Origin of the sequence: Clostridium algifaecis (genome assembly GCF_017874415.1) — a bacterium.
GTDB lineage: Bacteria > Bacillota > Clostridia > Clostridiales > Clostridiaceae > Clostridium_B > Clostridium_B algifaecis.
Map to the genome: position 1 here is coordinate 1 of NZ_JAGGLM010000017.1, position 57,671 is coordinate 57,671.

A 57,671-nucleotide genomic window follows, 5' to 3' on the forward strand; every position below is an offset into this window, starting at 1 on the left:
CGGTCTTCGGGCTTACCAGCCCTTTAAATAAGTGTAATTGGATACAATTCCAGTAAAAATACAATTTTTACTGGAATTTAGATGCGAAATCTCTGAAAAAATACAATTAAATTTGAAGTAGCTCGCAAGTATAGTTATAATAGTTATATAAAAGTCATTATTTTTTAATTTTAACTTTTTATAAGGGGTGTATATTTTGACTAACAATCTGTTAAAAGGATCTAAAATCACACTTACTTCTTTTAAAGAAGAGTACATGAATAAATTTGAGAACTGGTATAATGATGTATCTTTTTTGAGAAATTATGATATGATTTCAGCTTTTCCAAGAGCTATAGATGAATTAAAACCTATGATAGATGATGTAAAAAAGTCACCTGATAAATTTATATTTGCAATTATAAATTCAGATGACAATAAATTTATAGGAGTTACAGGATTTGAAGATATATTATGGAATAACGGCGCAGCTACAATATATATAGGTATAGGAGATAGTTCAAATCGTGGAAATGGTATAGGAACTGAAGCACTAAACCTAACTATGGAGTTTGGCTTTGAAGAACTTAACCTTCACAGAATACAGCTTACAGTTTTATCCTATAATACTCCAGCTATAAAATTATATGAAAAATTAGGTTTCAAAAAAGAAGGTACTTATAGAGAATTTATACATAGGGATAACAGAAGATATGATATGTATTTATATGGAATATTAAGATCTGAGTGGGAACATATTAATAAATATTAAAAAACGAGGAGAATTTTTTATGCTTAAATTTAATCCCTTAACTATTGATAGCAAGGGTGTTTTCGATAAATACCTGGGAGGCTATAATTTTGCTACTTGTGAATATTCTTTTACTAGCCTTTTAATATGGAAAAATGGTTGTGATATTAGTTACACTAAACTGGATGATGCACTTATTGTAAAAAAAAGAGGATTTGATGGCAAATATTATTTTATGCAGCCTATAGGCTATACAAAAGAAAGCCTCTATGATATAGTTTCAAAGCTCAGAGAATACAAAAACGATCACGATATGTCCTATTTATTTGGTGATGTAGAGGATTCATTTTTAAATGATCTAAAAGAACTATATGGAGATGATATTTCATATAAAGAGGATATAGACAATTTTGACTATATATACGATACTAGTAAACTCATATCCCTATCCGGTAAAAAACTTCATTCAAAGAAGAATCATTACAATAAGTTTATAAAAACCTATGATTATGAAATCAGAGATTTTTCAGAACCTGGAGTTAAGGATGATTGCATTGAATCTGCTAAAATCTGGTATGATATTAAAAACAGTGACAACGAATATTTAAAGTATGAATTAGATGGTATAAATGAAATTGTCCATAATATAGAGAAATTAAATCTGCTTGCCATAGGTGTATATGTAAATGATAAACTTTCTGCATTTACCATAGGTGAAAAAATGAATGATGATACTGGAATTATCCATATAGAAAAAGGCTTTCCAGATATAAATGGAATATATACATTTATAAACAAAGCCTTTGTTGAAAACTATCTATCTGATGTAAAATATATAAACAGAGAACAGGATCTTGGTATCGAAGGACTTAGAAAAGCCAAAAAATCCTATCATCCTATTGTGATGGGCAAAAAATACATTGTTAATCTGTAAAATACGGGCAAACTTCAAATAAGTTTGCCCGTCAAATTTATTTTTTTATTTTAAAGGAACTCTTTAAGGATACAATTCTATTGAATACTAATTTGTCTTCCCCTGCAAGCTTAGGATCTACATTAAAATATCCATGTCTGAAAAATTGAAATTTTTCTCCAGGCTGTGCATTTTTCATTTCCGGTTCTAAAAATCCATTTAAAATTTCAAGTGAGTTAGGATTTACATTATCTAAAAATGAATCACTGCCCTGTTCTTCACTTTCATCAAGTATAAGCGGTTCATATAATCTCACTTCTGCTTTAATTGCAGTACTTGCATTTACCCAGTGAATAGTACCTCTAACCTTTCTTCCATCTGGGCTGTTTCCTCCCCTGGATGCTGGATCATAAGTACAGTGAAGTTCAACTACATTTCCGTTCGCATCTTTAATTACATCACTGCATTTTACAAAATATGCTCCCTTTAATCTAACTTCATTTCCAGGAAATAATCTATAATACTTCTTTGGAGGATTTTCCATAAAATCTTCCTGCTCAATATAGAGTTCTCTTGAAAAAGGAACCTCTCTAGTACCAGCCGATGGATCATCTGGATTATTTTCAACTTTAAATGTTTCAGTTTTTTCTTCCGGATAATTAGTTATAATAACCTTTAGAGGCCTTAAAACTGCCATAGTCCTTGGAGCTTTCTTCTCAAGATCATCTCTCAAAAAGTAATCAAGCATCTGTGAATCCACTATGCTGCTTGCTTTAGCCACGCCTATTGCTTTACAAAAATTTCTAATTGAAGCGGCTGTAAATCCTCTTCTTCTAAGGCCTGCAATTGTCGGCATACGTGGGTCATCCCAGCCATCTACAAATTTTTCATCTACTAGTTTTTTAAGTTTTCTCTTGCTCATAACTGTATTTGTTATATTAAGTCTCGCAAATTCTATCTGTTTTGGAACGTTTTCCATTTCGCACTCACGAACTACCCAGTCATAAAGTGGTCTGTGATCTTCAAACTCAAGAGTGCATATTGAATGAGTAACTCCTTCAATAGCATCTTCAATAGGATGTGCAAAATCATACATAGGATAAACGCACCATTTATTTCCAGTATTTTGATGTTCTGTATGTGCTATACGGTAAATAACAGGATCTCTCAAGTTTATATTAGGAGATGCCATGTCAATTTTTGCTCTAAGTACTTTTTCTCCATCCTTAAATTCACCATTTCTCATTTTTTGAAAAAGCTCCAGATTTTCATCTACAGTTCTATTTCTATCAGTACTTTCCTTACCTGGTTTTGTAAGAGTTCCCCTATATTCTCTTATTTCATCTGCATTCAAGTCGCAAACATATGCCTCACCCTTTTTTATAAGAATTAGAGCACGTTTATACATTTCATCAAAATAATTTGAAGCAAAATGAAGTTCATCCCAATCATATCCAAGCCATTTTACATCTTCTTTTATGGATTCTACATACTCTGTATCCTCTTTTATAGGATTTGTATCATCAAAACGCAAATTGGTTTTTCCATTAAATTCATCAGCTAATCCAAAATTAAGTACTATGGATTTAGCATGACCTATATGTAAATATCCATTTGGCTCTGGAGGAAAACGGGTTAATATCTCCTTATATTTTCCCGATTTTAGATCTTCTGCAACTATATTTTTTATAAAATTCGAAGCAACTTTAGTATCTGAATTATTGCTCATATAATCATTCCTTTTCTTTTAACTTATTTATTTTATGTATTTGAATTTAAAATAAAATTTTCCTATTATATAGTACAATATTTAAAGTTTTTGTGCAATATAAAACCTTATTATTACTCAACTACCATAATATCTTTGCCATATTTATTTAAAACTTCACAGCCATCTTCCGTAACAATTACCAAGTCCTCTATTCTAATTCCTATTTCACCTGGTATATAAATACCCGGCTCAATTGAAAATATCATTCCCGGTTGTATTCTATCACTATTTGCAGAAGAAACATCTCCTAAATCATGGCACTCAATTCCTATAGAATGCCCTGTTCTATGTGTGAAATATTTTCCATAACCTGCATCTTCTATGTAATCTCTTACTATTTTGTCTATGTCGCAAAATCTTATTCCATGTTTAACTGCTTCAATTCCCCTCTTATTGGCCTCTAAAACTGTATTGTATACCTTTTTACTATTTTCAGGAACATATTTGTAAAATACAGTTCTTGTCATATCAGAACAATAAGAATCTTTAATACATCCAATATCCATGGTTACAGCTTCTCCATCTTTTAAGATAGAATCATCTATTTCATGGTGTGGATCTACTCCATTTATTCCATAAGCTACAATAGGGTCGAAAGAAAAACCTTCTGCTCCTAAGTTTTCATATATATTTCCTAAAAGCTTCCCCATTTTCTTTTCAGTATAACCCTCAGGAATAAATTTTATTAGTTCATCCATAGCTTCGTCGTTTATTCTGGATGCTTCTATCATTAATTTTTTTTCACTATCGTCCTTACACATTCTTATTCTATCAATTATTTCGGAACCATTTACAAAACTGCTCCCTGCCTTTAATCCCATAAGTCTCAAAAGAAATCTAGCAGGCCAATCTTTATCTATCCCTATAGGCAAAGTTTTGTCTGTATATTTTGAAATTATTTTCACAGCATCATCTGTATCTTTAAACCAAATCTTTTCTACTCCTATATCTTCTGTTAAAGGAAATAATTCATTTATAAAAAGCTTCCTGTCTCCATTTATATTCAAGTAAAGTACAAGTAATCTTTCTCCTGGATGTATCCACCTTCCCGTCAAATAAAATATGGACGATGGATCTGATACAATAAGCTGGGGTATATTCTGGGATTTCATCTTCTCTAATACTTTATTGAGCCTATCTATTTTCATTTAACTTCATCCCCTATATCTTTTCGTTAAAATTACATATTCTAGTATAATTATAGATTTATTTTATTCTAAAAACAATTATTAATTTTAATCAGGCTGGAATTTGAATTTAGATAATATATACTTGGACAATTATCTTTAAATTAGATATACTATAAAAAGTAATTTGAGATAACTATAAAGGAGATTTAAAAATGTATGATTATTTAATTGTTGGGTCCGGTTTATTTGGATCGATATTCGCATATGAAGCTACTAAAAGAGGCAAAAAATGCATTGTAATAGACAAACGCTCACATGTTGGTGGAAACATATATACATCACAGATAGATGGAATTCAAGTACATAAATATGGTGCACATATTTTTCACACCAGCAGTAGAAAAGTGTGGGAATACATGAATCAGTTCGCTAAATTTAACAGATATACAAATTCACCTATTGCCAGATATAAATCTGAGCTTTATAATATGCCTTTCAACATGAACACCTTCAATAAAATGTGGGGAGTAATTACACCCTCAGAAGCAAAAGCTAAAATTGAGCAGCAGATTAAAGAAGCTGGCATTACCGAGCCGCAAAATCTTGAAGAACAGGCAATAAGCCTGGTTGGCAAGGATATCTACGAGAAATTAGTCAAAGGTTATACAGAAAAACAGTGGGGACGCAAAGCAACAGAACTTCCAAGTTTTATTATAAAAAGACTGCCGGTTCGTTTTACATATGACAACAACTATTTTAATGATAAATATCAGGGAATACCAATTGGAGGCTATACACAAATCATTGAAAAAATGCTTGATGGCATTGATGTTCGTCTTGAAACTGATTTTTTTAAGCACCGTGATAAACTTGCAGCGCTTGCAGATAAGATTGTTTTTACCGGTATGATTGATGAATACTACAAATATTGTTACGGGGAACTTGAATACCGTTCGCTCCGTTTTGAAACAGAATTTTTGGATTGTGAAAATTATCAAGGCAACGCAGTTGTCAATTTTACAGAATATGATGTTCCATATACTAGAATAATTGAACATAAGCATTTTGAATTTGGCTGTCAAAGTAAAAATGTTAATCCTAAGACAGTAATCACAAAAGAGTATCCAGTAATATGGCAGCATGGTGATGAACCTTACTATCCAATAAATGATGCTAAAAATAATGCACTATATGCAAAGTATAAAGCATTAGCCGATACAGAGAATAGAATTATATTTGGCGGCCGTCTCGGACTGTATAGATATTTTGATATGGATAATGTTGTGGAAGAAGCTTTGATGTGTGTGAAAGATGAATTGAGAGTTTAATTTATTAGACTTTCAATTCATCTTCAGATAATACTTATAAGTAATATAAATTATTACTAATTAAATCCAAATACTTTTCTCGATAATGAATAACCTAATAATATAATATCTCTTCCTAACAAGCCCTTAATTTGCATTAATAAGCCCAAAAAGGATTTATTTATTTCTTCATACAAACTTCTGTTTTTAGAATTTAAATAGCACCAAAGTTCTTCTTTTTTATTTAAGCTTTCTTGTGTATTATCCTTTAATAAAAGTACAGTACTAATTGTCATCATCATAACCAAATATTTAATCATATACTTACGCAACTTTTTACATTTTATAAGCATAGGATTATAACAGTCAATAATTATTTTTGTTACTTTAATCTGCTGATCTATGCGTTCAATCATTATTTTTTCATTAACTGATTGATCTTCTCTTCCAATAAAATATCTATAAAGATCCACATTTGTATAATACATCGTTTTTACATAAGGTAATGGTTTATATACAAAAATGTTGTCTACATAAAATGTGTGCTTGGGAAGCTCTAAATTACATTCTCTAAGAATTTCTGTACGATAAATAACTGAGTGCATTAATATATTTTGACTATTTTTAAAATGTCCCAAATCATCCCATGTAAATATTTTTTCTTCCGGCATTGCGCCTTTATAATTAATGCTTTTTGATTTATGTATATTTACATTTTCATATACATAATTTGCAATAAGCATGTCCACCTGTTCAAAATTATTAATCATGCTCTTTAATATATTAAGTATTTTTTTTAAGCTATTTTTATCAAACCAGTCATCACTATCTAAAACTTTGAAATATATCCCTTTTGAATATTTAAGTCCTGTATTCACAGCATCACCGTGACCACCATTTTCTTTATGTATTGCATGTATTATATTTGGATACTTCTTCTCGTACTCGTCAGCAATTGCTGAAGTATTATCACTAGAGCCATCATCTACAATTAAAATTTCTAAATCCTCGTCTCCAATCAGCAGTGATTCTATTGCTCTATCCATGTAGACTGCTGAGTTGTAACAAGGTACTACTACAGTAAGAACTTTCATTTATACCTCCTGATTAATAAGTTTAAATGTTTTATAAAGTTGTAAACGTGAAGATAGCTGCCATGTTAGTTCAGCTAGCATAACTCCTCCTAAAACATCAATTATAACATGTTGCTTTGTTACTAATGTTGAAATACATATCATTATTGCCATAAATAAAGAAAAATACCTATACCAGTAAGGAACAGTTTTACAATTTCTCAAACCAGCAAAACAATACCAACTAACCAAACAGTGAATTGACGGAAAAAGATTATCTGCCGCATCTATATTATATAGAAACCTAAGCATGTCCGAAAAAACATCTGGTGTAATTATATCTGGTCTTATATTAGTTGTAGGAAATGTAACATATACAATACCACATATTAATTTTCCGAGTAAATCTGCCATTAAAAAACGATAGCAATGATCTTTATTTATGTTACTAATTAATATGTAATTAACAATCCAAAAAATATAGCTTCCAAAATAAACTAGTACAAATATCGGAATCACTGGAATCCTGTTATCAAAGTACAATGTCAAATTATGAAAAACTCTATTTTTATAAAACAAGCGTACTCCTGAATATATAGTGAAATTAAAAATAACACATAAAATTAAAGGTTTAATAGAATACTCTGGTATATAGTTATATATTTTTTTTATTATCTTCATTTTTTACCTCTAAATTTCCTTAAAATTAAAATTATAAATATACTATTTTGAATCAGCCATTACTTTTTCACATATAATTAGGTCATTTTAAGTATAATGTTTTACGCCATATTAAGTCAATATGATGTTATTATAATGTTGGTGCAAACACATGAATAAGTAACCTGTGACAATGGCTAGAATCATTTGTAAACTTTTATACATATATGTAAATAAAAAAATAAAGTGTTGACACTGACGTTACGTAATGTGGTAATATATCTTTTGTAGGAAATTTATTAAATATGAGGCGTAAAAATGCATGATAAACAAACTTCTCTTTTTTCAATAGGAGAATTCGCTAAAAAATCAAGGGTAACCTTAAGAACCTTAAGATATTATGACAAAATAGGTTTATTGAAACCCTGCTGTTACAATAAAGTCGGCCACAGACTTTACAACAAATCGGATTTTGCTAAACTTCAAAAAATCTTGACATTAAAATTCATAGGTCTTTCATTAAATGATATATCAAAAATAATGAATTACGATATGGAAGATATGGATTTAAAAAACTCACTTGAAATACAGAGAGAGATCATAAAAGAGAAAGTTTATCACATGGAATCTGTAATAAAATCTATAAATGAAGCTATAAATATGCTTGACAGCACAAACGTACTTAACTGGAACAAGTTTATAAATATAATAAACATAATAAATATGGACCAGAAATGGATGGAACAATATGAAAATGCTTCTAATTTAAAGGCAAGAATAAAAATTCATGAGTTATTCAGTACAAATAAAAAAGGATGGATGTGCTGGTTTTTTGAAAATTTAAAACTGCCTAAGACTGCTAAAATACTGGAGCTTGGCTGCGGGAATGGAGAACTCTGGCAAAAAAATCTTAGTAAAATACCATCTGATTGGGATATAACCCTTACCGATTTCTCTAAAGGTATGTTAAAGGATGCTGAAGAAAATTTAAAACTAAACTCTAAAAGATTTAATTTTAAATTAGTTGATGCACAGAATATAACCTTTAAAGACAACAGCTTTGACACTGTAATTGCAAACAATATGCTATATCACCTTTCAAATATAGATAATTCTTTTTCTGAAATACATAGAGTTTTAAAACCAGGTGGAATATTATATGCATCTACAGTAGGCAAAAATCACATGAAGGAAATGAGAGAAATAATTAAAAGATTTAATTCCCCAAACTTAACTATAAAAAGCTGGGATCTTACAGAAAGTTTTCAACTTGAAAATGGCTTATCCAAAATGAAAAAGTGGTTTAAAAATGTAGAATTAAAAAGATATAATGATAGCTTGAAAATCACAAATGAAATGCCCTTAATAGATTATATATTTTCTATGCCTGGAAACAATAAAAATTATTTAAAGAAAAAAGAATTTAAAGAATTGACAGATTTTCTACACTCTGAAATAATAAAAAATGGTTACATTTATATAACTAAAGATACAGGCTTTTTCAGTGGTCAGTGCTAAAAATCACTTAATAGTCCACTGTAAATTGCTTTAATATATATTAAAAATTGCGTACTGTTAACTGTACGATTACTAAAAGGAAGGATTTGATAATATGACTAAAAAAATTCCATTTTCACCTCCAGATATAACACAAAAAGAAATAGATGCTGTAGTAGACGTTTTAAAATCAGGTTGGATAACTACAGGTCCAAAGACTGCCGAATTTGAAAAAGAACTGGCTAAATACTGTAATGCGAATCACGCTGTAGCAACAGCAAATGCCACCTCAGGTCTTGAGCTTATGCTTCAGGTATTTGATATAAAGCATGGAGATGATGTTATAACTACACCTTATACTTATACTGCCACTGCAAGCGTATCCGTACATAGAGGAATAAAACCTACTATGGTAGATGTAAAAAAAGATAGTTTTTTAATTGACATAGATAAATTATATGATGCCATAAAACCAAACACAAAAGCAATATATCCAGTAGATTTTGGCGGAGTTCCAGTAGACTATGATGCTATTCGTGACGTTCTCAAAGCTAAAGGACGTGAAGATATAATTATAGTTGCCGATTCATCTCACGCCATTGGTGCAAGCTACAAGGGTAAAAAAGTTGGTGCACAAGCTGACGCACATGTATTTTCCTTTCATGCAGTAAAAAATTTAATTACAGCAGAAGGTGGTGCTGTAACTTTCAATGACAATCATCTAAGAGGCAAAGAAGATTTAGTAAAAGAATTAAAACTTATGTCACTTCACGGTCAGTCAAAAGATGCCCTTTCAAAAATGAAAGCAGGTGCATGGAAATATGATATACTGTATACTGGTTATAAATGCAATATGACAGATATAAATGCAGCTATAGGTTTAGTACAGCTTTCAAGGTATGAAAATATGCGTAAAATACGTAAATCTATATTTGATTTGTATTCGGATGCACTTAAAGATAAAGATTGGGCTATAGTTCCTTTCGAAAAGGATGATGTAAAACAAAATTCATATCATTTATATAGTCTTCGATTAAATGGTTTTAAAGAGGAAGATAGAAATAATGTTATAAAAGCTTTGGCAGACAGAGATATTGCAACTAATGTTCATTTTACACCTCTTCCAATGTTCACAGCTTACAAAAATTTAGGTTATTCCATAAAAGACTATCCTAATGCTTATGCTCAATATGCAAATGAAATAACATTACCATCATATTCTATGATGTCACTTGACGATGCACAATATGTTATCGAGAATGTTATAGATGTTGTAGAAAAAATTAGAAAATAAATTACTGAAAGGTGGATTTATAATATGAAAGTAAATTTTTACACTCCACAAAGAGAATACCACGAAAAAAAGGCTGAATTTGATGCAGCTATATCCAATGTATTGGAAAGTGGAAATTTTATACTCGGGCAGCAAGTTTCAGACCTTGAAGAAGCTGTAAAAAAATATACTGGTGCAAAATACGCAGTAGGTGTAGCCTCAGGTACAGACGCTCTTGTTATAGCCTCAGACATACTTGGTTTTAAAGATGGCGGAGAGGTTATAACATCACCTTTTACCTTTCTTGCATCTGCATCCTGCCTTGCAAAACACAATGCAAAGCCTGTATTTGTGGATATAGACGAAAATAGCTTCAGTATAGATGCTGATAAAATAGAAGAAAAAATTACAGATAAAACAGTTGGAATACTTCCAATTCATCTATTCTGTCAAATGTCCAATATGGATAAAATAATGAGCATAGCTAAGAAACATGATTTAAAAGTACTTGAAGATGCTGCTGAAGCTTTCGGCATGCGATGGAAAGGAAATGGATCATCCTATAAACATTCCGGTACTGTTGGAGATATGGGAATATTCTCTTTCTTCCCAACTAAGACTTTAGGCAGCTATGGTGACGCAGGAATGATAGTTACAAATGATGATGAACTTGGAAAACTTGCTAAAATGTTCAGAGTTCATGGAGCATCCAAAAAATATCACTATGATTACATAGGCTATAATTCAAGACTTGACTCAATTCAAGCTGCTATACTTTTAGTTAAATTAAAGTATATAGATAATGCCATCCAAAAGAGAGCTCAAGTTGCAAAATGGTATGAAGAAAGACTTTCAGATTGTGAATATGTTAGATTTCCTAAAATAGAGGGCGACCAAAAAGGAGTCTATTATGTATTCAATATACTGGCAAAAAATCGTGATGAACTTGCAGCATATTTAAAGGAAAACGGAATTGGAAACAGTATTTACTATCCAATACCTCTCCATCTTCAAAAATGCTTTGATTATCTTGGATACAAAGAAGGAGATTTCCCTGTAGCTGAGAAACTTTCAAAAGAAGTTATAGCTCTTCCAATATATCCTGAAATAACTGAAGATGAAGTAGACTGCGTCGCAAATACTATAAAAGCTTTTTATAGAAAATAATTTATTTTAAAAATCAAAGGTGTACAGAGCTGATATTTAGTTCTGTACACCTTATTAAAACTTATCCAAAATAGGCCTGTCTACTTTCTAAAGTTCCATGTATATCCTATCTGCCAATGTCAGTTTTTGAGGACACCACTTTCTCTCAGGACAGTCAATAATCTTATATAAAATATTAAAGGAATTTATGAATTTATAGAATTTGTTGTCAAGCCATGGAGGAGTCCAGCTTCCAGATCTGCATACATGTATTGCATCAATTTTTATCTCAGGCAAGTAATCTATACCCGGATATTTTACATTGAATGTTTTATTTATCTCAGAAAATTCCTCTGATGTTTCGTGGGTATAAGGGCTGTACACTATATTGACATCTTGTACTATTTTATTTTTTAAAAGCTTTCCGAGCCAATTTGCACAGTTGAGTTCAAAGTCAAGCGACTTAAGACCACCATATCCTAAATCTGAATGTGCATCAAAATTTATAACCCTGCTGCACTTATTATCCTTTGTTATGTAATATGAAAATTTATGTGAATCAGAGACATACATTTTTACATTCTTACTAAAAATAAAGTACTTTTTTATGAGCTTTAGAAAAGTTTTTAATTCCTTTCCTTCTCTTATTGAATTTTCTATATCAATCCCATGTCTTTTGTTTTCAAAATATCTTTTATACCATATCATCATAATATTTCTTTTATTTTCAAGATAGGAACCACTCCATCTCTCATATACAGGAATAAAATAGTCCCAATCAATACTCAAAAGATTTTTTAACATAAAAACACCTCTATATATCTATGTTACAATGTTAATCTTAATTTTTCAACATATACTATCTTTATATTATTTGAAGTAAAGTTCTCTCTATCTTGACTTAATTATAATCCCGCGGTATCATTATACTATCTTTTAGTTAGTCAATAACTTTTAGGTAGGCAGGAGGAACTAGCATGACAAACAACTTACCAGAATGTCCAGTAGAAATTGCACTACTAATGATAGGAGAAAAATGGAAATTTCTCATTTTAAGAGAACTCATACGTTCTCATGGAAAAGCACTTAGATTTTCAGAATTGAAAAGTGGTATAAACAATATTAGCGACAAAATGCTGTCGAAAAATTTAAAGATTATGGAGAATGCTGGACTAATATCAAGAAGAGTTTTTGCACAAGTACCACCAAAGGTAGAATATTCATTAACAGAATTAGGAACAACGCTTACTCCTGTTTTACGCTCACTTTTTGAATGGGGAACAATGTATAAACAGTATGTTGAAAATAAGAATGAAAAGGAGAATGAAAATGAATAGAGTTGTGATTACAGGTATGGGAGTCGTATCACCTGTTGGAAATACTTTAAAAGAATTTTGGAAAAATATAAAACAGGGAAAGCATGGTATCGACTTTATTAATACTTTTGATACAAGTGATTTTCCCGTTAAAGTCGCTGCACAGGTTAAAAATTTTGATCCATTGTTATCTTTAGATAAAAAAGGAGTACGAAGAAATGATTTATATTGTCAATATGCCCTTGAAGCTTCACGCCAGGCAATTATAGATTGTGGTACTGACTTTAAAGAATATAATCCGTACCGTTTAGGAGTTATTGTTGGAAGTGGCATTGGTGGAATACATACATTTGAAAGTGAATACAAAAAATTTTTAACAAAAGGAAATCATCTTGTCTCCCCTTTTACTGTACCTATGATGATTTCAAATATGGCAGCAGGAACTATTGCAATAAAATACGGTTTTAAAGGAATTAATTACAGTATGGTATCTGCATGCAGCACTTCTGCTCATACAATAGGAGAAGCATTTACATCTATTAAATATGGAAAATTAGATGCTTGTCTTGCAGGTGGAGCAGAATCATGTATTACGCCATTTACTTTATCAGCATTTAGTAATATGAAGACTTTAACACACAGCGATAATCCAGATAGAGCTTCCATACCATTTGATAAAGATAGAAATGGGTTTGTAATGGGTGAAGGTTCAGGTGTTATCGTACTCGAAAGCTTAGATAGTGCATTAAAAAGAAATGCCAAAATATACGCCGAAGTAGTTGGATATGGTGCTACTGAAGATGCATATCACATTACAAGCCCGGACCCATCAGGTGAAGCCGCATGTGAAGCTATTTTATCCGCATGTAAAGAAGCAAATATAAAGCCTGAATACATTGATTATATAAATGCGCACGGAACAGCAACTCCAATCAATGATAAATATGAAACAAATGCCATTAAACTTGCTTTAAAAGACCATGCAAAAGATGTTTTTATAAGTTCAACTAAATCTATGACGGGTCATCTGCTAGGAGCAGCCGGAGCAATTGAGGCGATTATCTGTGCTCTAGCTCTACATGACAAATTTATTCCAATGACTGTTGGATATAAAAACTTCGATCCAGAGTGTGATTTGAATTATGTAACAAAATCAGGAATTGAAAAAGATATTAACTACACTGTCTCTAATTCCATGGGTTTTGGCGGACATAATGCAACTTTATGCTTTAAGAAATTTGAAAATTAATTTATAGAATTTAAAAAGTATGGGCATATTGTATTTCATAAATTGCCATCTACGAATCCCGCCCATACTATTCCTTTTGAAAGTAAATTAGATAAGTGGAAGATTATAAGAGACTGTTTTTAAATAATTTATTATTTTTAAGCTAAAATTAAAAAATAAAGATTAATTTTAAAAGGTAATCATGTCTTTTTACGTTGTAATAGTACCAAATACTTCCTATAGATACTAATTTACTTTAATATTAACAATTATGAAGTATTTGGTACATTGTATTTTTTGTAATTTTTTTATACAAATTTTTCTAAAAAATCTTCAAGATTTAAACTTCTTCTTAAAATCATTCAAATACGTGTATACTACTGGAACAAATAACAGCGTCAATAATGTGGATGTAACTAATCCTCCAATAATTGCAAAAGCCATAGGTGCACGAAGTTCCGAGCCTGAACCATTAGCAATTGCTACAGGAACCATACCAAAAATCATTGCTAAAGTTGTCATAATAATAGGTCTTAAACGTGTACGTCCTGCTTTAATTAAAGCTTCTTTTAGATTCATTCCTTTAGCATAATTTTGTTTTGCAAAATCAATAAGCAAAATTCCATTTTTAGTAACCAATCCCATTAGCATAATAACGCCTATAGCAGACATCATATCCAGCTCTTTATTACCAATAAGTAGTCCTAAAATTGCACCTATAATAGCTAGTGGTAAAGAAAGTAAGATAGCTAGCGGATCTATAAAACTTTCAAACTGAGCTGCAATTACAAGGAATATAAATAAAACTCCCATACCAAGTGCTATAGCTAAACCTACCATACTTTGTGCCATTTGGTCTTGACTTCCTCCAGCAGTTAACTCTATGCCATTTGGTGCTGGAGCTTCACTTTTTAGCTTGTTATTAAATGCACTAGTAAAATTGCTCTGTGATACTCCAACATAATTTGCTGTTAACTGAATTTCTCTTTCTTTATCATATCTATTAATAGTAGATGATGATGTAGTGAAAACTTTTTTAGTTACTTGATCAATAGGAACCATAGTATTACTTTTACCATCATTTTTACCAGGTACATAAATTCCGTCTAAACTATTAAGATTCTTATTATCAGAATCCTGAAGTTCAACACGAACATCATATCTATCCTTTTCTGTTTCATACTGGCTTACTACAGTTCCATTAAATAAGGTGCCTAATGTACTAACAATTGCAGTTGGAGTTACTCCTAAATCAGCTGCCTTATCACGATCCACATCAAACTCCACTTCTGGTTTTCCAGCCTTATAACTAAGATCTACATCTACAGCTCCAGGAGTGTTTTTCATTACTTTTTCAGCCTTTAAAGCATATTTTTGAAGTTTTGTAAAATCTGAACCCTTAATGTGATATTGAACTAATTTACCTGAACCCATAGCACCACCAGCTGAAGTAACTGATAAATCAATTCCCGGAATATTCTCTAAATCTTCACGCATTTTTGATTCAATTTGATCAATGCTTTCTTTCCTATCCTGTTTATCTGAAAGTTTTACGAGGAGATCAACTTTATCTGCTTTCACCGTAGAATATATGTACTTTACATTTTTATTCTTTTTAACAATGTTCTCCATATCCTTATCGATTTTTGAAGCACTATCTAAGGTAGAGCCTGCATCCAAATTAGCTTCTACTGATATCTCTCCAGTATCACTTGCCGCAACAAAGCCTGTATTTAATTTCGTAGCCAATAATAAACTTACTATTAATAATCCAATAGGTATTATTATAGTTATCCTTCTATGTTCTAATGCCCATTTTAGCAATTTAGAATAAGCCTTAGATAATTTATCAAAAGATTTATTAAACCATTCTAGAAAGCCTCCTATTATAGGTATTTCTTTTTCTTCACTTTTTAAGTACTTAGATGAAAGTAGTGGCACTAAAGTAAAAGCCACAAACAAAGACACCAAAACACTGGCAGCAACAGTCATTCCAAATTGTACAAGAAACTTTCCTACCAAGCCATTAATCATAGCAATAGGAAGGAATACTGCTACTATAGCAAAAGTAGTAGCCATAACTGCAAGTCCTATTTCATTAGTAGCTTCTTTTGCTGCTTGAATTGCAGTTTTTCCCATGTGCAAGTGACGTACAATATTTTCAATAACAACTATGGCATCATCGATAAGTAATCCAACAGCAATGGATAAACCCATTAATGAAACTGTATTAAGGGTAAATTTCATAATTTTCATTACTGCAAAAGTAGTAATTATTGATACAGGAATAGCAATTGCAGCAATTGCAGTACTAGCAATATTCTTAAGAAAGATAAAAACTACAATTACTGCAAGCAAACATCCTGCTATCATTGTTTTTTGAACATCCTTAACTGAATCAGTTATGGCTGTTGAATTATCAGTGACAAGTTGAATTTTAACTCCTGATGGCAAACTTTTATTAATATCTATAAGTTCTTTTTTAACAGCTTTAGCTACTTCTACAGTATTTGAATTGGATTGTTTAATAATATCAATACCAATTGCTTCTTTACCATTATAAAAAGATAAACTGTCTCTTTCCTTGCTGCCATCTTCAACTTCTGCAATATCCTTAAGTCTAACTTCACTGCCATTACGTGTTGCAGCTAAAATATTAAGGAAATCATCTACATTCTTTATAACCGCATTAGTTTTTAAAGCTATTTCTGTATCTCCATCAGAAATCTTGCCGCTCGACACATCAATATTATCACTACTTAAACTATTTGTAAGTTCTGAAACTGTAATATTAAAGGAATTCATTTTTTCTTTATCAAGCTTTATATGGATCTCTCGTTCTTGTTCTCCATAAGTATTAACAGCTCCAACACCATTTATAGTTTGCAGTTTTTTTACAATGTTATCATCTACTAACTGCGACATCTCGCTGCTAGACATTTTTCCAGTAACAGCAAGTGAAAAAATAGGTGATGCACTGGAATCATATTTTGAAACTGTAGGTTCATTAATATCTTTCGGCAAGTTGCCGCGAATATTAGATACCTTATCTTTTACATCCTGCAGTGCCTCAGCTGAAGACTTTTCTAGTTCAAATGAAATAGTAGTATTAGAAACTCCTTCTGTTATGGTTGAGCTAACATGCTGCACCCCAGATATTTGTCCAACTGCATCTTCTACTTTTTTTGTTATCTTTGATTCAATTTGATCTGGAGATGCTCCACTTTGAGTTATTGTAACATTTACAGTTGGCATATCAACATCTGGAAGCTGATCCACAGGTAACCCCACGTAACTAACTACACCTAAAGCTAGTAAAGCAATAATTATTACGGTGATAAATACAGGTCTTTTTAAGGTAATATTTGTTAAAAACATAATTAAATCTCATCTCCTATTCCGATACTACTTTTACAACATCACCGTCTTGCAAAGTACCTACATTAGTACAAATAACCTCGTCACCAGTTTGTACTCCAGATTTTATTTCTACATTATCTTTATCAAATTCTCCTATGGTTATATTTTGTTTTTTTGCTGCACCATTGTTGTCTATAAATACATAATAGTTTCCTTCAGTTCCCCCTATTGCTTTTAATGGCGCTGTAATTGCTTTTTTATTTTGATCCGTAGCAATTTCTACACTTCCAAAAACACCAGGCTTAAGTTTACCATCTTTGTTATCAATTTGGATTTTACATTTGAATACTCTAGAAGTAGGATCTGCTGCTGCATCAATACTTTTAACAACACCGTCATATTCCTTTAGACTATCATCACCAAGTTTAAATTTAGCTTTCACCCCTAATTTTACATAACTTAAATCACTTTCTCTTATATCTATAACAGCATATATTGGAGATATAGTTTCTACCTTTCCAAGGGCTGCTCCTGGACTTAGATATTGACCTACATTAATACTTTTTCCGGTCATAACTCCGCTAGTTGGAGCTGTAATAACTGCATTTTGGAGTGATTCATTTAAATTATCCAAATTTGTTTGAGCTGTTTGTATATTAGCAGCTTGTGCTTGAGTAGAAATGCTTGAAGCTTGTGCACTGGCTTTTGCTGATTGAAGTGCACTTTCTGCTGTTTTTAGCTGAGATTCTGCATTTTCAAGGTCAACCTTTGTAGCTGCTCCTTGATCATAAAGAGCTTTTGTCCTATTATAGTTATTCTGGGCAGTTTCCAAATCAATTTGTGGTTTATTAACCCCCAGTTGTGCGGAACTTGCTGAGCTCTGCGCTGACTTAAATTGAGCTTCTGCTGCTGTCAGCTGTGCTTCATCGGCTTTTATATTATTTCTAATATCAGTATCATCTAATTTTGCTAAAACTTGTCCAGCAGATACAGTTTGTCCATCTTCAAATAAAACTTGAGTTACCTTTCCAGCTATTTTATTACTTACAGCACCTTCCTGAGATGCCTCTAGTGAAGCTTTAAAGGATTCTTTTGAGGTTACCGTATCCATATTTGCTTCAATTACTTTTACAGAAACTTTATTCATATTACTCGAAATCTTTGGGATTTTTTTTCTACCTAAAAAAATGCTTCCTCCAACTGCTGCAACTACAAAAGCAGCTAATGCAATTATGCAAATTCGCTTCTTTTTCTTAATCGCTTCAATTATTGTACGGATTAACTTATTTACTTTAATCATTTTGAATCTCCCTTGCAATAAATAGTGCAGTAATTTACTTGTTAAATTAATTAATTGAACGTTCGTTGAATATATTTGTTTTAATAAAAACTAGATTAATTACTAATCTAGCCTTTTCCATGAATTTGTTGTAAATTGTATCAATCTTTCTATATAAGTATTATCATTATGCTGCTGAAGTTTATTGTCTCCCAAGTACTTCATAATAACTGTACTTGCAACTGTACACATTAACTGATGTGTTGCCATCCCAAAGTCTAATTGTCTAATTTCACCAAATTGGGCTCTTTTTTTAAGAAAAGCATTTACTGCATTCCAAATCTTAACAAATGTTTTTAAAAGTAATTCACTAGTTTCCCTTCCTAATAAATCTTTTTCACGAAACATAATAATAATCAACTCATTGTCAAGTTGAAAAGTGTTTCTTGCTTCTTTGCAAAAATATACTATAACTTCATCTAATGTCATTTTATCATCTATACCAGCTAAGATTTTATTTACATGCTCACTCAAAACTTCGCAGCCCTCTCTTATTATGGTATGTAAAATTTCTAATTTTCCATTTGGAAAGTAATGATAAATTAATCCATCTGCCATTCCTATGCTTTGGGTAATAGAACGAACAGAAGTGTTATAATATCCATTTTTTGCGAATAACTTTTTAGCTGAACCAAGTAATTGCTGCCTTCTTTCAATAGCTTGTAATTGTCTGCTAGTCATTCGTTTTTTACTATTCATATAATTTCCTCATCTCATTCATCAAACGTTCAACAAAATAATTTTAGTATTAAATTTTACTAAAGTCAACACATTTTTCACCCCATGATAATACCATTATAAAACTTTCATCATATTTAATAATACTTTTTTTCATTTATCTATGGTAATATTAAACACAAATAGATTTAAATTTTTGAACTCAAAATATATTTATGAAAGGATTATTAATTATTATGACTAATTTTTTCGATTTAATTAAACAGCGTGAAAGCTGTAGAAACTATTTAAGTAAACAAGTTGAAAAAGAAAAGTTAGTGGCCTGCATAGAAGCATGTAGAATTGCCCCTTCTGCCTGCAATGGTCAACCCTGGAAATTTATAGTTGTGAATAACAGGGAACTATCGTCTAAAGTTTCTGAATGCCTTCAAGATTTAGTTATGAATAAATTCACAGCTAAGTGTCCTGCATTCATTATTATACTTGAAGAAAAAGGAGATATTAAAGCACGAATTGGAGAAACAATTAAAAATCAAGATTATTCATCTATCGATATTGGTATTGCAACTGCTCATTTATGCCTTGCAGCTACAGAACAAGGACTATCAACCTGTATTATGGGCTGGTTCAATGAGAAAAAGCTAAAAAAATTACTTGATATACCAAATTCAAAAAGAATCAGGCTTGTAGTAAGCATTGGATATTCCGCAGATACAAAGCTTCGTACTAAAGTGCGTAAAAACATGGCTGAGATTTCTCAATTCATCGATTAAGCATGACTCCATATATAAAAGCAAAAACCCCATCTTAAATTGCAAGATAGGGTTTGTATCTTTGATACATAAAATTATTTACTCTATTGAAATTTAATTAATCTTATAAAATAGCTAAGTAAACTTTGCGGTTTTTCTTCATCATAAAAATAGTAAGATAATAAATCATCAAACCATATGACTACTACACTTAATAGATACCATAAAATACAATTCTGTAAACTTATCTGTCCCATAAAATTAAACTTATTTTCTGAATAATCCCATAAATTTAAATGTAAATACAGATTAAAAAATACTCCGGTTATCAATTCCACAGCAGAAATTAAAGAACCTCCAATTATGACTTGCTGCCACATTTTTAAATTATAATATCTAGGTCTGTCATTTAAGCTTCCAATCAATACCGCACATAGTCCTCCTATAGGGAACATCCATAAAGAAGTCCAACCGCATAAGCTCCATTTAGTTATATTATTAAAACCAACCAAACATTTGCAATAAGCCCTGGTTATTATTTCTACATTAAGATATATACTGCCAAAGACAAGAAAATTAATTACTTTATTTTTTAAGTATTTACTGCTTCTATTTGAATATTCCATGTTATTTAAAGACTCCTTTAGTCACTCGCCTCCTTATGCTCTATTACAATCTATATTTATATTGCCCTTTTTTGTAAAAGTAATCAATTAATTTTTCGAGCTTACATTAAATTAATAGACTTTTGTTTAATATAGTAGTATACTATTATCATTATATTGAACTAAAGGAGAAAAAATAGAGTTCATGGAAAATATAAATAAAATAGTTGCTTACAATTTAAAAAAGATCAGGGAAGATCAAGGATTGAGTTTTGACAAAATGTCACAAATAACAGGTGTAAGCAAAGGTATGCTCTGTCAAATTGAAAAAGCTGAAAGCAATCCATCTATAAATACTCTTTATAAAATATCAAATACACTGAAGATATCCCTATCTTCTCTCATATCTCAATCTAAAATGGACACAATTGTTGTAGATAAAAATAGCTTAATGCCTGTCAGCACTGCTGATAATAGTTTTAGAATTTACACCATGTTTCCATTTGCTGATAATCGTAATTTTGAAATATTTTACGGCGAATTGGAACCCGATGGATCTAGTAATTCAGAGCCCCACCAAATTGGCACCCAAGAATATTTAACTGTCTTTACAGGCGAACTTTTAGTCAAAGTAGAAAATAAAAAATATTTAATATCATCAGGACAATCTATTGGCTTTAAAGCTGATGTTCCTCATTCATATCAAAGCTATAACAATACAAAAGTAATATTCTGCAACACTATCTTTTATTCAAAGTAGAAATGAGAGTGATTTTATGGAAAATAGATTTAATAAAACACATATAATTGTACTAACATACGCTTTTATAACAGTTATCCTATGGGCATCTGCATTTGTATTTACAAAAGTGGCCTTTGTGAGTTTTACACCTGAAGCACTGGGTTCAGTTAGATATTTATTTGCAAGTATTTTCTTACTTGTTTTTGCAATTATAAAAAAGATATCTCTTCCAAAGCCAAAAGATATTCCAATGTTTTTTCTAACAGGCTTACTGGGTTTTGCTCTTTATGTATATGCATTTAATAAGGGTTCTGTTACCGTAACCGCATCTACAGCAAGTGTTTTAACAAGCACAGCACCAATCATAACAGCTATTCTAGCAGTAATATTTTACAAAGAAAGAATTAATAAGATATGCTGGATTGCAATAGCATTAGAATTTTTAGGTATAATCATTATCGCACTAAATGATGGTATATTTTCTATTAATAAAGGAGTTGAGTGGATACTCACTGCAGCATTTTGTATTTCACTATATAACATAATACAACGTAAACTTTTAAAAGAGTACACTCCACTTGAATCAACTACATATAGTATATTTGCAGGAACTATACTACTTACCGTTTTTTTGAAAGATGGCTTAGCACAGCTGTGGGCTGCACCTATGCTTCAAATTGTAAATGTCATTTGCTTAGGTTTTCTTCCAGGTGCAATTGCTTATCTATTCTGGGTAACAGCAATATCTAAAGCAAAAAAAGTCACCACTGTTACAAATTTTATGTTTATTACTCCACTGTTATCTACAATCATGGGATTAATAGTAATTAAAGAAGTGCCCTCACATGTAACTATAATTGGAGGATGTATTATCATAGGTGCTTCAATTTTATTTCAAAAACTTAACAAGTTATAAAGATGTTTACTCAAAAATTTTAGTATTGATGTCACAAATTTTTGAATAAACATCAGGTCTTCTCAAACTAATATATTGTTTATTATTTCTACTTTCTAATGCTTTCATTATATCAATATCCCCATAAAGTATTTGTTCTTTTCCATCAGCTTTTACTATTACATCACCATCCGGATCAACAACTATTGATTCTCCTGCGAAGTCCATTTCTCCCTCTTTTCCAACTCTATTACACATTGCTATAAAAAGATTATTTTGCATAGCAGAAATTCTAAGCTCCCATTCAAACTTCTCTAATGGCTCGCATTTAACATTGGCAGTAGGAATTATTATCAAATCTGCTCCCTGCAAAGCACATATTCTAAAACTTTCTGGCATATGTCTATCAAAACATACTATTATACCTATTTTCCCTAGAGGTGTATCATATACCCTAAATCCGGTATCGGAAGAGTAATAATAATCTTGTTCATAAAATTGAGGACATCTCATAATATGAACCATTTTAGACACTCCAATTATTTCGCCATCTGTATTAATACATAATGAAGCATCATAGTACTTTTTATTTTCTCTTAGATATATATTTGGAAATGCCATTATATTAAATTTCTTGCATTTTTCTTGCATTTTTTTTATTTTTTTATCTTCAATTGAAATTATATAATTTGATACATCTACACCTTCATATTGGTGGAAAAATGGACTTAGCTGTAATTCCGGGAAGCATATCAGTTCTGCACCATTCTTTGCACCCATTTCAATTAATTGTAAACACTTTTCAAAATTTTTCTCTGTACTTTCATTGATTTTCATTTGTGCTAAAGCAATTTTCACATTATTACCTCCTTTCCTTACCTTAGAAATAAATTAGAGCTTACTGGTATTTTTGTACAAAGTTAAGTATCCTTTTAATACCTTCTTTAATAGTTTCCATTGAGACGGCATAAGAAAGCCTTACATAGTTACTTACTCCAAAACCATCACCTGGAATAACGGCTACCTTTTCTTCATCAAGAAGCAAACTGCAAAAGTCTATAGAGTTATTAACCCTGTTTCCATTTATCACTTTACCAAGCATTTTAGATATATCAATCATGATATAAAAAGCACCTGATGGTTTCAAACATGAAAGTATATTATTTGAATTTATTTCTTCAACTATATAGTCTCTTCTGTCCTTAAACTGCTTTACCATTAAACCAACTGAACTCTGGTCACCATTTAAAGCCTCTAATACTGCATACTGTGCTATAGAATTTGGATTAGCTGTAGTGTGACTTTGTACGTTGTTCATAAAATTAATAATTTTTTCACTCCCTGCTGCATAACCAATTCTCCATCCAGTCATGGAATATGTTTTAGAAACACCATTGATTACAACAGTTCTGTTATATGCATCTTCACTAAGACTTGCTATACTTGTACACTTTGAATTACCATAATTAAAGTTTTCATATATTTCATCTGATATTATTATCAAATCATTTTCTTTTGCTATATTTGCTATAAAAGATAATTCTTCTTTACTATATATCGCACCAGTTGGATTATTAGGACTATTTAAGAGAATTGCTTTAGTTTCTGGAGTAATTGCCTTTCTTAATGTTCCTTCCTCATATTTAAAATCATTTTTTCTGCTGCCAGATACATATACTGGCACACCATCTGAAAGCTTAATTAGTTCTGGATAGCTAACCCAGTATGGTTTAGGAATAATTACTTCATCCCCTTGATTTAAAATTGCTTGAAATACATTTGATATACACTGCTTTGCTCCAGTTGAAATTATAATTTGAGAACTAGAGTAATTTAAATTATTGTCTCTTTTAAACTTATTACATATTGCAGTCTTTAATTCATCAATCCCTGATGCAGGAGTATATTTTGTATATCCGTTTTTAATTGCTTCTATAGCTGCATTTTGAATATTTAAAGGAGTATTAAAATCCGGTTCTCCTGCAGCTAATATTATTACATCAGTTCCTTCAGCCTTCATTTTTTTTGCCTTAGCAGTAATTTCTAATGTAATTGATGGTGCTATTTTACCTACTTTTTTTGATAAAATCATATTAATTCCTCCAATATAAATTAAATTATGACCATCACACTTCAAATTATAATAATATTTTACGTTATTTATTTTTTTTATACTTAATAAGCATATCATCTACCATTAATTTTTCATTACAATATATAGTAAAAATCATTTGTGCCGAAGGTGCACTGCTTATAAGTTCATCATTTTCATTTTTCATATCTTGAAGCTTTATAATCTTATTATCTCCTTTAGGAGTTAGTACTTCAACTATATCTCCATTGTAAACCTTGTTTCTTTGCTCTATGGTTGCAATATGAGATTCTTTATTATAATCCCTTACAATGCCTACTATGTCATAGTTTCGAATATAGGAAGAACTATCATAATGCTGCCTTATGTCATCATTAAAGAAAAATCCGGTAGTGTATGGTCTATGGCTGGGCCTTAAAAGATACTCTGTCCATTTAGAATCAAATACATAATTCTTTGGATCTTCTATGTATTTATCAATAGCTTCCCTATAAGTTTTCACTACAGATGTCACATAATATGAACTCTTCATTCTTCCTTCAATTTTAAGGGAATTTATTCCTGAATCTACAAGCTCAGGAATATGCTCTATCATACATAAGTCCTTGGAATTCAATATATAAGTTCCATCACTATCTTCAGTAATTTCATCATACTCTCCATGTACTTTTTCTTCAAACAAATGATACTTGTATCTGCATGGTTGGGCACAAGCTCCTCTATTAGAGTCTCTTCCTGTTAAATAATTTGAAAGCAAACACTTGCCTGAATATGCCATACACATTGAGCCATGAATAAAAGCTTCTATTTCACAAGATTGCGGAAGTTTTTTTCTTATATATCTAAAATCTTTAAGAGTTGTTTCTCTTGCCATAACAACTCTTTTAGCACCTAAATTATGCCAAAATAAAGCTGATTTATAATTTATACAGCTTGCTTGAGTACTTAAATGTATATTTAAATCCGGCACAACTTCTCTTGCCGTCATTATAATTCCAGGGTCTGCAACAAGTATTGCATCTGCACCCATGTTATATAATTGTTTAAGATACTCCTCAAGTCCTGGTAGATCCTCATTGTGAGGAAATACATTTACTGTAATATGTACCTTTTTTCCTCTTGAATGAGCAAATTCAATACCTTCATTCAATTCCTTATCAGTAAAGTTATCTGCAAATGCTCTTAGGTTAAGCTTGCTTCCTCCTAAGTACACAGCGTCAGCTCCAAAATTTATAGCTGCCTTAAGTTTTTCCAAATTGCCTGCTGGAGCCAAAAGTTCTGGCTTATTCATAATCAATCCATCCTTTAATTCTTACTGTCTCTTGCACTTTTGACCTCTTTAACAAATTTAGCAGCTGTTTCTTTTACCAATTCATAATCGCCATTTTCTGCTCCTTTTGTTAACTGTCCACCAGTACCTACTGCTACTGCTCCTGACTTTATCCAATCCTTAACATTACTTAAACTTACCCCACCGGTTGGCATAAATTTTCCTTGTGGAAGAGGACCATTAAATGCACTAATTATTGAAGGACCATAGGCACTTCCAGGGAATACCTTTATTATATCAACTCCATATTCCAGTGCCGTAATTGCTTCATTAACTGTCATTATTCCTGGAATAACAGGCATTGCATATCTATTACAAATTTTTAATGTTTCTATGTTTAAATTAGGACTTACAATAAATTTTGCTCCAGCTAACATACAAGCTCTTGCTGTTTCAGGATCAAGTACTGTACCTGCTCCTATAAGAGCTCTTTCATCTTTATAGACTTCAGATAATTTCTTAATAATATCAATAGCTCCTGGAACTGTCATAGTAATTTCAATTATTTTAATTCCTCCATTTATAACAGCATCAATAGCTTTAATTCCTTGTTCCTTTGATTCTGCTCTAATTACAGCAACAACGCCGTCCTCTAAAAATTTATTTATAACTTCCGATCTTTTCATTTTTCTAACTTCCTTTCTTTATTAAATAATTAAATAAACCAAAATTTATAATTGTGACTTCTTTTTCATAATATTACAGCAAAATTCACATATCAAGAAATAAAATTGCACTCTGTACTAGTACAAAATCGAAGTTATATTATAAATGATAAGTAAAATCGCATACTGTACTATTTGTTGTGAAAAAAAAGAATATATAATATAATTTAGACATAAAAAATCATAATCTACTTTAGTGCAAAAGGAGTTACTTGAATTGCTAAAATATGAAAAAATTATTAAGTATATTAAAAAGGAAATTTCAGAAGGCAGCCTTACTTATAAAAAAAGATTACCTTCTATAAGAACTGTATCTCAACAATTTAATTGTAGTATTGGTACAATTTTAAAAGCTTACGATAAACTTGAAAAAGATAATATCATCTATTCTTCACCAAAAAGCGGATATTATTTACTAGAAGATTTTCATAATATTAATTCTTCTAAAAATACTATTTTTGATTTTTCATCAGGGGTACCAGATATTGAAACATTTCCTTATAAAGATTTACAGCACTGTTTAAATAAATCTATTAAATTACACAAAGAAACATTATTTACTTATTCAGATCCACGTGGTTTAAATTCATTAAGGAATGTACTTAAAGACCACTTGCATCAATATCAAATTTTTACACATGAAGACAACATTGTAATAACTTCAAGTTCCCAACAAGCACTAAATATATTATCAATTATGCCTTTTCCAAATAGTAAATCTAATATTCTTATTGAACAACCTACTTATTATGGAATGATAAAATACCTTGAGTTAAACAAAACTCCAGCATTAGGAATAGAAAGAGGATTTAATGGAATAAATCTAAATGAACTAGAAAACATGTTTAAGTACGGAAATATTAAATTCTTTTATACAATTCCAAGATTTCACAATCCTACAGGATATTCCTATAATAAGCAGGAAAAAATGGCTATAATTAAACTAGCCAAGAAATATAATGTCTATATTATAGAAGATGATATTACTGCCGATTTGGATTTAGATAAAAAAAATGATCCTATGTTTACTTATGATACTTCTGGAAAGGTTATTTATTTAAAAAGTTACTCAAAAATTCTAATGCCTGGCTTAAGAGTTGCAGTACTTATACTGCCAGAAATATTAATGAAAACTTTTCTAGATTATAAAAAGTGGACAGATATGAATAGTCCAGTACTGTCCCAAGGCGCTCTGGAAATTTACTTAAAAAGCGGTATGTTTGACATACATAGAAGAAAAATTAGCAAATTGTATTCCAATAGAATGACCTGCTTAGAAAATACTCTTTCGTCACTTAAACAACCTAAAATAAAATGGAATGTCCCTAGATCAGGATATTTTGCTTGTATTTATGTAGATAATAAGTTAAGATATGACAAAATAATAAGCACATTATCCAATCAAAATATACAATTGTTAGATACAAGGACTTGTTTTTTAAAAGAATATAGAACTGATAATTATTTTAGAATTAGCATAAGTAAAACAAATGAAGAAAAGATTAAAAAAGGTATACCTATAGTACTAGACACTATACAAAAGTATTTAACTTACAATAAATTTTAGAGCATTATAAGGCTCTTGTAAATGGGGCCGTTGTATCAATCAATATATTTTTTTCAATGCTAATACAACAGCCCCATTTTGTTTTTACATTACTCCGCACCAGTTGCCATTTTTGTAAATCTCTTTTTGCCGGAATATCCCATAATAAAAATACTTACTATCAGCCCGGCAATACTGTATAACATAGGCATATGCACAATCTGTGGTGTAAGAATTGCACGTAATGCTTCATTTGCATACACAAGCGGATTCACAAGTACAATTTTCTGAATGATTGGCGCTGCGGAAAGGTCACCCCATGAAAAGAAGACTGCACCTAAAAACACCATTGGCATTAAAAATCCCGGAAACATCGCAGCAATCTGCATCGGTTTAATAATAGTACCCACCAGAAGACCCAGACATGCTGATGCAATTGAAATTAAAATCAGTACGGGGATAAGCATAAGAATCTGCTCCGATGTTACAGAAAAGTCGAGAGCATTTCCCATGAAAATAAGTGACACCGGCAAAACAATCAAACCACCGATAAAGGATTCAATAATACCGACAACCATTTTTTCTAAAGCAATTATATTAATGTGCACAGGAGCAAGCAATCGATCTTCAATCTCTCTTAGATTGTTAAAATCCATCGTGAATGGTATGGCTGTACCATGTATGCCGGTAACCAGCATGCTCATTCCAATCATTCCGGAAAACATCCTATTCGGAAAGTTTGTGGGAAGTAATCCGATTCTTGGCAGAATATATCCATAAGTTAATATCAAAATTAACGGTAGCATTACGACACGGAAAATAAATTCCCACTTATCTCTGAGCTGAATAACAAGGTCACGCTTAATCATAGCTTTAAAAGCTGTAAATGTCACACCTTTTTCTTTCTTATTTATTTTCATGATTAATAATCTCCTTTCCTGTCAGATGAATAAACACATCATCTAATGTGCTTGAACTCAAACTGATATTTTGTAAAGTTGTGTTTTGTTGTTTTGTCCAATTAATCAAGTAGTTGAAATCCGGCTGTGCATCCTTCATATAAAGCATAAGCATTCGATTTTGAATAACAGCTTTTTTTACACCGGGCAATGATTTTGCCGCTTCCACATAACTCTGATTCAAGTTAGACAGCTTCATGGATACAATGTTGTTGGAAGGAATCATAGCCTTAAGCTCAGCTGAAGTACCAATTGCTTTGAGTTCTCCCTGGTCGATAATTGCGATTCGCTCGCAAAACTGTTCTGGCTCCTCCATGTAGTGGGTAGTAAGAAAAATCGTTGTGCCAGCAGTTTTGTTAAGTTCAGTCATCTGCTCCCATAAAATAGCTCGATAGCTAGGATCAAGTCCCGTTGTTGGTTCATCTAAGAAAAGTATTTCTGGAGTATGTATCATTGCTCTAGCTATTTTCAGCCTTTGTGCCATACCACCTGAATAACTTCGCACATAATCATTCTGCCTGTCTGCAAGGCCGAACTTTTCCAGATATTCATCCGCTTTTTGGTTTGCAGTTTTTGTTTCCATTCCAAAGTATTTCGCATGGTAGATGAGATTTTCTCTTGCGGTTAATCCTCTGTCTAAATTATTGTGCTGTGCAACAACACCAATCTTTCTTCGTGCTTCGACCGGATTTTTAATCAAAGATTCCCCATCAAGTATTATCTCTCCAGCGGTGGCGGTTCTTTGTGTAGTTAGTATACTTATGGTTGTGCTTTTACCTGCACCATTTGGACCTAAAAAGCCAAACACTTCGCCGCGTTTTACATCAAAGCTTATATTTTTTACAGCTTCGATTTTACGTCCATTTTTCATATGAAAAGTTTTTTTCAAATCTCTAACTTCTAAAATATTGTTTTTCATATTAACACCTCGCTTACCTTTTATATAATATCATTTCCATAATTTTCAACTTTCATTTAAAAAAATTATTTTGCAAGTTTGTCCATTATTTCCATTATCTCACTAATTTTTTTGTGTTGATCACCTTTTTCAAAGGCTTCCTCCACACAACCGTTTAAATGTGCATGAAGCACCTCCTTGTTCACATTGCGTAAAATTGCCATTGTAGCCATAAGTTGATTGGATATATCGATACAATAACGATCATCATCAACCATCTTAAGTAAACCATCAAGTTGCCCTCTGGCAGTTTTTAAAAGACGCGTTACTTTCTTTTTGTCTGCTCTCATCTTTTTCACCTCCATTAAATAAACATCGATATCATATTACTAATTACTTTTGATAAAGATATATAACCTTATATCTTTTTTGATTTATCACCCACACCCCGGAGGGGGTATATTTTTATATTACTGCTACTTAATTAAACTGTCAATCCTTTCAAAAAAATATGTGGGAAGGTATTGCTACAATTCTTACTTTTTTGAAAGTATCTATCAAAAAAGTGCGTTCTATACAAATTGCCATTTTTGAGATATGCTAAAAAAGATTTATTGTTAACTATTTGACAATGATAAATATCTAAGGAAACTTTGGAAAGAACCATTGAAAGTTTACGAGGTTTTTTAGATTGTTTAAGAGGTTCTGTAGAAAAAGGAGTTCTTTATGGAGCAGGGGTAAGTGGAAAGGGAGAAATAAAATATACAGATGCTATGCAGAAGGCTTATGATATGGGTAAAAGTGTTATATAGTAGAGTCACTATCCATTTGCTGATATAATCGGTGATGCAATAAAAGGAAGAAAGATTTACAATTGTACTCATGAAGCATGGAATTCTATTCAAAAAATTATATGTGTGCAAAAATTAATAATATATTTGAGGAGGTAACACTTATGAAAGTAGTTGCATTTAATGGAAGTCCCAAAAAAGAAGGAAATACTTATCTTGCTATAAATATGGTTGCAGAAGAACTTGAAAATGAAGGCATAGAAGTTGAAATCGTTCATGTAGGAAATAAAACAATAAGAGGATGTCTTGGTTGTAACACTTGTTTGAAAACTGGAAAGTGTGTAATTAATGATGAAGTGAATGAATGGATACAAAAAATGAGAGAGGCAGATGGAATAATATTAGCGTCGCCAGTACATTATTCAGCTATAGGCGGAACTATGAAATCATTTTTGGATAGAGCATTTTATGTTCTCAATGGTGGAGATTTAAGGCATAAGGTAGGATCAGCTTTAGTTGCTGTTAGAAGATCAGGAGGAGTTCCAACTTTTAATCAATTAACTAATTATCTTAATTATTCTGAAATGCTTATTCCAGGTACAAACTACTGGAATGTAATACATGGAACAACACCTGGAGAAGTACAGAAAGATGAAGAAGGAAAACAAATAATGAGAGTGCTTGGGAAAAATATGGCATGGCTTATGAAGCTGGTTGAAAACGGAAAAGATACTGTTAAAGAACCAGAAATGGAAAGTAAAATACTTACAAACTTTATTCGTTAATTAAGGACTAGTTATTAATCAATTAACTTAATTGGGCAATATCCATTTCGTAAGGATGGGTATTGTTTTGTTTTTATACTTTAGTAAATTGAGTACATACACTAAATTTGTGTTAGTACAGATAGTAATTTTATTCGTAGATATATAGACTACATTATAATATCATAATTTTATATTAAGTCTTTGTTTTATAAGAAAAGCGTTAGTCCCTTAAAAATTACTAATAGAGTGCTATCATCAATTACGCAACTTACAAAAACGACTGTACTATGATGTTTTTTAAAAAATTGAAATATTATTATGTTTTAGGAGGATATCTATGAATATAAAGTTAATTGAAAAAGCTGAGAGAAGTCACAATTTAAATAAAAAAGAACTTGTATCTATATTTAAAGACAGTAGTATAGATAAGGAACTTTTTAAGGCAGCTGATAGAGTTCGAAAAAAATATATGGGGGATGAGGTTCATTTAAGGGGAATTATTGAATTTTCTAATATATGCAAACGTGATTGTTTATATTGTGGTCTTAGAAAGTCTAATTCAAACATTAAAAGATATAGATTAATGCCTAATGAAATAATAGAACTGGCCAGAAAAGCAGTGAGATATGGATATAAGAGCATAGTCTTACAATCCGGAGAAGATTCATATTATACCGTAGATATTCTCACATACATAATAACAAATATAAAGAAATTGGGAGTAGCAGTTACTATAAGTTTGGGTGAAAAGACTTTTAATGAATATAAAGCTTATAAAGAAGCAGGAGCAGATAGATATTTAATTAGAATAGAAACTACTGATAAAAAACTTTATGAAGAATTAGATCCTGGAATGACTCACGCGGAAAGGAAAAGATGCCTTAGAAATCTAAAATCATTAGGGTATGAAGTTGGAACTGGTAATTTGGTAGGTTTACCTAATCAAACTATAGAATCTATAGCTGATGACATATTATTTTTTAAAAAAATAGATGCAGATATGATTGGATTAGGTCCATTTATTGCTAATAAAGATACACCACTAAAAGATTTTAAATCAGACAACTTTGAATTAAGTATTAAGGTAATGGCCTTAATTAGGCTTTTACTGCCAAACTCTAATATACCTGCTACAACAGCAATGGAAAGTTTAAATAGAAATGGCAGAATAATAGCCCTTTCAAGTGGAGCTAATGTTGTTATGCCCAATATAACAGAAGGTGAATATAGAAAATTATATGCCATTTATCCCGGAAAAATATGTGTAAATGAAACTCCAAATAAATGTTGGAATTGTATTTCTAGAAAAATAAACTCTATAGGAAGAACAGTTTCAAAAGAACTAGGTTCCAGAAAGAAGATATAATGCTCTCCTTTTGGATAGTATCTATCAAAAAAGTGCATACTTCTTTTTAAGTTTAAATAATTTTATAATGGATGTAGAAAAGATTGAACAACCTGCTCCTAATATGATGGGAATTTATGATGATAGTTTTATTCCTGAATATAAGAAACTTACAGATATGGTTCATAGCCATGAAGCTAATATTATTATGCAAATAACATATGGTGGCACAAGGTCTCATTTAGATTCACCAAGCCCAATTATTTTTGGAGCTTCCCCTATTAAAAATGAAGTAACTGGAATTATGCCAGTGGAGATTAGTAAAGATGAAATTAAGCATTTAGTTAAGTCTTTTGGAAAGGCGGCAGAAAGAGTTAAGGAATCAAGCTTTGATGCAGTAGAAATCCACGCAGCACACGTATATTTTCTTAGTCAGTTCTTATGCCCGCATTACAACGTTCGTACTGACGAATATGGTGGAAGTATTGAAAATCGTGCTAGAATTATTCTTGAAATATATGATGAAATTAGAAAAACTGTAGGAAATGATTATCCAATATTAATAAAAATTAATTCTGAGGATTTCATGGAAGATGGATTGACAAGTGAAGAAAGTATCATAGTTTCTAAAATGCTTGAAAAAGCAGGTATTGATGCAATTGAGGTTACTGGTGGTAATGATTCATCATTATATGTTGTTGAAAATAACCTGGATGCAGTAAGAAAAAAAATAGCATTTTCAAAAGATAAACAATCTTACTTTAAAAATCATGCAACAAAATTAGCAAAAGATGTTTCTATTCCAGTTATTCTTACAGGTGGAAACAGAAATATTGATCTAATAAATGAGATTCTAAACAGTACTAATATAGAATTTTTTGGTTTATGTCGTACTTTGATTAGTGAACCAGATTTGATAAATAAATGGGCATCTGGGGATTATAAAGAACCAAAATGTGTTTCATGTAATCAGTGTTTCAACACTCATGGGAAAAGATGTATTTTAAATCAAAAAAATAGTTAGAATTTTAATAATTGAGTTGAAATACCATATTATTAAACAGAGTAATTTATATTATTAAAGAAAATATATGAGTTTTAAAGAAAGGAATGAATATAATTATGAATAATTTTAAAGAAATTAAACCAGAAGAATTAGATAAAAGTACATTTAAACTTATAGGTAAAGATTGGATGCTGATTACAGCAGAAGACAATAATAAAGTAAACACTATGACTGCAAGTTGGGGCGGTTTTGGTGTTATGTTTGATAAAAATGTAGCCTATATTGTTATAAGACCTCAACGTTATACTAGGAAGTTTGTAGATAATTCTGATACATTTTCTCTAACATTCTTAGATAAAACTTTTAAAAAACAATTAGCTTATATTGGAACTGTATCTGGCAGAGATGAGGATAAAATTTCTAAAGCAAATTTAACAATTCAACATGAAAATAATACACCTTATTTTAAAGAAGGAAATATGGTGATTATATGTAAAAAAATATATGCTCAAGATTTTAAACCTGAATGTTTTATAGCAAGTGACTTAGAGCAAAAAATATATCCTGAAAAAGATTATCATAGACTCTATATTGCAGAAATAGAAAAAATTCTTGTAAGAGAATAGTTAAAGATTCTATACATTTTATTTATATTGTACGACATCCCCGAATGGGATGTCGTATTAACAGATTAAAATCCATTCGACAGACCGATTATTAACTATTTTAGTGTACCAATTTTTGCTACCTTTTTTCAAGATAATCATATAGGCCATATGATGTAAGAATAATCTAACCTTCATGCTCAAAGAAGGCTACTGCTATAAAGATACTGTGCAAAAGCTCTGGAGTGCTTATCTTTCTCATTATCCATAAAAACAGATTTATACCCAAAATCTCTTTCAGCAAGCATTCCACTATATTTTAATTGGGAGTGTTTACAATACCTTTTGATGCCTTCTTCAAATAAATCAGCTCCTTTTTCTGGTTTATACCCACAAGTAGTTATGATAGCTAACTTTTTGCCACTCCAAAGAGAAGGTCCTTTTTCATCACCATAATACTTATTCATTCCATACACAAAACGATCCAACAATGATTTCATAGGCGGTGTACAATACCATGAATAAATAGGTGTAGCTAAAATAATGACATCGCAATCGTATATTTTATCAAAGATTTCTTGCACGTCATCGGAATAACGACATCCAAAAATTGTCCAGTCTTTTTGACAATTCCGACAAGCAATACAAGGTTCAATATGTTTATCATAAAGCCAAATCAAATCATACTGAACTTGATAAAGTTTAAGTTCTTCAATAAATGGCTTTAATAATTTAGATGTATTTCCATTTTTACGTGGACTTCCCATAAGGATACAATATTTCATTTTTATCCCCCAATTTGTTTATAAATATCGCAAATAAAATAGTTACAATTTTCTTATAATTTTATCACTGAAAATGAATGCAATCAATAATAAAATTTTGTTAAATGAAATCTACGAGGAATGTTTTCCATAATATGAACTTACAGGTCAGCCTTGACTTAGATTTGTTTTTATTTTAATATGAATATGATGTTTTATATAGAATGCACTTAATTGTAATATACTATTAAAAAGGAGAGTTAAAAATGGAAACGAAAAATGTAGCTCCTTATGATGAAGTACACATTGAGCCGTTTGCTTATGCGATATCATTAATTAATGGCAAATGGAAAATGCATATTTTGTTCTGGCTTTGGAAAAAAGAAGTTATGCGTTACAATGAGATTAAGAAAGCCTTAGGAAAAGTCACACACAAAATGCTTTCATCACAATTAAAAGAATTAGAACAAGATGGATTATTAATTCGGAATGAATATCCACAGGTTCCACCTAAAGTAGAATATAGTTTATCTGAAATGGGAAAATCATTTATGCCTGTCCTTCAAGAAATTTGTAGATGGGGACATGAACATATTTCTCGATAGCAATACCCCCCCGATGCTTTGAACATCGAGGGCTATTGCTTATTTCCAAACTTCTTCTGCAATTTCTTTTACTAATTTAATCTTGTCCCATTGTTGCTCTTCAGTTAGAATATTACCTTCTTCAGTAGATGAAAAACCACATTGAGGACTTAGACATAATCTATTCAGTTCTATATATTTTGTTGCCTCTTTTATTCTCTTTATTATATCTTCTTTATTTTCAAGCTTTCCTGTTTTAGAACTAATTAAACCTAATACTACAAGCTGATCTTTTACAAATCTAAGTGGAGCAAAATCTCCTGCACGATCAGTATCATATTCTAAATAAAAAGCATCAACTTTAACCGTACCAAATAGTATTTCTCCTACAGCCTCATATCCACCTGAAGATGCCCATGATGAATGATAGTTTCCACGACAAACGTGCATTGTAATAACCATATCATCAGGATGACCTTTAATTGCTTCATTGTTTACCTTTGCGTACAACTTTGCAATTTCATTCATATCTATATCTTCTGTCTGACGGGCTTCCCAATACTTTTTATCACAAAACATTCCCCATGTACAATCATCTAGTTGAAGACTGCGGCAGCCAGCATCATAAAAAGCCTTTATAGCTTTTCTATAGGCATTAGCTATATCAGATACAAGTTCTTCTGTATTTTTATAAATTGAATCTGTAATCTCCTTATTTTCACCTCTCTGCAGCTCTGCAAGAAACTGTGCGGGAGCAGGTATACTCTGGCGAGCAATTACATCATCACCTGCGATACTTTTTAGAAATTTATAATGTGAAATCATAGGATGATTATTACTAAATCCTATTTTACCAGTAAGTACAGCTGTTTCTGGTCTAGTTTCCAATCCATTAAACTTATATCCCTCATCTATAACCTTTTTCTCTACACCATCAAGCCCCCACATAAAATCAAGGTGCCACCATGAACGTCTGAATTCACCATCTGTAACAGCTTTAAGTCCAACTACTTTCTCTTTTTCAACCAACTTTATTATTTCCTTGTTTTCTATTTCATTTAATTTTTCAGAAGAAATTTCTCCTTTTTTAAATTTAATACGTGCATCTTTTATACTTTGCGGACGTAAAAAACTTCCCACTATATCTGCTCTAAATGGAGTTGTAGTTCTTTTATCCGTTTTTTCAAATACTATACTCATTTCAGTCTCTCCTTCATCAACTTGTTTTACTGTGAAACAAGTATAACATAGATAAATTTATATGGGTAACTCCAAAAAACTATTACCTGTTATAGAAATTAACTATAACAGGCACTTTCATTTATTCCATATCTCATTAGCAGTTTCCACAATAAGTTTTATTTTATCCCACTGATCATCTTCTGTAATTATGTTTCCTTCTTCTGTAGAAGCAAATCCACACTGAGGACTTAAACAAAGCTGATTTATATCAACATATTTGCAAGCTTCAGCAATACGAGATTTAATATATCCTTTGCTCTCAAGTCCACCATGTTTTGTTGTTACAAGACCTAGTACAACAATTTGTTTATTTATAAACTTCAACGGCTCGAAATTACCCGATCTTTCATCATCATATTCTAAGAAGAATCCATCTACTTTACAATTTTTAAAAACTGTTTCAGCAATAAAATCATAACCTCCTGATGCAAACCATGAGGAATGAAAGTTTCCACGACATATATGCAGTGTAATAATCATGTCATCCGGGCAATCTGAAATACTCTCATTAATAAGTGTCAAATACTCACAAACAAGTTTATCCGGGTCAACATTTATATGTCTTATATACTGCCTATATCTTTGGCTGCATAGCATTCCCAATGCAGTATCATCCATTTGCATATACCTGCAACCTGCTTTATAAAAAGATTTAATAGCCGATTTATAAACTTCTATAATATCTCTTATAATTTTTTCATCATTTTTGTATACATTGTTTTGATTATGACTTTGTACAAAATAAAATAGCGCTGGAGATGGAATTGTAAATTTAGGAATACAATTACCAGAAATACTTTGTAAATACTTAAAGTGTCTTATCATTGGATGATTGCTATTAAATGCTATTCTATCTACAATACGAAAACTCTCAGCCATAATTCTTGAACCATTGATATTTCTACCTTCATTCAATATTATCTTTTCTGTACCATCTATACCTAAAAAGAAGTCCAAATGCCACCAGGATCTTCTAAATTCTCCATCTGTAACAGCCTTTAAACCCAACTCTCTTTCTTTTTGTACTAATTTTTTAATCTCAATATCTTCAATATGGGTTAAAGTTTCAAAACTTATATTTCCTTCTTTAAATCTCCTGCGAGCAATTTTAATTTCTTCCGTACGAAGAAAACTCCCTACAATATCATAACGAAAAGGAGGCATATTTCTTTTTCTTCCTGTTAATTCCTTAATCATGTTTTCCTCCATTCTATATTTACAACAAATAATAACTGGAATCAAAGTAATTTGTAGATACAATATCATTTAATATATCTATAAAATCCTTGCCTATCTTATTCAATTTTATATTCTTATGTGAAATCCAACCTACTGTAAATATTTCATTGCTTTTCAATGGTATTGATTTGATTTTGCTTCCATTTAAATCAGAAACCACAACTCCAGTACCAACAGTATAACTATCTGTACCAATTATCAAATTTGAAAGAGTAGCCCTATCATTAACATAAATTATTTTGTTCATTTCAGAAAGATCTATCATCTCCTCTGAAAAATGCATTGAATTATTTTCTCCCTGATCAAATTTAACATATGTAAAAGGTGCTATATCTTTTATATCCACAAACTCTCTATCTGCAAGAGGATGTTTAGTACTAATAAAAATATATGGATTTGTATTAAATAATGGTGTAAATTTAAGATCATTGTCTTGAAATATCTTATTTAAAACTTTTGAATTATTTTCACTTATATACAGGATACCTATATCACTGCGAAGCAATTTTACATCTTCAATAATTTCATAAGTCTTTGTTTCTCTCAAATTCAAATCATATCTTTCGGCTTTAAAATTTTTCATTAATTTTACAAAGGCATCTACTACAAATGTATAATGCTGCGTTGAAATAGAAAAATGTACAGTTTTTATCCTCGATGATTCCTTATAATGATCTTCTAATAATTCAGCTTGTTTTATAATTTGCCTGGCATATCCCAGAAATTCAATTCCATCTGCTGAAATACTAATTCCTCTGTTATTTCTATCAAATATAATAATTCCAAGCTCCTCTTCAAGCTCTTTTATAGCATTTGAAAGACTCGGTTGAGATATAAAAAGTTTTTTTGCTGCCTCGTTCATAGAACCACAGTTTGAAACTTCAACAGCATATTTTAATTGCTGAAGAGTCAATATATCACCCCATTCTTCAGTATTATTTCTTGATTGCATTGTTATATGAAAATCTTTCAATCTATCAAATTCTGGACCAGTTTTTGCATCACGCGTAGTTACTTGGATAAATGCAATTGACTCCTCTAATTTTTGTGTTTCCCATTCGTTTAATTTTATAGATAGTAGAAGCATGGTAAACACTCTTTTCATATATTATGATAAATATATTCTAATACCTAAACCTAACTTTAGGTCAATATTTTTGATATTTGCAAACATAAAAATCCCGTAAGCTTTTTAAATAATACCAGTATCATATAAATTATTTAATTTGCAATTTTGTACTTAGTATTAGTTACTTTAAATATTTTTTTCATTCCAGGTGTTAAGTATATCTTTTTATCAGATGTTATGCATAATGCGTCTATTCTCTTAAAAGACTTGATAAGATTTAATCCCTTATTGACTCCAAGAACAAATAAGCTATTTGACAATGCATCACCATCAATCGAATAATCAGATACAATTGTTGTTGCTATTACTCCATTATTAGCCGGACAACCTGTTAGTGGATCAAAAATTTGCCCGTAATTTTTTCTATCTTTTACAAAGAATCTCTCGTAATCACCTGCTGAAACTACTGATTTATCTGTATTTGTTATAATGCCTATAAATTCACCATTATCACCAAGAGGATCTTGTACTCCAGTATTCCATGGTTTTCCATTAGGTTGATCACCAACGTCATATACATTGCCTCCAAGATCAATAATTGCAGATTTTATATTATATTTTTCACATATTTTTTTTAATTCATCTGCACAATATCCTTTTGCTATTCCTCCAAAATCCATTCCTTGACCTTCTCGTCTTAATTTAATAGTTGAATTCTTTTCATCAATAATAATGTCATTATAATTTATTAAACTTCTAGTTTTTTTAATTTCACTTTCTGTCGGAACTTTTTGATGGTTTGTCCCTACGCCCCATAAATCAGTAATAGGTTCCACTGTTGGATCAAAAGCACCATTAGAAAGTTTAGCATGTTCGTATGCTTTTTTTGATACATACATCACATCGCTGTTTACTTTTACTGAATTTTCACCAGAACTTTTATTGATCTGTGATATTTCACTATTAGGTAAAAATATAGACATTTCATTTTCAATATTTGAAATTTTCTTCATTGATTCATTGATAGCCTCATTAGCATTTTTACCATAATATTTCAAACTTATTATAGTATCTAGTGCAACTGTTTCTTTCGTAACTGGTTCCTCATTTATTTTAGTAGAACAAGATGTATTAAAACCAATACAAAATACAATTATAAAAAAACAGCATATAATCTTTTTGAAATTCATGATTTTACCTCTTCAACTAGTTATTTTTATAGCGATTCACTATCTTATACTGATTAACATTAATTATATGATACATCGTATTATTCAATTTTCAAAGAACATTGTTTATATTTTTACTCTTAGAAATTCTCCCATGTACTAATATCAGTCACCCAAACATAATTTGGACTTTCAACTTTAAAATGTTGATTAGTTGCTACTATATAATTATTTTTTTAACACAGAAGTATTTTGGTTGCTAGTACTAATATTTAATTTATTAAAATACGCAGTGTAAATAGCTTTTGCAACTTCAGCAGAGCCTGCTCCCTGACCACCATCAAATACTACAACACATACAGCTATTTGTGGTTTATCAAGAGGTGCATATCCAACATATTCGGCATAGTCAGCTCTACCAATTTGTTCCATTTGGTCCTGACTTCCCAAGCTTGCAGTACCAGTTTTTCCTGCTGTAGGTATATGGAAATTAGCAAATGTCTGGGATGCAGTACCTTTTTCATTAACAGCTTCCATACCAGCCTTGACAGCAGCTATATTAGAAGCCTTGACTCCAGTATTTTCTATAACACTAGGCTTTACATTCTCTATAACTTTTCCGTTTGAATCCAATATTTTATTTACAAGATGTACTTTGTATCTTGTACCTCCATTTGCAATAGTTGCAATATAATTTGCCATCTGCAGTGGTGTAAACTGGTTAATTCCCTGTCCGATAGATGCATTCTCTATATTTGCGGGAACATTCAACTGAGCATTAGCATCAGATACTGTTATATAATAAATTGCCTGAATTATTGAATTTAATTTGCTGTCGCTGATTTCTTTTCCATTATATGCAGGATCTTCACTTATAAGTTCTGAAAGCAGCTCTTTATATTTTGCCTTGACAAAAGCTTTATCACCACTTTTTATAGAGTCCTGTATTAAATTTTTGATATTTGTCTTTATACTCTTAACTTTACTTGAATCACTATCATTATCATATAAGTTTATCTGAGTAAATTTATGTCCATAATCATCCTGTCCGTTTTTTAGTGAAGACATAGTTTTCCAAAGATACGTGCTTGCAAATGTATTTTTGTTTGTTACAGTATTGTACACCTGACCGAATTTTTCTGGAATTTCTATACCGGTAGATGCTTTAACATTTCCACTTGTAGATACTCCAAGTCCAAATTTCCATGCATATTTAGCTAAAGTATCATCTCCAAAATACTCTCTAATTCTCTTGCCAACCGTCATAAAATAAGGGTTACTGGATTTTTGTATAGCTGTAGTTAAATCAACATAACCATTTGCACCATCCAACTTAAATGGTACAATATGTCCTCCACCTTGATCAAAAAAGCCTTCGTCATCAACACCAAAATCAGGGGTTATTGCTCCACTTTCAAGTCCTGCAATAGCTGTCATTGGTTTAAATGTTGATCCTGGTGGTATAAGTGATTGTGTTGCATAATTATAAAATGGTTTTGGATATATATCGTAAGCATCCTGTCTTATAGTTGTATTATTTTTTATACTTTTATCTATAGGGAAGAGTTTATTGAGTGCATCCTCTTCAGTTCCGCCTAATCTGCTTGCAATTCCCCTCTGTTCAATATATTGTTTCCCGAATTTTTCTAAATCAGGACTGAAATATTGATTATATAAATCTGTTGATAGTCTCCCTGGTACTGCAAAAAGATTAGGGTCATATCCCGGTCTGCTGGCTAGTGCAATTACGCCTCCTGTATTGACATCAATTACAACTGCTGCTGCCCTGGTTGCATTGGTTGTATCTGACCTTTGCTGTCCATACGGATTTGATCTAAGTTCTTGCATCCTGGTATCAAGTGCTGTCTCAGCTGCTTTCTGTACATCCTTATCTATAGTAAGCTGTACTGTCTGGCCCGGATAAGGATCTTTTTTGCCAAGCTCCTCAGTTATCTTTCCATTTTTATCAAGCTTTACTATTCTTCCACCCTTTGATCCTTTAAGTCTATCTTCAAGCGCAGCTTCAATACCAGCCTGACCTATATAGTCACTATTTGAATCATATCCTTTTTCAGTGTATTTATCATAGTCAGTACTTATTTTTGATATATATCCAATTACTGCTGATGCTAAATCATTGTTAGGATAATATCTTATTGGCTGTGTATTTACATCTACTCCCGGCAGGTCACTAAGCATCTGAGAAAATTTCAACGCAGTTTCTTTATTCATATTGCTGGCTATAGTCACAGGATTGTAACCTGAAAAACTGTGCATCTTTATAGTATCTTTAATAATCATAAATCTTCTCTGTTCTTCAATTGTATATGCACTGCTTATTTTGTACTGCTTAAGAAGCTTATTAAAGGTATCCTGCGGTGATATCTTCATTAATTCATCATTAACCTGTTTCGTTAAGTCGTCATCTGAAATATTTTTATTACTTGCTTTTATCTTTTTTTCTATATCTGTATTAAATCCTCTGTCTCTTTTAAAATTTATCTCAAGAGTCCTTCTTGTATTTGCATCATCGCTTCTAAATTCAAATTTAAAAGGATTTATTTTAAGTTCAAAATCATCCTGCTGGGTCTCACCATTAGCATCAAGTATCTTGAACACTTTGTCCATAGTTTTGAAAAAGTATTTATCACTCTCATCTGTCTGATTGTAAACCAGAGTATAACTCTGTTTGCTTGTGGCAAGAACTGCTCCATTTTTGTCCAATATATTTCCTCTCGGCGCCGGATCTGATATTTCCTTAATAGATTTATTGTTTGCTTGCTCCTTGTAGTCATCACCTTTTACAATCTGCAACAAAAAAAGCTGTACTCCAATACAACCAAAAATAATAGCCATGATTACAATAAGAGCAGTATATCTAGACATTCTTTTTTTCCCTTTTTTTAATCTCACAAAATCATCATTCCTCTAAAACTTACATAATGTATTATTTATATGTAAACATTAGTATATTTGTATAGAATATACTAATATAAATAATATTATATCATATTTATTCTATAAAAAGTTAAAGAATTCCATATGTCAATATTTATCATTAAAGTTCTAAATATTATTAATATTTTTAATATAAATAGCCATTTCTAAAATCGGAATATTAAGAAAATTTTAAATTATTCTAAACTTTTCATTATCTTTTGAAGTCTTTCATCTTCATCATCATCTATAGACAACCCAGCACTTTTATGGCTTGTTTGTATTTCATTAAATGTATATGCCCAATCTTGACTATAATCACTATCAGATTTATATACGATTTTACCATTACGGACACAAATTCTTGAAACAAAAGCATGAATCATCATACAACCATAATCATCCTCTGTAATTTTTCCATCTTTAAGCAATTTCCTATCTTCTTTGATCAATTGTGAAAAGGTACTATCATGTACGTTAAATTCTTCATTGTTATCATCAGTATCTTTATCAGTAATTGCTTTATTAATATAATCATAATTATTATTTAAGTTATTTTTAATATTCTTATACGAATATATTAAATTTCTTCCATAAATTGAATTATTTATACTTAGCAATATAAAGAACCTCCTAAAAATTTGTTTTTTACTTTTTTCATTATTAATACATCTCCTTTATAAGTATAATCGTATTATATATAGTAAAATTTACATTAATTTTCATGTCTAGCTGTCTACATACATATTAGCTAAGGTTACATTACCTTGTTTTTTACTCTTTTTAAGAATTCTTGCTTTATCTAAAGAAACTTTTACTTCTTCAATACCAAAATGAAAGCACGCCCTCAAGCCCTTAAATAATCAATTATTATTCATTAAGATATTTTCATACCATTTATAGACAACAAAAGCTGTCTCAAAAAATTTTAAAAATTATTTCGAGACAGCTTTAATATTAATTAGCAATCTTTTTTATATTAAACATATCACCTAATACCGCCCAATTTTGAGGGAAAGGCTGAGCTAGTACCCAATAGCTTACTCCCCTGAGTTTATCTTCGCTAACTAATTTATACTTTTCAAAAACGCTTCTGGCATCCTCAAACCACACCACATGCTCTCTTCTTTCCTCATCTATATAATTATAATAAGGCGATTTTGATTTCTCATCAAACTTTATTTGTGCCCCATATCTTCTAGCTCTTTCTATAGCTTCTTGGTTTCCTATGCTTTCTGCAAATTCTCCTCCTGGTGTGTATGGAAGTGTCCAGTCATACCCATAGAGAGGCATTCCCATCATTATTTTACTAGGTGGTATTACACTTTTTGCATAATTTATTACCTTTCTCACTTCATTGATTGGAGCGACAGCCATAGGTGGGCCACCTGACCAACCCCATTCATACGTCATTATTATAACGAAATCCATTATTTCTCCATGAGATTTATAATCATGTGCTCCATGCCACGCTCCTTTTTTAACATCATACGTTTTTGGAGCTAATGCCGTTGCAGCAATAAATCCCATAGGATGTAACTTTGCTACTAATTTTCTCAAAAAATTATTGTACTTTTCTCTGTCCTCCGGAGGAATTCTTTCAAAATCTATTACAACTCCATAGTATCCTTTACTCTTTAATGTATTAGCTATATTATCAATCAAATTATTTTGAAGAGATTCATCATTTAGTATATTGTGTATTAGATCTGTGTCAAAATTTTTGCCAGATATATTAGTTACAGATAAGAGTGGTGCAATTCTAAAATATTTTGAGGTACTCCTTATTACACTATCATTTAAAGGAGTAATTCCACCTTCTTTCGTGACATGATGGCTAAAAGGCGTTATATAAGTCAAATATCTTCCTGTTTCCATAACCAAACTTCTATCTCTCTCTGGATTTGCAGGTTGTATAAATGCATTAGTCTCAATAGAACCATATTTTCTGGATTCTTGTGGAATTACAAGAGTTTGCCCTATTACAAGGCTTTTATTTGGATCTAATTTATTTACTCTTATTATACTTTGAAGATCCATTCTAAATTTTTGTGCTATTGACCATATGGAATCACCTTTTTTTACTACATATATATTCACAATAACAAAGCCTCTCATTTACATACTACTATTAGCCATTATATTCAATCAGATTCATTTTGATACCATATATAAACATATTATAATGTTTGAATACATTTGTACATAAATTTTACATTTTTTATTTAGTGAAATTTTAAGATCTATGTATTATAATAAACACATAGACACGGAGCAGAAAATATATATATTTCGTCTAATATATGGAAAGGAGAGTACAGTGGACAAAAAAGAATTGGAAAGATTGATGAACTCTTATGGGAATGATGTACTCAGGACCGCTTTTATATATCTTAAGGACAAACATCTTGCAGAAGATGTATTTCAGGAAGTATTTATAAAGGTATATAAAAAGTTTAATAAATTCAATAAAAAAAGCAGCGAAAAAACCTGGATATTAGCTATTACAATAAATTCATGTAGAGATATACTTAGAAGTTCATGGATTAAAAGAGTATTAAGATTTCAAGATCCTGAATATGGGCTATTAAACATAAAAGAAAATTCAATTAATATAGATGATAAAGTAATTAAAAATATAGAATATGAAGATTTAATAAAAAAAGTTATGGATTTGCCTAAAAAATATAAGGAAGTTATACTCTTATATTATTATCAGGAATTATCTACTTCTGAAATAAGTGAAACCTTAAAAATACCAGAAGGCACCGTAAGAAGTAGACTTTACAGAGCTAGAGAATTATTAAAATATAATATAGGTGGTACTATCGAATATGAAGGATGATTTAAGAACTTTTAAAGACACAGTAAATTCAAATCTTAGTGATATTCATGTCACTGATGAATTAAAAAATAAAACTTTTAGAGAATGTAAAAGTAATAAAAAAGTAAAGCCTGCTTATGTCACAGCCGCAATTACAGTATTCATGATATTTACTACAGCAAGCTATAATCATTTTTTCCCAAATAAAACAAATAGAATGTACGGCTTAAACATGATAACTACAGAAGAAAAATTACATAATATAGAAAATATGATAAAGGATTCAATTATAAGTCCTATCCAAAATAATAATAACTTAAATAATGAATCCAATAAAAACAATTATGCTTATAATAAAAACAAATCATCGAAATCAAATGAAAATAATAAAGACTCAAAAAATACGACTGTCAACATTCAAAATACAGCGAATGAACAAATTGATAAAACAATTTCTAAAGATAAGTCCACTTCTGCTGAAGAACCTACAGAAGAATCTGCAACTGTAAATAAAGAAATTCCTAAAGATAGCTCTGATGAAAAAAGTTATTCTGCAGTAAATAAAATTTCATCTGAAAATGAATCAAATTCAAATTCATCTAAACCAGATGTAAGCCTTGCAGAAGATTACCTAGGTGAAAAACTAAATATGCCATCTTATTTGCCTGATGACTTAAAACTCAATAATATAAATATAAGCAAATCAGATGATAAATCCGTAAATATAAATTATGACTCAAAAGGTTCTCACTTAAACATAAATCAAGGAAAAAATTCTACTAAAGATAACGAAGGCGAAAAAATTGATATAAATGGTGTCGAAGCACGTTCATGCTGGGTTGAAAGTAAAAGTGAACTTAGAATAACATGGAACAAGGACAATACCAAATATACTATTCAGGGAAATGTTCCTAAATCCACGTTAATTGATGTAGCAAAATCAATGAAATAATAAAAATTTCAACTTATAATATTTAGGAAGTGATATCTTGAATTTAGATAAATTATTAAATGATATTCCCAAAACAGACCTACACTGTCATCTTGACGGAAGCATACGTCCTGGAACAATGATAGACATTGCAAAAAAAGATAACATTAATATTCCATGCTATGATTTAAAAAATTTTGAAAGCTATGTAAAAGTGCCAGAAAAATGTCCATCTTTAAAAACATATTTAAATAAATTTGATATACCAATAAAAATTATGCAAAGTTATGACAATATATACAGGGTAACTCTGGAGCTTATAGAAGATGCTGCAAAGTTAAACATATGCTATATAGAAATCAGATTTGCACCTTTTAATCATACTACTAAACTAACAGCAAATGAAGTTATAAAAGCAGCTTTAGAAGCTGTAAAATACGGTAGGGAAAAATATGGTGTTATATCAAACTTAATTTTGTGTGCAATGAGACATGAACCAAGTGAACGAAGTAAAGAACTTGTAAATGTAGCAAAAGATTTTGTAGGTATGGGTGTATCAGCTATAGATCTAGCTGGTAATGAAGCTGATTTCCCACCTGAAATTCATAAAGAAGCTTTTGAAATGGCAAAACATTATGGACTTCATAGAACAGTTCATGCAGGAGAAACTGGAAAGCCAGAAAATATAATAAAATCTATAAAGCTTTTAAATGCTGAAAGAATAGGACATGGAGTATTTGCTTTTAAAGATAGTTCTGTGGTTGAATATCTAAAAGAAAACAAAATACCTCTGGAAGTATGCATAACAAGCAATGTAAATACTTCTGCTGTTGATTCTTATAAAGATCACCCTGTAAAATCTTATCTTGACCATGGCATTATTATAACAATAAATACAGATAATACTACAGTATCAAATACCAATATAATTGATGAATTTAATCACCTTATAAAATATCAAAATTTTAATATTAATGATATAAAAAGTGTAATAAAAAATAGTATAACTTATTCTTTTGCAGATAAAGAAGATAAAGATATTCTTAATTTAAAATTTTCATCATTTATAAATAACATTGAGGATTATAATTAATTTATAATCCTCAATATCTATCTTTAACATTTCCTATTTCATACTTGAAAAATCAAGTTTATCGTACTTTTCTAAAAACCTAACTAATTTTGAAACTATAATTGAAATTCCACCTTCTGTATCAGATTCTATATTTAGTGGCATTACAGGTTCATGAAGAGATAATCTCATTAAGAACCATCCATCACCATTGTCTTTATTTAAGTTTACCCTAACACCCTCATAGTTCTTAGGTTCAATAGTCCATCCTTCTATGCCTTTCACATATTCTTTTAAATCTTCTAGAACGTCTAGACCATAATCCTTAAATTGTTCACAATTAATTTTTATTCTGTATTCTGTACTTTCATAAGGTATTTCAAGATCAGAAATTAAGTCCTGAAGTTTTTTATCACTTTCATTTTTTAATTTTGCCATCTTTATAAGTATTTTGGAAACCAGATATGCTCCATCATCTAAAAAGTAATTTTCCTTTAATGCTGCATGACCAGATGTCTCAATAGCAAAATAACATTCCTTATTTTCTTCATTGAATCTTATAGCTTCATTTATAACATTTCTATAGCCTCTCTTAAATCTATGATGGATTCCACCGTGTTTTTCTATGAATTTTTTAAGTCCATTACTTGTAACTGAATCAGTAACTATTATTGAACCTGGGTGTTCTTCAAGTACAATAGCTGATGTCAGTGCAATAAGCACATTTCTATTTATCTCTTCTCCAGTGTTATCAACTACAGCAGCCCTGTCTACATCTGTATCAAATATAATACCAAGATCAGCTTTATTCTTTAAAACAGCTTCCTTTATGGCATCCATAGCCTCTTTTTTTTCAGGATTTGGTATATGATTTGGAAACATTCCATCTGGTTCAGTAAACTGACTTCCCGAAGTATCTGCTCCAAGTTTATTTAAAACCTTTTCTACGTAGAATCCTCCAACTCCATTTCCTGCATCAACTACTATTTTAAACCCTTTTAAAGGTTGATTTTTATTATTAGGATCATTAATACCATCGGTTATTTTATGTACTAAAAAACTGCTGTACTCTTCCATGAGATTTTTCTTAATTTTACTGCCTAAATCATTGCATTGTGGAAATTCTGCCTTATCTGCAATTTCAAGTAGTTCAGTTATATCTTCTCCTTCAAAGCCACCTTTATTTGTAAAGAACTTTAGTCCATTATAGTAATATGGAAGATGACTGGCTGTTATTTCTATAGCACCATCTACTTTATAGTCTTCAAAAACTGTACTCATAAACATTGCAGGAGTAGAACACATACCACATTCTATTACACTGCATCCAAGCTTTTGAATTTCATTTACCAAAACTTCTTTTATTTTTTCACTGGTTATTCTGGAATCCATGCCTATAGATATTTTTAATTTTTTCAAATTTTTATTTTTTTTTCTTGATAAGAGCACCGCAAATGATTTAGCTATACTTGAAACCATGTTGTTTGTAATATTTAAAGCTCTGTTATCGTTTTCTACAACTACCCCTCTAATATCTGTACCATTCTTTATATTTTTCCATTTGTTATCCATTATAATACCTCCTGATACTGCATTTACTTTTAGTCTTTCAAATATTAATTGTACTATATTATTCTTTAATTTTGTGAAAAATTTTCTAAATAATAAATTTTTTTTAAGCAAAAACGCCTTTGCTGTTATTAACAGTAAAAGGCGTTTTTATATTTAAAATTATAAACTATTTATTTAATTTTTCAATTTACTTTTTACTAGCATTTCTCTTTTTTATAGCTTCCTCTAAAGTATGCCATGCAAGTACTGCACATTTTACTCTAGCAGGCATCGTTGATATATTTTTAAGTGCTATAGCATCTTCAAGTTTCTCAAGCTCTTTTTCATCTGTAATATCTTTTTTTATCATTCCTATAAAAGTATTTACATAATCCATAGCTTCATCTATAGTCTTACCTTTAATTAAATCTATCATCATAGATGTAGAAGCCTGAGATATTGCACATCCGCTTCCTTCATAAGCAACATCATCTATGACATCACCCTTGAATTTTAAAGAAATAGTTATATCATCTCCACAACTTGGATTATGACCTCTTTCTTTTAAATCCGCATCTTTAATTTCTCTTTTATTTGTAGTATCCTGGTTGTGCTCTGTAATTATTTCTGAATATATGAGACTAAGATCGTCCATATCCTAACCACTTCCTTACATTTTTTAAGCTTTCTACAAACTTATCTATTTCTTCATAAGTATTATAAAAATAGAAACTAGCTCTTGAAGAAGCCTGAATTCCTAAATATTTCATAAGCGGTTGGGCGCAGTGATGACCTGACCTTACTGCTACACCATAATTATTCAATATAGTTGCTACATCATGGGGATGAACATCCTTTATATTAAATGAAACTATTCCTCCCCTGTCTTTTACATCCTTAGGGCCATATACTGAGACATAATCTATTTCAGAAACTTTTTTAAGGGCATATTCTGTAAGCTCTGTTTCATATGCTTCAATATTGTCAAGTCCTATGGAATTAATATATTCTATAGCTGCTGCAAGAGATACTGCACCCTCTACATTTTGAGTTCCAGCTTCAAATTTAAAAGGAAGCTCTGCAAAAGTTGCATCCTGTTCCGTAACATACTCTATCATGTCTCCACCTCTTAAAAATGGCGGCATCTCAAGTAAGAACTTTTCCTTTGCATAAAGCACTCCTATGCCCATCGATGAAAGCATCTTGTGACCTGAAAATACGAAGAAATCCGCATCAAGATCCTTAACATCAACTTTCATATGAGGTGCACTCTGTGCTCCATCTATTACAACTACTGCTCCTTTTTCATGGGCATACTTTGCAATCTCTTTTACTGGATATTTTGTTCCAAGTACATTTGACATTTGAGCAATAGCTACAATTTTAGTTTTATCTGTAATTTTGCTTTTATATTCTTCTTCTGTAATTCTTCCATCTTTATTAGGATACATGTACTTAAGCACTGCACCCTTTGACTTAACTACCATCTGCCATGGAAGTATGTTACTGTGGTGCTCCGAAACAGGTATTACTATTTCGTCACCCTTGTTTATAAAATTAAGTCCGTAACTATAAGCTATTAAGTTAAGCGATTCTGTAGCATTTCTTGTGAATATTATTTCAGAGGCTTTTTCTGCTCCTATAAACTTTCTTACAGTCTCACGCGCATTTTCATAAGCTTCAGTAGATGTAACACCTAAATAATGGGCTCCTCTGTGTGGATTTCCATTTAAATTTTCATTATAGTGTTCTACTGCTTTTATTACAGCTAATGGTTTTTGCGTGGTCGCACCATTATCAAGATATACAAGATCTTTGTCATTTACCTTCAATTTTAGTATAGGAAAATCTTTTCTTATTTTTTCTACATCTATTTTACTTACTTTTGCTTCTAAAGTGCTCATTTTACAAGCCTCCTCCTAAGTTCCTCAGATAGGAATTTTTTTAAATCCTCAGCGGGAATTTTATCAAAAATAGGTCTGAATCTAGCCTCTATTACAAGCTTTTTTGCCTCATCTTCATTAAAACCTCTACTCATTAAATAAAAAAGCTGATCTTCGTCTATCTTTCCAACACTTGCTGCATGTTCTCCATCCACATCTTCTTCATGACAAAGGAGCATAGGAAGTGTATCAGTTTTTACAGTAGGATCTAAAAGAAGTACTTCTTCTGCCTGTGCCCCTTTTGATTTAGAAGATCCTTTTTTAAAATCTATGTTTCCTTTAAATACTTTCCTTGCATTATCTTTTAGGACACCTTCTATAACCATATTGCTCAAGCTGCTTTTTCCAAAATGATTTGTTGTATAATAAAGATCCTGTCTTCTGTCTCCATCTACTAAATATGCAGAATAAATATCTGCACTGCTGTGATCTCCATTTAGATCTGAATTATAATTTGTAACATTTATATTACTTCCAATTTCTACAGTAATCCAGTTTACTTTTCCATCTCCACTGACAGATGCCATATTTGAATCAAAATGAGTTGACTTGTCATTCATTCTTTGAATTTTTATAACATTAACTTCAGATCCTTCTTTTGCAAATACCTTAACAAGTCCATCATGAAAAGCATTTATGTTTCCATCTTCTGTATAATAATCCACAAGCAAAGTGACTTTGCTGTTTGGCTCAGCTATAATTATATTTTCATCTATTACAGTTGGATTTTTTGCATTCAAATTAAAGTTAAGTCTAACATATGAATTTGTAAGTTTATTTTCTGGTACCTTTATGAATACCCCTGAATTAAATCCATTTTCTGCAAGTCTCACAAAATCCTTTGATACAGAAGTTGCTCCCTTAAAACTTGAATAATCACAAAGGCATCCATGCTTTGCTGCCTCCTTAGTAGGAACAACAGTAATTCCTTCAAAGTCTTCAGCTTTAAACTCTATATAATCCTCTTTATAAGGCTCTATTTCTGGAAGTTTATAGCCCTCAATATGGAAATTATTCAATCCAAGATGTTTCCATGTAGGAACATAGGCTTCATTCAATTTGATATCTTTTTTATCTTTAAAATTAGAAATTATATCTTTACTATCTATCATACTTTACCTCCTATCCTATAGTTCCTTTTAATTCAAGTTTAATTAAATTATTCATTTCAACTGCATATTCAAGAGGAAGTTCTTTTGCAACCGGCTCTACAAAACCTCTGACTATCATTCCCCTTGCGTCCTCTTCAGTAAGTCCCCTGCTCATAAGATAAAAGATTGCATCATCGCTTATTCTTCCTATTTTAGCTTCATGTCCTACATCCACATTGTTATTTGCCACACTTATAACAGGAATTGTATCTGATCTTGACTCACTGTCAAGCATAAGTGATTCACATGATACACTTGCTTTTGAACGTTCTGCTTCTTTAGTGGAACTTAAAAGTCCCCTGTATATGGAAATTCCTCCATCCTTTGATATTGATTTTGAATTTACAGTAGATGTAGTATTTGGGGCCGCATGAACTACTTTTGAACCTGTATCCAAATATTGTCCAGCACCTGCAAAAGTTATTCCAGTAAAATCACATTTTGCACCTTCTCCTCTGAGTATGCTCATTGGATACAACATAGACACCTTGGAACCAAAGGAACCTGTTACCCACTCTATATGTCCATTTTTATCTACAGCTGCCCTTTTAGTATTTAAATTGTACATATTTCTTGACCAGTTCTCTATAGTACTGTATTTTAATGTAGCGCCTTCTCTTATATAGCACTCAACACATCCTGCATGTAGATTATTTACATAATATTTTGGTGCCGAACATCCTTCTATATAATGAATTTTTGCACCTTTTTCAACTACTATCAATGTATGCTCAAACTGTCCAGCTCCAGGTGAATTTAATCTAAAATAAGATTGAATTGGTATGTCAACCTGAACTCCTTCCGGAACATATACAAAGGAACCACCTGACCAAACAGCTCCATGAAGTGCTGCGAATTTGTGGTCTGTTGGAGGTACAAGTTTCATGAAAAGTGGTCTTACTATATCCTCATAATCCCTTATAGCTGTTTCCATATCCATATACAAAACGCCCTGTTTTCTAAGATCCTCGCTTACATTATGATAAACAACTTCTGAATCATATTGAGCTCCCACTCCAGCTAACGACTCGTGTTCTGCCTTTGGAATTCCAAGCAAATCAAAAGTCTTTTTTATATCCTTAGGGACATCTTTCCAGTCATGTTTCATACTAGTATCAGGTTTTACATAAGTAACTATATTATCCATATCAAGGTCACTTAAATCTGCTCCCCAGGATGGCATCTCCATTTTGTTGTATATGTCAAGTGATTTAAGCCTAAATTCTCTCATCCAGTCAGGATCATTCTTTTCAGCAGATATCTGTTCTATTATTTCCTTTGTAAGTCCGCTGCTGGTTTTATAACTATATTTATCTTCATTTTTTATATTATAAATACTATTATTTTCATCTTCTATATTATCAATTCTACTTTTTTCCAATAAAAACACCTCTCTTTTAAAAGCAAATTTCCTATGCTAATGCTTTAAATTTATCATATCCACTTTTTTCTATTTCCTCGGCAAGTGATGCATCTCCAGTTTTAACTATCCTGCCATTTACAAGTATGTGAACATAATCAGGCTTTAAATATTCCAAAATACTATTATGATGTGTAATTATAAGTACGGAATTCTCAGAATTTCTAAGTTTGCTTACTCCCTCTGAAACTATTCTAACTGCATCTACATCAAGTCCTGAGTCAGTTTCATCAAGCATGGCAAGTTTTGGCTCCAGCACTGCCATTTGGAGTATTTCATTTTTCTTCTTTTCTCCACCTGAAAAACCTACATTTAAATATCTTTGTGCGTATGCTTCATCTATTTTTAAAAGATTTAATTTTTCCTTTAATGCCTTTCTAAAAGCAAGTATACCGGTGTTTTTACCTGTAACAGCGGATTTTGCACTTCTCAAGAAGTTTTCAACAGTTATTCCCTGTATTTCTTCAGGATATTGAAATGACATGAATATTCCAAGTCTTGCTCTCTCATCAACTTTGAGTTCGTTTATAGATTTTCCTTCAAATAATATTTCTCCATCTGATATAGAATATCTTGGATGACCCATGATGGTATTAACAAGAGTTGATTTTCCTGCTCCATTTGGTCCCATTATTGCATGAACTTCACCTTTTCCAATTTCAAGATTAAGTCCCTTTAATATTTCCTTTTCTCCTACCTTTGTTTTTAAGTTATTTATCTTTAACAATTTAGTTTCCATTGTACCTCTCCTTTATATCCGAGTATTTAACTCTTATTTGATATTAAAAAAAATTAAGTCCTACTAAATAAAATCTATACCAGACTTAAATACTCAGAATTATTACTAACTACATTCTACTATTTATTTTAAAGATAATCAACAATTTAAGTTAAAAATCCTCATAAATAATAAAATTTTGTTTAAAATTATCTCATATATTTAATTTTCATTTTCAGTTTCAGTTTCAACATTCAGTCCATCAATAGTAACATCTTCATTAAGTACTATAAGAAGACATTTTCTGCCTTGTTTATCCCTTATTTGCTTAACTGCACTCAAGTTTCCAGGAGTTATAGTTATATTTATATTATCATTTTCTATTTTTACAGACCTGCTTTCAAAATCTGGGACTATATTTTTTACTTTAAATTCATAATCGCCGCCGCAGACTTCTTCAAAAGCATTTTTAATAAGTTCCTTATCCTCTACTCCACTTTCCTCCAATATGTTTGAAACTTCCTTCATATTTATCTTAGGTTCTTCATCATCTTCTGCTGATTCTAATTTTTCATTTATATTCTCATATATTTGCTGCATAACCTGAGGCTTGATTTTATTTTCTACTGCAGTTTGAACTATAGTATTAAAGCTGTGTTTTTCTTCTATAGCTGTAGGCTTCAATCTGCAATCAAGTACTCCTTCTACAAAAGATTGATTTAGTTCTTTTGATTTATGAGAATAATATATAACTTTATTTACATCCACATAGTCATAACTGAAGCTTGGAAATAAAAAGCCATCCATAGGTGAATTTAAATTTATAGTGACATCAAGTGCTGAATTAGCTGTAAATTTCATTTGTGAATAATCAAATTTCAAAACCTTCTTGGGAATATCAACCTTATTTATACTGCACAATATAAATTCCATCGCATGTACATAATCTTCCAGGCTTTCATCTTCATTATCCTTGCTTTTTTTGTTTGGGCTATAATATTCAGCTTTAATAAAATTGATAACTATGTCAGTATCATAATTGAAATTTTTTGAAATCCTATCTACTATTTTATCTGCAAATTCAGGTATATCACTTTTTTCACTTAGAGCTCTATATAATATACTTTGGGTACTCTCCTCAGATATACCATTTTCAATATTTTGATTTTGTTCTTTAAAATCAAGTTCAAATATTTTAGAATCAATAGTTCCTGTAAGAACTTTTTTAAAATTATTAAGGTATAACTCTCTGGTCTCAATATCCATCATACCAAATGGAGTCAATTCTTTAGTTATAATTTGTCCATTATCTTTTTTTAAATAAACACTGTATACCTCTTTAATAGGTAGTGCATAACTCTCGAGTTTAAACTCTTTTCTTATTGAAGATAAATCTTTTTTATTCATATTCTCTCCTTATAAATACACATAACTTTTAAATTTATACTGCAAAATAATTATATATACAAATCAATTAAATTTACAACCATTAATTTATTAAGTAATTCATACATTATGTATAAGTATACATAATGTATGAATTATATCGATCAGTATTATTTAAGTAAAATCCACCAGTTGATAAAATCTAAAAATATTGGATTTTTTATAGCTTTATACATTTTTAAAGAGGTGATATTTTCATGGAAAATTATGATTAAATTTTATAAATATTATTGCATAATTATTCATATAGTCTTATAATAATAAATATTATAAAATTATAAAACACAAAGCAAATATATTTTTGGACTTGAAGGAGGTAATTCAAACGCTTAAGGTTGGAATAATAGGTGGTACAGGATATGTAGGTGCTGAACTTATACGTCTTTTATCCTGTCATAAAAAAATTGAAATATCAGCTATATCTTCAGTTAGTTTTAGTGGGAAAAAGCTTTCAGATATATATCAAAATTTCTATAATTTAAATAACCTGGTATGTGAAAATGAAGAGGATGTACTAGAAAAAAGTGATATTATATTTTTAGCACTTCCTAATGGTTTAAGTGAAGAACTAGCAGAAAAAATACTTAAAAGAAATAAAATTTGCATAGATATGGGAGCGGACTTTAGATTTAAAAATGGACTAACTTATAAAAAGTGGTATGGGAAAGATTTTAGTCTACCAGAATTACACGAAAAATCAGTATATGGACTTCCCGAACTAAATAGAGAAAAGATTAAAGGTGCAAAAATCATCGGAAATCCTGGCTGTTATGCTACTTCAATTGAACTTGCACTTCTTCCCCTTATTTCTAAAAATTTGATAGAAGAAACTGGAATAATATCAGATTCTAAATCAGGAGTAACAGGTTCAGGAAAAAGTCTTAGTGAATCCTCGCATTTTACAAATTGTAACGAGAGCCTGAGCGCTTATAAGATAGCAAATCACAGACATACTCCAGAAATAGAAGAAACTTTAGGTTCTATTTCAAGTAAAGATGTAAAGTTAACTTTTGTTCCTCATTTGCTTCCAATAAATAGAGGAATTTTATCTACTATATATACTACACCTAAGGAAAAGATAAACTTAACTGAACTTCACAAGGAGTACAGTAATTTCTATAAAAATGAACCTTTTGTAAATGTACTTCCTCTAGGAGGCACTGCTAAGATAAATAATGTAAGACTTTCGAAC

General features: G+C 30.8%; 53 protein-coding genes (1 of these 53 running past the window's edge). 22 read left to right on the plus strand and 31 right to left on the minus strand.

The window, feature by feature from the left end:
- Positions 1-196 precede the first annotated feature (196 nt).
- Both J2Z42_RS11090 and J2Z42_RS11095 read left to right on the plus strand, forming a co-directional pair.
- Positions 197-751 carry a GNAT family N-acetyltransferase gene (locus tag J2Z42_RS11090; RefSeq protein WP_209702842.1) on the plus strand — a complete coding sequence of 185 codons (555 nt, stop codon included), beginning with the start codon at positions 197-199 and terminating at the stop codon, positions 749-751.
- 19 nt (positions 752-770) lie between these two features.
- On the plus strand, positions 771-1,664 hold the full coding sequence (locus J2Z42_RS11095) for a DUF2156 domain-containing protein (RefSeq protein ID WP_209702843.1): 894 nt from the start codon (positions 771-773) through the stop codon (positions 1,662-1,664).
- A 37-nt stretch (positions 1,665-1,701) separates the two neighbouring features.
- Here the strand turns inward: J2Z42_RS11095 and J2Z42_RS11100 are convergent, their stop codons facing one another.
- Positions 1,702-3,372 carry a glutamine--tRNA ligase/YqeY domain fusion protein gene (locus tag J2Z42_RS11100; protein WP_209702844.1) on the minus strand — a complete coding sequence of 557 codons (1,671 nt, stop codon included), beginning with the start codon at positions 3,370-3,372 and terminating at the stop codon, positions 1,702-1,704.
- A 113-nt stretch (positions 3,373-3,485) separates the two neighbouring features.
- A complete protein-coding gene (locus J2Z42_RS11105) occupies positions 3,486-4,562 on the minus strand; it encodes a M24 family metallopeptidase (protein WP_209702845.1) in 1,077 nt (358 codons plus the stop codon).
- 194 nt (positions 4,563-4,756) lie between these two features.
- Here J2Z42_RS11105 and glf point away from each other — a divergent pair, with 194 nt between their 5' ends.
- Positions 4,757-5,872: a UDP-galactopyranose mutase gene (gene glf / locus J2Z42_RS11110; RefSeq protein WP_209702846.1), complete on the plus strand. Its 1,116-nt coding sequence runs from the start codon at positions 4,757-4,759 to the stop codon at positions 5,870-5,872.
- Positions 5,873-5,928: 56 nt separating this feature from the next.
- Here the strand turns inward: glf and J2Z42_RS11115 are convergent, their stop codons facing one another.
- Positions 5,929-6,945: a glycosyltransferase family 2 protein gene (locus J2Z42_RS11115; RefSeq protein WP_209702847.1), complete on the minus strand. Its 1,017-nt coding sequence runs from the start codon at positions 6,943-6,945 to the stop codon at positions 5,929-5,931.
- Positions 6,946-7,605, minus strand: a complete 660-nt coding sequence (locus tag J2Z42_RS11120) for a phosphatase PAP2 family protein (protein WP_209702848.1) — start codon at positions 7,603-7,605, stop codon at positions 6,946-6,948.
- A 297-nt stretch (positions 7,606-7,902) separates the two neighbouring features.
- Here J2Z42_RS11120 and J2Z42_RS11125 point away from each other — a divergent pair, with 297 nt between their 5' ends.
- From J2Z42_RS11125 to J2Z42_RS11135, 3 genes are all read left to right on the plus strand, one after another.
- Positions 7,903-9,102 (plus strand): methyltransferase domain-containing protein, encoded by a 1,200-nt coding sequence (locus tag J2Z42_RS11125; RefSeq protein WP_209702849.1) that lies wholly within the window; start codon positions 7,903-7,905, stop codon positions 9,100-9,102.
- A gap of 94 nt (positions 9,103-9,196) precedes the next feature.
- On the plus strand, positions 9,197-10,375 hold the full coding sequence (locus J2Z42_RS11130; RefSeq protein ID WP_209702850.1) for a DegT/DnrJ/EryC1/StrS family aminotransferase: 1,179 nt from the start codon (positions 9,197-9,199) through the stop codon (positions 10,373-10,375).
- 24 nt (positions 10,376-10,399) lie between these two features.
- The gene (locus tag J2Z42_RS11135; RefSeq protein WP_209702851.1) at positions 10,400-11,521 is read left to right on the plus strand and encodes a DegT/DnrJ/EryC1/StrS family aminotransferase; all 1,122 of its coding nucleotides are present in this window, start codon (positions 10,400-10,402) and stop codon (positions 11,519-11,521) included.
- Positions 11,522-11,608: 87 nt separating this feature from the next.
- On the opposite strand, the gene J2Z42_RS11140 is transcribed toward J2Z42_RS11135, so the two are convergent.
- Entirely contained in the window at positions 11,609-12,304 is a 696-nt protein-coding gene (locus tag J2Z42_RS11140; RefSeq protein ID WP_209702852.1) for an arginase, read from the minus strand.
- 173 nt (positions 12,305-12,477) lie between these two features.
- On the opposite strand from J2Z42_RS11140, the gene J2Z42_RS11145 reads away from it, so the two are divergent.
- Both J2Z42_RS11145 and fabF read left to right on the plus strand, forming a co-directional pair.
- The gene (locus J2Z42_RS11145; protein WP_209702853.1) at positions 12,478-12,837 is read left to right on the plus strand and encodes a winged helix-turn-helix transcriptional regulator; all 360 of its coding nucleotides are present in this window, start codon (positions 12,478-12,480) and stop codon (positions 12,835-12,837) included.
- A complete protein-coding gene (gene fabF / locus J2Z42_RS11150) occupies positions 12,830-14,065 on the plus strand; it encodes a beta-ketoacyl-ACP synthase II (RefSeq protein ID WP_209702854.1) in 1,236 nt (411 codons plus the stop codon). The genes J2Z42_RS11145 and fabF overlap by 8 nt, the downstream gene beginning before the upstream one ends.
- A gap of 312 nt (positions 14,066-14,377) precedes the next feature.
- Here the strand turns inward: fabF and J2Z42_RS11155 are convergent, their stop codons facing one another.
- From J2Z42_RS11155 to J2Z42_RS11165, 3 genes are all read right to left on the minus strand, one after another.
- On the minus strand, positions 14,378-17,422 hold the full coding sequence (locus tag J2Z42_RS11155; RefSeq protein ID WP_209702855.1) for an efflux RND transporter permease subunit: 3,045 nt from the start codon (positions 17,420-17,422) through the stop codon (positions 14,378-14,380).
- A gap of 16 nt (positions 17,423-17,438) precedes the next feature.
- Positions 17,439-18,704 carry an efflux RND transporter periplasmic adaptor subunit gene (locus tag J2Z42_RS11160; RefSeq protein WP_209702856.1) on the minus strand — a complete coding sequence of 422 codons (1,266 nt, stop codon included), beginning with the start codon at positions 18,702-18,704 and terminating at the stop codon, positions 17,439-17,441.
- Positions 18,705-18,806: 102 nt separating this feature from the next.
- The gene (locus J2Z42_RS11165) at positions 18,807-19,442 is read right to left on the minus strand and encodes a TetR/AcrR family transcriptional regulator (protein ID WP_209702857.1); all 636 of its coding nucleotides are present in this window, start codon (positions 19,440-19,442) and stop codon (positions 18,807-18,809) included.
- Between the two features lie 215 nt (positions 19,443-19,657).
- Between J2Z42_RS11165 and J2Z42_RS11170 the strand changes: the two genes are divergently transcribed.
- A complete protein-coding gene (locus J2Z42_RS11170; RefSeq protein WP_209702858.1) occupies positions 19,658-20,194 on the plus strand; it encodes a nitroreductase family protein in 537 nt (178 codons plus the stop codon).
- 83 nt (positions 20,195-20,277) lie between these two features.
- Here J2Z42_RS11170 and J2Z42_RS11175 read toward each other — a convergent pair whose 3' ends face one another.
- Positions 20,278-20,799: a putative ABC transporter permease gene (locus J2Z42_RS11175; RefSeq protein WP_209702859.1), complete on the minus strand. Its 522-nt coding sequence runs from the start codon at positions 20,797-20,799 to the stop codon at positions 20,278-20,280.
- A 184-nt stretch (positions 20,800-20,983) separates the two neighbouring features.
- On the opposite strand from J2Z42_RS11175, the gene J2Z42_RS11180 reads away from it, so the two are divergent.
- Together J2Z42_RS11180 and J2Z42_RS11185 are read left to right on the plus strand one after the other, a co-directional pair.
- Positions 20,984-21,538 carry a helix-turn-helix domain-containing protein gene (locus J2Z42_RS11180; protein ID WP_209702860.1) on the plus strand — a complete coding sequence of 185 codons (555 nt, stop codon included), beginning with the start codon at positions 20,984-20,986 and terminating at the stop codon, positions 21,536-21,538.
- Positions 21,539-21,554: 16 nt separating this feature from the next.
- On the plus strand, positions 21,555-22,436 hold the full coding sequence (locus tag J2Z42_RS11185) for a DMT family transporter (RefSeq protein ID WP_209702861.1): 882 nt from the start codon (positions 21,555-21,557) through the stop codon (positions 22,434-22,436).
- A 6-nt stretch (positions 22,437-22,442) separates the two neighbouring features.
- Here J2Z42_RS11185 and J2Z42_RS11190 read toward each other — a convergent pair whose 3' ends face one another.
- The 4 genes from J2Z42_RS11190 to J2Z42_RS11205 all read right to left on the minus strand — a co-directional run bounded on the left by J2Z42_RS11190 (position 22,443) and on the right by J2Z42_RS11205 (position 26,463).
- Positions 22,443-23,273 (minus strand): carbon-nitrogen hydrolase family protein, encoded by an 831-nt coding sequence (locus J2Z42_RS11190; protein WP_209702862.1) that lies wholly within the window; start codon positions 23,271-23,273, stop codon positions 22,443-22,445.
- Positions 23,274-23,313: 40 nt separating this feature from the next.
- Positions 23,314-24,507 (minus strand): pyridoxal phosphate-dependent aminotransferase, encoded by a 1,194-nt coding sequence (locus J2Z42_RS11195; RefSeq protein ID WP_209702863.1) that lies wholly within the window; start codon positions 24,505-24,507, stop codon positions 23,314-23,316.
- Between the two features lie 64 nt (positions 24,508-24,571).
- Complete coding sequence (locus J2Z42_RS11200) at positions 24,572-25,798, minus strand: peptidase U32 family protein (RefSeq protein WP_209702864.1); 1,227 nt, start codon at positions 25,796-25,798, stop codon at positions 24,572-24,574.
- A 14-nt stretch (positions 25,799-25,812) separates the two neighbouring features.
- On the minus strand, positions 25,813-26,463 hold the full coding sequence (locus tag J2Z42_RS11205) for a bifunctional 4-hydroxy-2-oxoglutarate aldolase/2-dehydro-3-deoxy-phosphogluconate aldolase (RefSeq protein ID WP_209702865.1): 651 nt from the start codon (positions 26,461-26,463) through the stop codon (positions 25,813-25,815).
- Positions 26,464-26,719: 256 nt separating this feature from the next.
- On the opposite strand from J2Z42_RS11205, the gene J2Z42_RS11210 reads away from it, so the two are divergent.
- Positions 26,720-28,069: an aminotransferase-like domain-containing protein gene (locus tag J2Z42_RS11210; protein WP_209702866.1), complete on the plus strand. Its 1,350-nt coding sequence runs from the start codon at positions 26,720-26,722 to the stop codon at positions 28,067-28,069.
- An 89-nt stretch (positions 28,070-28,158) separates the two neighbouring features.
- Here the strand turns inward: J2Z42_RS11210 and J2Z42_RS11215 are convergent, their stop codons facing one another.
- From J2Z42_RS11215 to J2Z42_RS11225, 3 genes are all read right to left on the minus strand, one after another.
- Complete coding sequence (locus J2Z42_RS11215; protein WP_245331594.1) at positions 28,159-28,968, minus strand: ABC transporter permease; 810 nt, start codon at positions 28,966-28,968, stop codon at positions 28,159-28,161.
- A complete protein-coding gene (locus tag J2Z42_RS11220) occupies positions 28,955-29,926 on the minus strand; it encodes an ABC transporter ATP-binding protein (RefSeq protein WP_209702867.1) in 972 nt (323 codons plus the stop codon). Before J2Z42_RS11220 ends, J2Z42_RS11215 begins: the two co-directional genes overlap by 14 nt.
- Positions 29,927-29,991: 65 nt before the next feature.
- Positions 29,992-30,255 (minus strand): metal-sensing transcriptional repressor, encoded by a 264-nt coding sequence (locus tag J2Z42_RS11225; RefSeq protein WP_209702868.1) that lies wholly within the window; start codon positions 30,253-30,255, stop codon positions 29,992-29,994.
- A 303-nt stretch (positions 30,256-30,558) separates the two neighbouring features.
- Between J2Z42_RS11225 and J2Z42_RS11230 the strand changes: the two genes are divergently transcribed.
- The 5 genes from J2Z42_RS11230 (at position 30,559) to J2Z42_RS11250 (ending at position 34,440) form a co-directional block, all read left to right on the plus strand.
- Entirely contained in the window at positions 30,559-30,717 is a 159-nt protein-coding gene (locus J2Z42_RS11230) for a hypothetical protein (RefSeq protein WP_209702869.1), read from the plus strand.
- Between the two features lie 143 nt (positions 30,718-30,860).
- A complete protein-coding gene (locus tag J2Z42_RS11235) occupies positions 30,861-31,481 on the plus strand; it encodes a flavodoxin family protein (protein ID WP_209702870.1) in 621 nt (206 codons plus the stop codon).
- Between the two features lie 319 nt (positions 31,482-31,800).
- A complete protein-coding gene (hydE, locus tag J2Z42_RS11240; RefSeq protein WP_245331595.1) occupies positions 31,801-32,829 on the plus strand; it encodes a [FeFe] hydrogenase H-cluster radical SAM maturase HydE in 1,029 nt (342 codons plus the stop codon).
- Positions 32,830-32,839: 10 nt separating this feature from the next.
- The gene (locus J2Z42_RS11245) at positions 32,840-33,832 is read left to right on the plus strand and encodes an NADH:flavin oxidoreductase (RefSeq protein WP_209702871.1); all 993 of its coding nucleotides are present in this window, start codon (positions 32,840-32,842) and stop codon (positions 33,830-33,832) included.
- A gap of 98 nt (positions 33,833-33,930) precedes the next feature.
- Positions 33,931-34,440 (plus strand): flavin reductase, encoded by a 510-nt coding sequence (locus tag J2Z42_RS11250; RefSeq protein WP_209702872.1) that lies wholly within the window; start codon positions 33,931-33,933, stop codon positions 34,438-34,440.
- Between the two features lie 179 nt (positions 34,441-34,619).
- Here J2Z42_RS11250 and J2Z42_RS11255 read toward each other — a convergent pair whose 3' ends face one another.
- Positions 34,620-35,204 (minus strand): flavodoxin family protein, encoded by a 585-nt coding sequence (locus J2Z42_RS11255; RefSeq protein WP_209702873.1) that lies wholly within the window; start codon positions 35,202-35,204, stop codon positions 34,620-34,622.
- Positions 35,205-35,449: 245 nt separating this feature from the next.
- On the opposite strand from J2Z42_RS11255, the gene J2Z42_RS11260 reads away from it, so the two are divergent.
- A complete protein-coding gene (locus J2Z42_RS11260; RefSeq protein WP_209702874.1) occupies positions 35,450-35,788 on the plus strand; it encodes a winged helix-turn-helix transcriptional regulator in 339 nt (112 codons plus the stop codon).
- 39 nt (positions 35,789-35,827) lie between these two features.
- On the opposite strand, the gene J2Z42_RS11265 is transcribed toward J2Z42_RS11260, so the two are convergent.
- The 7 genes from J2Z42_RS11265 to J2Z42_RS11295 all read right to left on the minus strand — a co-directional run bounded on the left by J2Z42_RS11265 (position 35,828) and on the right by J2Z42_RS11295 (position 45,523).
- Complete coding sequence (locus J2Z42_RS11265) at positions 35,828-36,967, minus strand: 5-methyltetrahydropteroyltriglutamate--homocysteine S-methyltransferase (protein WP_209702875.1); 1,140 nt, start codon at positions 36,965-36,967, stop codon at positions 35,828-35,830.
- Positions 36,968-37,084: 117 nt separating this feature from the next.
- Positions 37,085-38,206, minus strand: a complete 1,122-nt coding sequence (locus tag J2Z42_RS11270; protein WP_209702876.1) for a 5-methyltetrahydropteroyltriglutamate--homocysteine S-methyltransferase — start codon at positions 38,204-38,206, stop codon at positions 37,085-37,087.
- 19 nt (positions 38,207-38,225) lie between these two features.
- Positions 38,226-39,161, minus strand: a complete 936-nt coding sequence (locus J2Z42_RS11275; protein ID WP_209702900.1) for a LysR family transcriptional regulator — start codon at positions 39,159-39,161, stop codon at positions 38,226-38,228.
- Positions 39,162-39,469: 308 nt separating this feature from the next.
- Positions 39,470-40,507 (minus strand): FAD:protein FMN transferase, encoded by a 1,038-nt coding sequence (locus J2Z42_RS11280; protein WP_209702877.1) that lies wholly within the window; start codon positions 40,505-40,507, stop codon positions 39,470-39,472.
- Between the two features lie 207 nt (positions 40,508-40,714).
- Positions 40,715-43,372: a penicillin-binding transpeptidase domain-containing protein gene (locus J2Z42_RS11285; protein WP_209702878.1), complete on the minus strand. Its 2,658-nt coding sequence runs from the start codon at positions 43,370-43,372 to the stop codon at positions 40,715-40,717.
- Between the two features lie 248 nt (positions 43,373-43,620).
- On the minus strand, positions 43,621-44,043 hold the full coding sequence (locus J2Z42_RS11290; protein ID WP_209702879.1) for a hypothetical protein: 423 nt from the start codon (positions 44,041-44,043) through the stop codon (positions 43,621-43,623).
- A 337-nt stretch (positions 44,044-44,380) separates the two neighbouring features.
- Positions 44,381-45,523: a glycosyl hydrolase family 18 protein gene (locus J2Z42_RS11295; RefSeq protein WP_209702880.1), complete on the minus strand. Its 1,143-nt coding sequence runs from the start codon at positions 45,521-45,523 to the stop codon at positions 44,381-44,383.
- A 220-nt stretch (positions 45,524-45,743) separates the two neighbouring features.
- Between J2Z42_RS11295 and J2Z42_RS11300 the strand changes: the two genes are divergently transcribed.
- From J2Z42_RS11300 to add, 3 genes are read left to right on the plus strand one after another with little or no spacing between them, the layout of a single operon-like run.
- Entirely contained in the window at positions 45,744-46,268 is a 525-nt protein-coding gene (locus J2Z42_RS11300) for a sigma-70 family RNA polymerase sigma factor (RefSeq protein ID WP_342590025.1), read from the plus strand.
- Positions 46,258-47,199, plus strand: coding sequence for a DUF4367 domain-containing protein (locus tag J2Z42_RS11305; protein WP_209702882.1), 942 nt, complete (start codon positions 46,258-46,260; stop codon positions 47,197-47,199). The genes J2Z42_RS11300 and J2Z42_RS11305 overlap by 11 nt, the downstream gene beginning before the upstream one ends.
- Before the next feature lie 37 nt (positions 47,200-47,236).
- Positions 47,237-48,271, plus strand: a complete 1,035-nt coding sequence (gene add, locus J2Z42_RS11310; RefSeq protein WP_209702883.1) for an adenosine deaminase — start codon at positions 47,237-47,239, stop codon at positions 48,269-48,271.
- Between the two features lie 33 nt (positions 48,272-48,304).
- Here add and J2Z42_RS11315 read toward each other — a convergent pair whose 3' ends face one another.
- The 7 genes from J2Z42_RS11315 to J2Z42_RS11345 all read right to left on the minus strand — a co-directional run bounded on the left by J2Z42_RS11315 (position 48,305) and on the right by J2Z42_RS11345 (position 56,440).
- Entirely contained in the window at positions 48,305-49,822 is a 1,518-nt protein-coding gene (locus J2Z42_RS11315) for a phosphohexomutase domain-containing protein (RefSeq protein ID WP_209702884.1), read from the minus strand.
- Between the two features lie 187 nt (positions 49,823-50,009).
- Entirely contained in the window at positions 50,010-50,456 is a 447-nt protein-coding gene (gene sufU, locus J2Z42_RS11320; protein WP_209702885.1) for a Fe-S cluster assembly sulfur transfer protein SufU, read from the minus strand.
- On the minus strand, positions 50,443-51,705 hold the full coding sequence (locus J2Z42_RS11325; RefSeq protein WP_245331597.1) for a cysteine desulfurase: 1,263 nt from the start codon (positions 51,703-51,705) through the stop codon (positions 50,443-50,445). Before J2Z42_RS11325 ends, sufU begins: the two co-directional genes overlap by 14 nt.
- On the minus strand, positions 51,702-52,856 hold the full coding sequence (sufD, locus tag J2Z42_RS11330) for a Fe-S cluster assembly protein SufD (protein WP_209702886.1): 1,155 nt from the start codon (positions 52,854-52,856) through the stop codon (positions 51,702-51,704). The genes J2Z42_RS11325 and sufD overlap by 4 nt, the downstream gene beginning before the upstream one ends.
- Positions 52,857-52,866: 10 nt before the next feature.
- A complete protein-coding gene (gene sufB / locus J2Z42_RS11335) occupies positions 52,867-54,276 on the minus strand; it encodes a Fe-S cluster assembly protein SufB (protein ID WP_209702887.1) in 1,410 nt (469 codons plus the stop codon).
- Positions 54,277-54,307: 31 nt separating this feature from the next.
- Positions 54,308-55,054: a Fe-S cluster assembly ATPase SufC gene (sufC, locus tag J2Z42_RS11340; protein WP_209702888.1), complete on the minus strand. Its 747-nt coding sequence runs from the start codon at positions 55,052-55,054 to the stop codon at positions 54,308-54,310.
- A 201-nt stretch (positions 55,055-55,255) separates the two neighbouring features.
- Complete coding sequence (locus J2Z42_RS11345) at positions 55,256-56,440, minus strand: DUF4317 domain-containing protein (protein WP_209702889.1); 1,185 nt, start codon at positions 56,438-56,440, stop codon at positions 55,256-55,258.
- Positions 56,441-56,798: 358 nt separating this feature from the next.
- Between J2Z42_RS11345 and argC the strand changes: the two genes are divergently transcribed.
- Positions 56,799-57,671, plus strand: partial view of an N-acetyl-gamma-glutamyl-phosphate reductase gene (argC, locus tag J2Z42_RS11350; RefSeq protein ID WP_209702902.1) — the 5' portion only. The gene runs 168 nt beyond the window's last position; only the first 873 of its 1,041 coding nucleotides appear in the window; it begins with the start codon at positions 56,799-56,801; its stop codon lies beyond the right edge, outside the window.

Excerpts from the sequence above, each read along its gene's own strand:
- J2Z42_RS11095 (WP_209702843.1), top strand. The coding sequence starts at position 771 with ATGCTTAAATTTAATCCCTTAACTATTGATAGCAAGGGTGTTTTCGAT.
- J2Z42_RS11100 (WP_209702844.1), bottom strand. The coding sequence starts at position 3,372 with ATGAGCAATAATTCAGATACTAAAGTTGCTTCGAATTTTATAAAAAAT.
- J2Z42_RS11105 (WP_209702845.1), bottom strand. The coding sequence starts at position 4,562 with ATGAAAATAGATAGGCTCAATAAAGTATTAGAGAAGATGAAATCCCAG.
- glf (WP_209702846.1), top strand. The coding sequence starts at position 4,757 with ATGTATGATTATTTAATTGTTGGGTCCGGTTTATTTGGATCGATATTC.
- J2Z42_RS11115 (WP_209702847.1), bottom strand. The coding sequence starts at position 6,945 with ATGAAAGTTCTTACTGTAGTAGTACCTTGTTACAACTCAGCAGTCTAC.
- J2Z42_RS11120 (WP_209702848.1), bottom strand. The coding sequence starts at position 7,605 with ATGAAGATAATAAAAAAAATATATAACTATATACCAGAGTATTCTATT.
- J2Z42_RS11125 (WP_209702849.1), top strand. The coding sequence starts at position 7,903 with ATGCATGATAAACAAACTTCTCTTTTTTCAATAGGAGAATTCGCTAAA.
- J2Z42_RS11130 (WP_209702850.1), top strand. The coding sequence starts at position 9,197 with ATGACTAAAAAAATTCCATTTTCACCTCCAGATATAACACAAAAAGAA.
- J2Z42_RS11135 (WP_209702851.1), top strand. The coding sequence starts at position 10,400 with ATGAAAGTAAATTTTTACACTCCACAAAGAGAATACCACGAAAAAAAG.
- J2Z42_RS11140 (WP_209702852.1), bottom strand. The coding sequence starts at position 12,304 with ATGTTAAAAAATCTTTTGAGTATTGATTGGGACTATTTTATTCCTGTA.
- J2Z42_RS11145 (WP_209702853.1), top strand. The coding sequence starts at position 12,478 with ATGACAAACAACTTACCAGAATGTCCAGTAGAAATTGCACTACTAATG.
- fabF (WP_209702854.1), top strand. The coding sequence starts at position 12,830 with ATGAATAGAGTTGTGATTACAGGTATGGGAGTCGTATCACCTGTTGGA.
- J2Z42_RS11155 (WP_209702855.1), bottom strand. The coding sequence starts at position 17,422 with ATGTTTTTAACAAATATTACCTTAAAAAGACCTGTATTTATCACCGTA.
- J2Z42_RS11160 (WP_209702856.1), bottom strand. The coding sequence starts at position 18,704 with ATGATTAAAGTAAATAAGTTAATCCGTACAATAATTGAAGCGATTAAG.
- J2Z42_RS11165 (WP_209702857.1), bottom strand. The coding sequence starts at position 19,442 with ATGAATAGTAAAAAACGAATGACTAGCAGACAATTACAAGCTATTGAA.
- J2Z42_RS11170 (WP_209702858.1), top strand. The coding sequence starts at position 19,658 with ATGACTAATTTTTTCGATTTAATTAAACAGCGTGAAAGCTGTAGAAAC.
- J2Z42_RS11175 (WP_209702859.1), bottom strand. The coding sequence starts at position 20,799 with ATGGAATATTCAAATAGAAGCAGTAAATACTTAAAAAATAAAGTAATT.
- J2Z42_RS11180 (WP_209702860.1), top strand. The coding sequence starts at position 20,984 with ATGGAAAATATAAATAAAATAGTTGCTTACAATTTAAAAAAGATCAGG.
- J2Z42_RS11185 (WP_209702861.1), top strand. The coding sequence starts at position 21,555 with ATGGAAAATAGATTTAATAAAACACATATAATTGTACTAACATACGCT.
- J2Z42_RS11195 (WP_209702863.1), bottom strand. The coding sequence starts at position 24,507 with ATGATTTTATCAAAAAAAGTAGGTAAAATAGCACCATCAATTACATTA.
- J2Z42_RS11200 (WP_209702864.1), bottom strand. The coding sequence starts at position 25,798 with ATGAATAAGCCAGAACTTTTGGCTCCAGCAGGCAATTTGGAAAAACTT.
- J2Z42_RS11205 (WP_209702865.1), bottom strand. The coding sequence starts at position 26,463 with ATGAAAAGATCGGAAGTTATAAATAAATTTTTAGAGGACGGCGTTGTT.
- J2Z42_RS11215 (WP_245331594.1), bottom strand. The coding sequence starts at position 28,968 with ATGAAAATAAATAAGAAAGAAAAAGGTGTGACATTTACAGCTTTTAAA.
- J2Z42_RS11220 (WP_209702867.1), bottom strand. The coding sequence starts at position 29,926 with ATGAAAAACAATATTTTAGAAGTTAGAGATTTGAAAAAAACTTTTCAT.
- J2Z42_RS11225 (WP_209702868.1), bottom strand. The coding sequence starts at position 30,255 with ATGAGAGCAGACAAAAAGAAAGTAACGCGTCTTTTAAAAACTGCCAGA.
- J2Z42_RS11235 (WP_209702870.1), top strand. The coding sequence starts at position 30,861 with ATGAAAGTAGTTGCATTTAATGGAAGTCCCAAAAAAGAAGGAAATACT.
- hydE (WP_245331595.1), top strand. The coding sequence starts at position 31,801 with ATGAATATAAAGTTAATTGAAAAAGCTGAGAGAAGTCACAATTTAAAT.
- J2Z42_RS11250 (WP_209702872.1), top strand. The coding sequence starts at position 33,931 with ATGAATAATTTTAAAGAAATTAAACCAGAAGAATTAGATAAAAGTACA.
- J2Z42_RS11255 (WP_209702873.1), bottom strand. The coding sequence starts at position 35,204 with ATGAAATATTGTATCCTTATGGGAAGTCCACGTAAAAATGGAAATACA.
- J2Z42_RS11260 (WP_209702874.1), top strand. The coding sequence starts at position 35,450 with ATGGAAACGAAAAATGTAGCTCCTTATGATGAAGTACACATTGAGCCG.
- J2Z42_RS11265 (WP_209702875.1), bottom strand. The coding sequence starts at position 36,967 with ATGAGTATAGTATTTGAAAAAACGGATAAAAGAACTACAACTCCATTT.
- J2Z42_RS11270 (WP_209702876.1), bottom strand. The coding sequence starts at position 38,206 with ATGATTAAGGAATTAACAGGAAGAAAAAGAAATATGCCTCCTTTTCGT.
- J2Z42_RS11280 (WP_209702877.1), bottom strand. The coding sequence starts at position 40,507 with ATGAATTTCAAAAAGATTATATGCTGTTTTTTTATAATTGTATTTTGT.
- J2Z42_RS11285 (WP_209702878.1), bottom strand. The coding sequence starts at position 43,372 with ATGTCTAGATATACTGCTCTTATTGTAATCATGGCTATTATTTTTGGT.
- J2Z42_RS11305 (WP_209702882.1), top strand. The coding sequence starts at position 46,258 with ATGAAGGATGATTTAAGAACTTTTAAAGACACAGTAAATTCAAATCTT.
- J2Z42_RS11315 (WP_209702884.1), bottom strand. The coding sequence starts at position 49,822 with ATGGATAACAAATGGAAAAATATAAAGAATGGTACAGATATTAGAGGG.
- sufU (WP_209702885.1), bottom strand. The coding sequence starts at position 50,456 with ATGGACGATCTTAGTCTCATATATTCAGAAATAATTACAGAGCACAAC.
- J2Z42_RS11325 (WP_245331597.1), bottom strand. The coding sequence starts at position 51,705 with ATGAGCACTTTAGAAGCAAAAGTAAGTAAAATAGATGTAGAAAAAATA.
- sufD (WP_209702886.1), bottom strand. The coding sequence starts at position 52,856 with ATGATAGATAGTAAAGATATAATTTCTAATTTTAAAGATAAAAAAGAT.
- sufC (WP_209702888.1), bottom strand. The coding sequence starts at position 55,054 with ATGGAAACTAAATTGTTAAAGATAAATAACTTAAAAACAAAGGTAGGA.
- J2Z42_RS11345 (WP_209702889.1), bottom strand. The coding sequence starts at position 56,440 with ATGAATAAAAAAGATTTATCTTCAATAAGAAAAGAGTTTAAACTCGAG.